The sequence below is a fragment of the Staphylococcus sp. AtHG25 genome (assembly GCF_003217445.1).
Classification (GTDB): domain Bacteria; phylum Bacillota; class Bacilli; order Staphylococcales; family Staphylococcaceae; genus Staphylococcus; species Staphylococcus haemolyticus.
The window spans coordinates 1-57,671 of record NZ_QJSN01000010.1 but is presented as its reverse complement, the minus strand read 5'-3'; the positions used below and the strand labels follow the sequence as shown (position 1 = coordinate 57,671).

General features: G+C 32.0%; 54 protein-coding genes (1 of these 54 running past the window's edge). 43 read left to right on the top strand and 11 right to left on the bottom strand.

Annotation, left to right across the window (positions count from 1 at the left end; genetic code table 11):
- Positions 1 to 1,996, top strand: the 3' portion of a protein-coding gene (locus BDW31_RS08520) for a cation:proton antiporter (protein WP_053024960.1). The gene continues 47 nt to the left of window position 1, outside the view; only the last 1,996 of its 2,043 coding nucleotides appear in the window; its start codon lies beyond the left edge, outside the window; its stop codon occupies positions 1,994 to 1,996.
- A 172-nt stretch (positions 1,997 to 2,168) separates the two neighbouring features.
- A complete protein-coding gene (locus BDW31_RS08515; protein WP_110709530.1) occupies positions 2,169 to 2,816 on the top strand; it encodes a metal-dependent transcriptional regulator in 648 nt (215 codons plus the stop codon).
- A gap of 70 nt (positions 2,817 to 2,886) precedes the next feature.
- Here BDW31_RS08515 and BDW31_RS08510 read toward each other — a convergent pair whose 3' ends face one another.
- A complete protein-coding gene (locus BDW31_RS08510; RefSeq protein WP_037548268.1) occupies positions 2,887 to 3,630 on the bottom strand; it encodes a M50 family metallopeptidase in 744 nt (247 codons plus the stop codon).
- A gap of 219 nt (positions 3,631 to 3,849) precedes the next feature.
- Between BDW31_RS08510 and tarA the strand changes: the two genes are divergently transcribed.
- Positions 3,850 to 4,614, top strand: coding sequence for an N-acetylglucosaminyldiphosphoundecaprenol N-acetyl-beta-D-mannosaminyltransferase TarA (tarA, locus tag BDW31_RS08505; RefSeq protein WP_053024959.1), 765 nt, complete (start codon positions 3,850 to 3,852; stop codon positions 4,612 to 4,614).
- 96 nt (positions 4,615 to 4,710) lie between these two features.
- On the opposite strand, the gene tagH is transcribed toward tarA, so the two are convergent.
- A complete protein-coding gene (gene tagH / locus BDW31_RS08500) occupies positions 4,711 to 5,505 on the bottom strand; it encodes a teichoic acids export ABC transporter ATP-binding subunit TagH (protein WP_053024958.1) in 795 nt (264 codons plus the stop codon).
- Between the two features lie 326 nt (positions 5,506 to 5,831).
- On the opposite strand from tagH, the gene BDW31_RS08495 reads away from it, so the two are divergent.
- The 4 genes from BDW31_RS08495 to tagD all read left to right on the top strand — a co-directional run bounded on the left by BDW31_RS08495 (position 5,832) and on the right by tagD (position 9,400).
- The gene (locus tag BDW31_RS08495; protein WP_037548273.1) at positions 5,832 to 6,644 is read left to right on the top strand and encodes an ABC transporter permease; all 813 of its coding nucleotides are present in this window, start codon (positions 5,832 to 5,834) and stop codon (positions 6,642 to 6,644) included.
- Between the two features lie 109 nt (positions 6,645 to 6,753).
- Entirely contained in the window at positions 6,754 to 7,842 is a 1,089-nt protein-coding gene (tarB, locus tag BDW31_RS08490) for a teichoic acid glycerol-phosphate primase TarB (RefSeq protein ID WP_110709528.1), read from the top strand.
- Positions 7,839 to 8,903, top strand: a complete 1,065-nt coding sequence (locus tag BDW31_RS08485; protein ID WP_053024956.1) for a glycosyltransferase family 2 protein — start codon at positions 7,839 to 7,841, stop codon at positions 8,901 to 8,903. The genes tarB and BDW31_RS08485 overlap by 4 nt, the downstream gene beginning before the upstream one ends.
- Before the next feature lie 98 nt (positions 8,904 to 9,001).
- On the top strand, positions 9,002 to 9,400 hold the full coding sequence (tagD, locus tag BDW31_RS08480) for a glycerol-3-phosphate cytidylyltransferase (protein ID WP_011276515.1): 399 nt from the start codon (positions 9,002 to 9,004) through the stop codon (positions 9,398 to 9,400).
- A 254-nt stretch (positions 9,401 to 9,654) separates the two neighbouring features.
- On the opposite strand, the gene pbp4 is transcribed toward tagD, so the two are convergent.
- Entirely contained in the window at positions 9,655 to 10,947 is a 1,293-nt protein-coding gene (pbp4, locus tag BDW31_RS08475) for a penicillin-binding protein PBP4 (protein WP_053024955.1), read from the bottom strand.
- 140 nt (positions 10,948 to 11,087) lie between these two features.
- On the opposite strand from pbp4, the gene BDW31_RS08470 reads away from it, so the two are divergent.
- From BDW31_RS08470 to BDW31_RS08400, 14 genes are all read left to right on the top strand, one after another.
- The gene (locus BDW31_RS08470) at positions 11,088 to 12,815 is read left to right on the top strand and encodes an ABC transporter ATP-binding protein (RefSeq protein ID WP_110709526.1); all 1,728 of its coding nucleotides are present in this window, start codon (positions 11,088 to 11,090) and stop codon (positions 12,813 to 12,815) included.
- A gap of 169 nt (positions 12,816 to 12,984) precedes the next feature.
- Positions 12,985 to 14,484, top strand: coding sequence for a glycosyltransferase (locus BDW31_RS08465; RefSeq protein WP_110709524.1), 1,500 nt, complete (start codon positions 12,985 to 12,987; stop codon positions 14,482 to 14,484).
- A gap of 19 nt (positions 14,485 to 14,503) precedes the next feature.
- Positions 14,504 to 16,672, top strand: a complete 2,169-nt coding sequence (locus BDW31_RS08460; RefSeq protein WP_110709522.1) for a bifunctional glycosyltransferase/CDP-glycerol:glycerophosphate glycerophosphotransferase — start codon at positions 14,504 to 14,506, stop codon at positions 16,670 to 16,672.
- Between the two features lie 219 nt (positions 16,673 to 16,891).
- A complete protein-coding gene (locus tag BDW31_RS08455; protein ID WP_053024952.1) occupies positions 16,892 to 18,124 on the top strand; it encodes a NupC/NupG family nucleoside CNT transporter in 1,233 nt (410 codons plus the stop codon).
- Between the two features lie 491 nt (positions 18,125 to 18,615).
- Positions 18,616 to 19,449: a YitT family protein gene (locus BDW31_RS08450; protein WP_037548291.1), complete on the top strand. Its 834-nt coding sequence runs from the start codon at positions 18,616 to 18,618 to the stop codon at positions 19,447 to 19,449.
- Positions 19,450 to 19,656: 207 nt separating this feature from the next.
- Complete coding sequence (locus BDW31_RS08445; RefSeq protein WP_037548294.1) at positions 19,657 to 20,454, top strand: ABC transporter ATP-binding protein; 798 nt, start codon at positions 19,657 to 19,659, stop codon at positions 20,452 to 20,454.
- A gap of 34 nt (positions 20,455 to 20,488) precedes the next feature.
- Positions 20,489 to 21,493: a FecCD family ABC transporter permease gene (locus BDW31_RS08440; RefSeq protein WP_053024951.1), complete on the top strand. Its 1,005-nt coding sequence runs from the start codon at positions 20,489 to 20,491 to the stop codon at positions 21,491 to 21,493.
- On the top strand, positions 21,490 to 22,506 hold the full coding sequence (locus tag BDW31_RS08435) for a FecCD family ABC transporter permease (protein WP_085059825.1): 1,017 nt from the start codon (positions 21,490 to 21,492) through the stop codon (positions 22,504 to 22,506). Before BDW31_RS08440 ends, BDW31_RS08435 begins: the two co-directional genes overlap by 4 nt.
- 275 nt (positions 22,507 to 22,781) lie before the next feature.
- On the top strand, positions 22,782 to 23,744 hold the full coding sequence (gene dhaK / locus BDW31_RS08430; protein WP_053024950.1) for a dihydroxyacetone kinase subunit DhaK: 963 nt from the start codon (positions 22,782 to 22,784) through the stop codon (positions 23,742 to 23,744).
- 33 nt (positions 23,745 to 23,777) lie between these two features.
- Positions 23,778 to 24,359 (top strand): dihydroxyacetone kinase subunit DhaL, encoded by a 582-nt coding sequence (dhaL, locus tag BDW31_RS08425; protein WP_037548306.1) that lies wholly within the window; start codon positions 23,778 to 23,780, stop codon positions 24,357 to 24,359.
- Positions 24,356 to 24,736, top strand: a complete 381-nt coding sequence (gene dhaM, locus BDW31_RS08420) for a dihydroxyacetone kinase phosphoryl donor subunit DhaM (RefSeq protein WP_053019306.1) — start codon at positions 24,356 to 24,358, stop codon at positions 24,734 to 24,736. Before dhaL ends, dhaM begins: the two co-directional genes overlap by 4 nt.
- Positions 24,737 to 24,880: 144 nt before the next feature.
- A complete protein-coding gene (locus BDW31_RS08415) occupies positions 24,881 to 25,381 on the top strand; it encodes a hypothetical protein (protein WP_037548314.1) in 501 nt (166 codons plus the stop codon).
- Between the two features lie 652 nt (positions 25,382 to 26,033).
- Positions 26,034 to 27,101 carry a YkvI family membrane protein gene (locus tag BDW31_RS08405; RefSeq protein WP_110709521.1) on the top strand — a complete coding sequence of 356 codons (1,068 nt, stop codon included), beginning with the start codon at positions 26,034 to 26,036 and terminating at the stop codon, positions 27,099 to 27,101.
- 134 nt (positions 27,102 to 27,235) lie between these two features.
- Positions 27,236 to 28,282, top strand: a complete 1,047-nt coding sequence (locus BDW31_RS08400; RefSeq protein ID WP_053024948.1) for an alpha/beta hydrolase — start codon at positions 27,236 to 27,238, stop codon at positions 28,280 to 28,282.
- Positions 28,283 to 28,515: 233 nt separating this feature from the next.
- Here the strand turns inward: BDW31_RS08400 and BDW31_RS08395 are convergent, their stop codons facing one another.
- Positions 28,516 to 29,022: a GNAT family N-acetyltransferase gene (locus tag BDW31_RS08395; RefSeq protein WP_110709519.1), complete on the bottom strand. Its 507-nt coding sequence runs from the start codon at positions 29,020 to 29,022 to the stop codon at positions 28,516 to 28,518.
- Between the two features lie 110 nt (positions 29,023 to 29,132).
- On the opposite strand from BDW31_RS08395, the gene BDW31_RS08390 reads away from it, so the two are divergent.
- The 7 genes from BDW31_RS08390 to BDW31_RS08360 all read left to right on the top strand — a co-directional run bounded on the left by BDW31_RS08390 (position 29,133) and on the right by BDW31_RS08360 (position 36,462).
- The gene (locus tag BDW31_RS08390) at positions 29,133 to 30,056 is read left to right on the top strand and encodes an NAD(P)H-binding protein (protein WP_037548326.1); all 924 of its coding nucleotides are present in this window, start codon (positions 29,133 to 29,135) and stop codon (positions 30,054 to 30,056) included.
- Between the two features lie 14 nt (positions 30,057 to 30,070).
- Positions 30,071 to 30,745 carry a response regulator transcription factor GraR/ApsR gene (gene graR, locus BDW31_RS08385; protein WP_011276495.1) on the top strand — a complete coding sequence of 225 codons (675 nt, stop codon included), beginning with the start codon at positions 30,071 to 30,073 and terminating at the stop codon, positions 30,743 to 30,745.
- Entirely contained in the window at positions 30,738 to 31,778 is a 1,041-nt protein-coding gene (locus BDW31_RS08380; RefSeq protein WP_053024947.1) for a HAMP domain-containing histidine kinase, read from the top strand. The genes graR and BDW31_RS08380 overlap by 8 nt, the downstream gene beginning before the upstream one ends.
- Positions 31,779 to 31,909: 131 nt before the next feature.
- Entirely contained in the window at positions 31,910 to 32,671 is a 762-nt protein-coding gene (locus tag BDW31_RS08375; protein ID WP_053024946.1) for an ABC transporter ATP-binding protein, read from the top strand.
- Positions 32,661 to 34,550, top strand: a complete 1,890-nt coding sequence (locus BDW31_RS08370) for an FtsX-like permease family protein (protein WP_053024945.1) — start codon at positions 32,661 to 32,663, stop codon at positions 34,548 to 34,550. Before BDW31_RS08375 ends, BDW31_RS08370 begins: the two co-directional genes overlap by 11 nt.
- A gap of 275 nt (positions 34,551 to 34,825) precedes the next feature.
- The gene (locus tag BDW31_RS08365; protein ID WP_011276491.1) at positions 34,826 to 35,443 is read left to right on the top strand and encodes a DUF47 domain-containing protein; all 618 of its coding nucleotides are present in this window, start codon (positions 34,826 to 34,828) and stop codon (positions 35,441 to 35,443) included.
- A gap of 14 nt (positions 35,444 to 35,457) precedes the next feature.
- A complete protein-coding gene (locus BDW31_RS08360) occupies positions 35,458 to 36,462 on the top strand; it encodes an inorganic phosphate transporter (RefSeq protein ID WP_053024944.1) in 1,005 nt (334 codons plus the stop codon).
- Positions 36,463 to 36,662: 200 nt separating this feature from the next.
- Here the strand turns inward: BDW31_RS08360 and BDW31_RS08355 are convergent, their stop codons facing one another.
- Entirely contained in the window at positions 36,663 to 37,481 is an 819-nt protein-coding gene (locus tag BDW31_RS08355) for a LysM peptidoglycan-binding domain-containing protein (RefSeq protein WP_053017209.1), read from the bottom strand.
- Between the two features lie 498 nt (positions 37,482 to 37,979).
- Between BDW31_RS08355 and BDW31_RS08350 the strand changes: the two genes are divergently transcribed.
- The 5 genes from BDW31_RS08350 to BDW31_RS08330 all read left to right on the top strand — a co-directional run bounded on the left by BDW31_RS08350 (position 37,980) and on the right by BDW31_RS08330 (position 42,976).
- Positions 37,980 to 38,639, top strand: a complete 660-nt coding sequence (locus BDW31_RS08350) for a Bax inhibitor-1/YccA family protein (protein WP_037536498.1) — start codon at positions 37,980 to 37,982, stop codon at positions 38,637 to 38,639.
- Positions 38,640 to 38,959: 320 nt separating this feature from the next.
- Entirely contained in the window at positions 38,960 to 40,876 is a 1,917-nt protein-coding gene (locus BDW31_RS08345; protein ID WP_242305893.1) for a helix-turn-helix transcriptional regulator, read from the top strand.
- A 381-nt stretch (positions 40,877 to 41,257) separates the two neighbouring features.
- A complete protein-coding gene (locus BDW31_RS08340; RefSeq protein ID WP_053024943.1) occupies positions 41,258 to 41,617 on the top strand; it encodes a transcriptional regulator, SarA/Rot family in 360 nt (119 codons plus the stop codon).
- A gap of 154 nt (positions 41,618 to 41,771) precedes the next feature.
- The gene (locus tag BDW31_RS08335) at positions 41,772 to 42,488 is read left to right on the top strand and encodes a YebC/PmpR family DNA-binding transcriptional regulator (RefSeq protein ID WP_011276485.1); all 717 of its coding nucleotides are present in this window, start codon (positions 41,772 to 41,774) and stop codon (positions 42,486 to 42,488) included.
- Positions 42,488 to 42,976 carry a cupin domain-containing protein gene (locus tag BDW31_RS08330; protein WP_053024942.1) on the top strand — a complete coding sequence of 163 codons (489 nt, stop codon included), beginning with the start codon at positions 42,488 to 42,490 and terminating at the stop codon, positions 42,974 to 42,976. Before BDW31_RS08335 ends, BDW31_RS08330 begins: the two co-directional genes overlap by 1 nt.
- Positions 42,977 to 43,222: 246 nt before the next feature.
- Here BDW31_RS08330 and BDW31_RS08320 read toward each other — a convergent pair whose 3' ends face one another.
- Complete coding sequence (locus BDW31_RS08320; RefSeq protein WP_080365852.1) at positions 43,223 to 44,326, bottom strand: 5-methyltetrahydropteroyltriglutamate--homocysteine S-methyltransferase; 1,104 nt, start codon at positions 44,324 to 44,326, stop codon at positions 43,223 to 43,225.
- A gap of 221 nt (positions 44,327 to 44,547) precedes the next feature.
- Here BDW31_RS08320 and BDW31_RS08315 point away from each other — a divergent pair, with 221 nt between their 5' ends.
- The 4 genes from BDW31_RS08315 to BDW31_RS08300 all read left to right on the top strand — a co-directional run bounded on the left by BDW31_RS08315 (position 44,548) and on the right by BDW31_RS08300 (position 47,908).
- The gene (locus BDW31_RS08315) at positions 44,548 to 45,159 is read left to right on the top strand and encodes a ribonuclease FAU-1 family protein (RefSeq protein ID WP_016930913.1); all 612 of its coding nucleotides are present in this window, start codon (positions 44,548 to 44,550) and stop codon (positions 45,157 to 45,159) included.
- Between the two features lie 142 nt (positions 45,160 to 45,301).
- Positions 45,302 to 46,156 carry a LysR family transcriptional regulator gene (locus BDW31_RS08310; RefSeq protein ID WP_011276481.1) on the top strand — a complete coding sequence of 285 codons (855 nt, stop codon included), beginning with the start codon at positions 45,302 to 45,304 and terminating at the stop codon, positions 46,154 to 46,156.
- A gap of 43 nt (positions 46,157 to 46,199) precedes the next feature.
- The gene (locus BDW31_RS08305; RefSeq protein ID WP_053024940.1) at positions 46,200 to 47,420 is read left to right on the top strand and encodes an MFS transporter; all 1,221 of its coding nucleotides are present in this window, start codon (positions 46,200 to 46,202) and stop codon (positions 47,418 to 47,420) included.
- The gene (locus tag BDW31_RS08300; RefSeq protein ID WP_037548379.1) at positions 47,420 to 47,908 is read left to right on the top strand and encodes a DUF456 domain-containing protein; all 489 of its coding nucleotides are present in this window, start codon (positions 47,420 to 47,422) and stop codon (positions 47,906 to 47,908) included. Before BDW31_RS08305 ends, BDW31_RS08300 begins: the two co-directional genes overlap by 1 nt.
- 153 nt (positions 47,909 to 48,061) lie before the next feature.
- On the opposite strand, the gene BDW31_RS08295 is transcribed toward BDW31_RS08300, so the two are convergent.
- Complete coding sequence (locus BDW31_RS08295; protein ID WP_037548381.1) at positions 48,062 to 48,751, bottom strand: DUF1129 family protein; 690 nt, start codon at positions 48,749 to 48,751, stop codon at positions 48,062 to 48,064.
- A gap of 125 nt (positions 48,752 to 48,876) precedes the next feature.
- Here BDW31_RS08295 and BDW31_RS08290 point away from each other — a divergent pair, with 125 nt between their 5' ends.
- From BDW31_RS08290 to BDW31_RS08275, 4 genes are all read left to right on the top strand, one after another.
- Positions 48,877 to 49,326 (top strand): GNAT family N-acetyltransferase, encoded by a 450-nt coding sequence (locus tag BDW31_RS08290; protein ID WP_053024939.1) that lies wholly within the window; start codon positions 48,877 to 48,879, stop codon positions 49,324 to 49,326.
- 65 nt (positions 49,327 to 49,391) lie between these two features.
- Positions 49,392 to 49,880: an SA0632 family lipoprotein gene (locus tag BDW31_RS08285; RefSeq protein ID WP_037548386.1), complete on the top strand. Its 489-nt coding sequence runs from the start codon at positions 49,392 to 49,394 to the stop codon at positions 49,878 to 49,880.
- Between the two features lie 180 nt (positions 49,881 to 50,060).
- The gene (locus BDW31_RS08280) at positions 50,061 to 50,357 is read left to right on the top strand and encodes a hypothetical protein (protein ID WP_053024938.1); all 297 of its coding nucleotides are present in this window, start codon (positions 50,061 to 50,063) and stop codon (positions 50,355 to 50,357) included.
- A gap of 101 nt (positions 50,358 to 50,458) precedes the next feature.
- The gene (locus tag BDW31_RS08275; protein WP_053024937.1) at positions 50,459 to 51,004 is read left to right on the top strand and encodes a GNAT family N-acetyltransferase; all 546 of its coding nucleotides are present in this window, start codon (positions 50,459 to 50,461) and stop codon (positions 51,002 to 51,004) included.
- Between the two features lie 90 nt (positions 51,005 to 51,094).
- Here BDW31_RS08275 and BDW31_RS08270 read toward each other — a convergent pair whose 3' ends face one another.
- From BDW31_RS08270 to BDW31_RS08255, 4 genes are all read right to left on the bottom strand, one after another.
- Positions 51,095 to 51,661, bottom strand: a complete 567-nt coding sequence (locus BDW31_RS08270; RefSeq protein WP_037549149.1) for an LOG family protein — start codon at positions 51,659 to 51,661, stop codon at positions 51,095 to 51,097.
- A gap of 11 nt (positions 51,662 to 51,672) precedes the next feature.
- A complete protein-coding gene (locus BDW31_RS08265; RefSeq protein ID WP_053024936.1) occupies positions 51,673 to 52,119 on the bottom strand; it encodes a YaiI/YqxD family protein in 447 nt (148 codons plus the stop codon).
- A 6-nt stretch (positions 52,120 to 52,125) separates the two neighbouring features.
- Positions 52,126 to 52,800: a hypothetical protein gene (locus BDW31_RS08260; RefSeq protein WP_053024935.1), complete on the bottom strand. Its 675-nt coding sequence runs from the start codon at positions 52,798 to 52,800 to the stop codon at positions 52,126 to 52,128.
- 213 nt (positions 52,801 to 53,013) lie between these two features.
- The gene (locus BDW31_RS08255; protein WP_037536471.1) at positions 53,014 to 53,889 is read right to left on the bottom strand and encodes an undecaprenyl-diphosphate phosphatase; all 876 of its coding nucleotides are present in this window, start codon (positions 53,887 to 53,889) and stop codon (positions 53,014 to 53,016) included.
- Between the two features lie 304 nt (positions 53,890 to 54,193).
- Between BDW31_RS08255 and BDW31_RS08250 the strand changes: the two genes are divergently transcribed.
- The gene (locus tag BDW31_RS08250; RefSeq protein WP_053024934.1) at positions 54,194 to 55,825 is read left to right on the top strand and encodes an ABC transporter ATP-binding protein/permease; all 1,632 of its coding nucleotides are present in this window, start codon (positions 54,194 to 54,196) and stop codon (positions 55,823 to 55,825) included.
- Complete coding sequence (locus tag BDW31_RS08245; protein ID WP_053024933.1) at positions 55,822 to 57,483, top strand: amino acid ABC transporter ATP-binding/permease protein; 1,662 nt, start codon at positions 55,822 to 55,824, stop codon at positions 57,481 to 57,483. The genes BDW31_RS08250 and BDW31_RS08245 overlap by 4 nt, the downstream gene beginning before the upstream one ends.
- The last annotated feature ends 188 nt before the right edge of the window (positions 57,484 to 57,671 follow it).

Genomic DNA, 57,671 nt, shown 5'->3' with positions numbered 1-57,671 from the left:
AAGCTCCTTTGTTCATACTTTTTTACCCAAAGTGCCTCTGGCATTCATTCAAATTGCTTTAGGAATGCTCCTCTTTTTAACGCCGGTACCTGTAGAATTTAACTTCGATTCAGAACTCTTTATGGTGGCAACGATTGCACCGTTACTTTTTGTGGAAGGTGTTAACGTTTCGAGAGCTCATTTACGTCGTTATATTAAACCAGTGATATTAATGGCTTTAGGACTCGTTATTACAACTGTTATTGGTGTAGGTCTATTTATTAATTGGATTTGGCCGACACTTCCTATTGGTGCAGCTTTTGCCGTAGCCGCAATATTATGTCCAACTGATGCTGTGGCAGTGCAAGCTATTACAAAAGGTAAGGTTTTACCTAAAGGTGCTATGACTATCCTTGAAGGTGAATCATTACTTAATGATGCAGCAGGTATCATCTCATTCAAAATAGCGGTAGGTGTTTTAATTACTGGTTCATTCTCATTATTTGAAGCGGTGCAACAATTTCTAATCGCGTCAATCGGTGGTGCGATTATTGGTTTACTTATTGGTATTGCGCTTGTTAGATTCCGTTTAACACTTACAAGACGTGGCATAGAAAACATTAATATGTTTACTTTTTTACAACTATTAACGCCATTTGTTACTTATCTTGTTGCTGAAATGTTTCATGCGTCAGGTATTATTGCTGCCGTTGTAGCAGGTTTAGTACATGGTTTTGAACGTGATCGTATCGCTCAAACACGTACTCGACTTCAAATGAGTTACAATCACACTTGGAACATTTTAGGATATGCATTGAATGGTTTTGTTTTTTCAATATTAGGATTTTTAGTTCCAGAAGTAATTGGAAATATTGTAAAGACTGAACCACACAATTTATTGTTCTTAGTTGTGATAACAGCACTCGTTGCGTTAGCGGTATACTTATTTAGATTCATATGGGTGTATGTGCTCTATCCTCTATTCTATTTATCTGTCAGTCCTTTCCAAAAATTAATGAATGAAGAAGGAGAAGACAAGAAGAAAGAGAAGCCACCTAAACGAAGCATGTATGCGCTTATCATGACACTATGTGGCGTGCACGGAACTATTTCGTTAGCAATCGCATTAACATTACCATACTTTTTAGCAGATCATCATGCGTTTACATATCGTAATGATTTACTATTTATTTCATCAGGTATGGTTATTATAAGTCTTGTGATTGCACAAGTTGTATTGCCGTTTGTAACATCTAGTGCACCTGAGGCTAAGATTGGAAGTATGAATTTTAAAGAAGCTAGAATATATATTCTTGAACATGTCATAGATTACTTGAATCATCATTTATCATTTGAAACAAGTTATCGTTATGGTAATGTTATTAAAGAATATCACGATAAATTAACGTTCTTGAAATCTGTTGAAAAGGATGATGAGAACTCAAAAGAACTCGAAAGATTACAGAGTTTAGCTTTTAAGGTTGAAACGAAAACGTTAGAACGACTTGCCGATGATGGTGAAATAACTGCGAGTGTATTAGAAAACTACATGCGTTATGCAGAACGTACACAAGTGTATCGTCAAGCGTCATTGATACGTCGTATGATTGTTGGTGCGAGAGCTGTACTATTAAAACGTCGTATACGTACACGTACCAATGCGGCATCATCATTAAGTGTTACTGATAACTTAATGGAACTTTCTAAAATTAATAAGATTGTTCATTATAATGTTGTTAGTCGTCTTGTAGATGAAGCGAATGAAGATAACAAATTAGAAGTTGGTATGATTTGTGACGGTTATCTTATGAGAATAGATAACTTATCGCCATCTAATTTCTTTAATACGCGTGCCGAAGATTCAATTACGAAGATAAAATTAAATGCTTTAAGAGAACAACGCCGTGTTTTATCTAGTTTAACTGACGATGGAGAGATTACTGAAAGTACGGCATTGAAATTAAGAGAAGCGATAAACTATGATGAAATGGTTATCGTTGATAGCTTAACTGACTAACTTAATAAATATGATTGAAGATATAATAAAGTGTGGTCGGGATAATGAATTCAAATGGAATTCTATCCTAGCCTCACTTTTTTTATTAAGGTACGGTTTGTTTAAATAAGGTGAATAACATTCGTTATCAATTCATGATACAATAAAGTGAATGTATGGGTGAGGTGAAATGATGTTAACTGAAGAAAAAGAGGATTATCTAAAAGCAATATTAGCCAATGATGGGGATACATCCTTTGTCTCAAATAAAAAGTTATCTCAGTATTTAAATATAAAACCTCCTTCAGTTAGTGAAATGGTTGGACGCTTGGAAAAGGCTGGTTATGTTGAAACGAAACACTATAAAGGTGTGAAACTCTCAGATGAAGGCTTGAAACATACGTTGGATATCATTAAGCGTCACCGCCTGTTGGAGTTATTTTTAATAGAAGTTTTACAATATAATTGGGAAGAAGTCCATCAAGAAGCGGAAATCTTGGAACATCGCATTTCAGATTTATTTGTAGAACGCTTGGATAAGATACTTGATTATCCTGAAACATGTCCACACGGTGGTATTATCCCTAGAAATCAGCATTTTGAAGAGAAATTCACGGTATCTTTATTAGAATTTGAACCTGGTGATAAAGTGACGATTAAGCGAGTGCGTGATAAGACCGAACTTTTAGTATACCTTTCTAGCAAGAATATTTCAATTGGAAATGATGTTGAAATCGTAACTAAATATGAAACAAATAAAGTAATGATTGTGAAACGAAATGATATTGTAACGATACTAAGTTATGATAATGCAATGAATATTTTCGCAGAGCATGTTTAAATCAGATAATAAAATCTCCAATAAAAGGTTCAATAATACCTTTTTATTGGAGATTTTTTGAATGAATTTATTAAATTGTAAAGATAAGCATTAAGTATATCGATAATATGTTAATCGCTATCCATAATGTACTGAATAAGGAAGTTGGTATGCGTGTAAGTTCTGTCAATGTGCGTCCATCCCAACTTGGAATTGGTCGCTGAAAAGTCAGTTTGAATATCGTCCAACTTGATTGTAAAACTTCACCTAATAAGACACCTAGTATAAGGTGATAAATAAATGTGACTAGATAATAAAATAATAATTGATTATCATGTTGTACTAAGAAGTATAGAAGTGCAATAAATATAATTAGTACAATGATAGGTGATAGTTTGCGTGATGTAAGCATTAAAAAATAAATGAAAATTATGATATAAGCGCTTAAGAACAAACTAGGGTGACCATAATACGCAGCACTTAGACCAATTAAAAGCATTAATGGAGGCATAATATAGCCACCTAGAGTAGTAATGAATTGTCCAATGAGCCCCTTGGATTGGGTAATGGCATAGCCTTGTTGCATCGTTTGAAGTCGTTCCGAAGGCCGTGTGATGATGACTAAATCTTTTGCACGTCCACCACTGATTTTATTGAATAATACATGACCGAATTCATGTGTAAGTACAGGAATATAGTTTAAATAAACATCTAAATATTGATTGAATTGACGATGTCTATTTTGATGAATCATAATATAGATAATTGCTATAATACAGATTAAATATATATTTAAATTAATAGTTGTAGTAAAAAAGTTTTCTAAATAGACCATAGTTGACCTCGTCGAGTGTAAGATTATAGTATTTATTATAAAGTAAATTTGATGATTTAGCGTTTAGACTTTAGATGTATCTTTTAATGAGAGAACTTGAAAAAAGAAGATAAATCATTTGAAAATATATGTAGGCAGCTACATAGTTATTTATTATGATTCTATTTTCATATAATATATGCATATGAAAATTGTTTAGACAGTAAGGAGATTACTTAAATGCATGATCAAAAAGAGACAACAGCGACTAAAGTGGATATTTTAGGTGTTCAATTTAATAATGTAACCATGTTAGATATGATTGAACATGTCAAAACATTTTTCTCACAAGAGACTGAGGATAATTTGTTTATCGTGACAGCTAATCCAGAAATCGTTGATTATGCGTCAGAGCATAGTACTTATAAACAGTTAATTAATAGTGCGGATTTTGTTGTCCCGGATGGCACAGGTGTTATTAAAGCATCAAATCGTTTGAGAACACCGTTGAAACGACGTGTGCCGGGCATTGAATTAATGGAACATTGTTTAAAGATTGCCCATACAAATTATCAAAAAGTATATTTACTTGGTGCCAAAAATGAAGTAGTCACACTAGCACATAAAAATTTACAACACAAATACCCTCAAGCGCAATTCAATTACCATCATGGTTATATAGATTTAAATGATGAGACGGTAATCAAGCGCATAAAACGTTTTAATCCTGATTATATATTTGTAGGAATGGGTTTCCCTAAACAAGAAGAATGGATTCAAAAACATCGACACACCTTTAAAAGAGTTGTAATGATGGGTGTGGGCGGCTCATTTGAAATATATAGTGGCACAAAAAAACGCGCCCCTAAACTATTTATTAAATTAAATATCGAATGGGTATATCGTTTATTAATCGATTGGAAACGTATTGGACGTATGCGTAGCATTCCTAAGTTTATGTTTAAAGTTTTTAAAGTACAACTAAAAATGAAAAAGCAAAAATAAGTAGCTAATCTGATACTAATTATTTTAAATATAAAGAAGGCGGATTCAAGTCGAGAGGACTGAATCCGCCTTTAAAATTTTTTATTTTAATTATCGCTATTTAACAATAAAGCGTTTTTCATCTAAATCTTTGCGAAATGCTTTTTGATCAGCTTTTGATTTTTTCTTAAAGTCCTTTAAGAATTGCTCGTATTTAGGAAGAACCTCTTCTAAATCTCCGTATTCTTTGAGCTTTCCGCCTTCAATCCAGGCAATTTTAGTACAAAATTCACGGACTTGGCGAATATTATGACTTACGAAGAAAATCGTTTTATTCGCTTCTTTGAACTCATAAATTTTGTCTAAGCATTTTTGAGTGAAAGTTTGGTCACCAACAGATAATGCTTCGTCAATGACTAAGATATCAGGATTAATTGTAACATTAATCGAGAATCCTAATTTAGCACGCATACCACTTGAATAATTTTTAACAGGTTGATGGATAAATTCGCCGAGTTCACTAAATTCTATAACTTGAGGCATAAGTTGCTTGATTTCTTTTCTTTTGAATCCCATGCATAACATTTTAAATTCGATATTTTCTACACCAGTTAAACGACCATTCAGACCTGCATTGATTGCGATGACGCTGACTTCACCATTACGTTCAATATTTCCAGAAGTTGGGGAAATAGAACCACCAATCATATTACTTAATGTAGATTTACCTGAGCCGTTAATGCCGACTAAACCTATAACATCACCTTCGTGAGCTGTTATAGAGACATCATCTAAAGCGAAAAATGTATTGTTTTTATTTTTAGGGATTAAGGCATCTTTAATGCGTTCTTTATTATTACGATAAATGCGATATTCTTTTGTCACATTCTTTATATTTACAGATACGCTCATGATATTTCCTTCCTTATAAATACTTATATAGATTATAATACATCATACAATAGTTGTTAAATTTATTAACCTAGTGTAAAGTGTATAAGAGATTTTGAATAACTTTTTGTAAACAATAGGTAGGTTTTACTTTTTTTGGAAAATTAAGTCCATAGTTATGGTTCTTATTTTCTAGTAATCTTCTCTACAATATAAAATAATACTATATGTACGTAATAATTATATTAAACTTTTGAGAAAATGTTATATATAATATAGTTATCCTAATTTTAAATAAAAAATGTAAATATATTGTGGATATTTAATTGAAAGCGTGGTTAATTTCAATGTCGGCAGTAGGATCTGTTTTTAAAGAACATATCAAGAATTTTTACTTAGTGCAAAGACTTGCACAATTTCAAATTAAAATAACGAATACGAATAACTATCTTGGTGTAGCATGGGAATTACTGAATCCAGCATTACAAATCATGGTTTACTGGTTTGTATTTGGTATGGGGATTAGAAGTAACCAACCTATTCATGGGATACCTTTTATTTATTGGCTACTTGTAGGGATTAGTATGTGGTTCTTCGTAAACCAAGGTATTCTTGAAGGTACTAAATCAGTATCTATGAAGTTTAATCAAGTGGCAAAGATGAATTTCCCACTTTCTATCATACCAACTTACACTGTAACCAGTCGTTTTTATGGTCATATAGGTTTATTGTTAATTATTATAGGAATTTGTATCGTTAATGGTATTTTCCCTTCTATTCATATTGTACAATTATTAATTTATGTACCAATGACATTTTTCTTTACAGCATCTGTTGCATTATTTACGTCGACACTCGGCATTATTGTACGGGATACACAAATGATCATGCAGGCTTTGCTAAGAATTTTATTCTATATGTCTCCAATTTTATGGGTACCTAAAGATTCAGGTATTGGTGGAACAATTGGTGAAATTATTAAATTTAATCCAGTTTATTTCTTGGCTGAATCATATCGTGCAGCGATTTTATTCCACGAATGGTACTTTATAGAACATTGGAAATTATTAATTTATAACGTGATAGTTATTTTAATTTTCTTTGTTCTAGGTTCAATTTTACATCGAAGATATCGTGATCATTTCGCAGATTTCTTATAATTTAAAGTCCTTGATAAATGTTGATGCGTTTATCAAGGACTTTGTGTATACAGCATAATGACAATTTTTGATTTGTAATTTTTATAATGAAAATATGAGGGGTAAATGTATGCGACTAATTATTAAAAAAGTATATATGTTGATGATTACATTATTGAATTTTATTTACAAAAGTAGACAAGTTGATAAAAAGCAAATTACGGTACTCATGACATTTCCTGAAGATGTCATGCCGATTATTAACGAATTAGACAATAAAGGTTACAAAATAACTGTAATTGCAAAATTTGAAGAACAATATGGGCTGAAACATCTTAACAACATTACTTTCATACCAGCAGGAAACAAATATATCGTCAAACATATAAAAGCATTAAGTAGTTCGAAAGTCATTTTAATCGATACGTATTATTTAATGCTAGGTGGTTATACTAAGAAGAAGACACAAACGATTATTCAAACGTGGCATGCATCTGGCGCACTGAAAAATTTTGGGCTGACTGATCATCAAGTTGATTTGACTAATGTAACCATGGTTAGACAATATCAACGCGTGTATCAAGCGACTGATTATTATCTTATTGGTGGTAAAGAGATGGGAACATGTTTTAAAGAGTCATTTGAAGCTACTGAAGAACAATTATTGCCACTCGGTTTACCACGTCTATCAAAATATTTAAAATTCAATCTTAAGGCCGAGCAAGAACGTTTGAAAAAGCATTATAATATTCATAAAAAATTGGTGGTCTATGTTCCTACTTATCGTGAAGGTTCTGAAAACAATAGACAAATAGATGTTGCTCGCTTTGAAGAAGCGCTACCCGAGTACACATTGATTAATCAATTACATCCATCTATTTCAAAAAGTCAATCTATAGCCACAACACAAGAATTGATGATTATGGCGGATGTGATTATTAGTGATTATAGTTCATTACCTATTGAGGCGAGTTTATTAGACAAACCAACATTATTTTATGTGTACGACGAGCATAAATATGATAAAATTCGTGGCTTAAACCAATTTTATAAAGCAATTCCACAACAATATAAAGTAACAACAGAAGAAGAATTAATTTTAAAAATTAGAAATGATATTGCCTTGTTCAAACCTTTATTTAAAAATTGGCATAAGTATAATTGTGAAGATAGTGTTCGACGCGTTACAGAATTTATTGAAAAGATGGTGAAAAGATGAAAATAGCTATCATAATACCTGTATATAATGCAGAAAAGACAATACGTAGAGCAATCAAATCTATCGATACAACACATGAGACTGAAATCATTTGTGTGAATGATGGTTCTACAGACCATTCGAGACATGAGCTCACTCAATTACAAAAAGAAGTTAAAAATATTATGATTTACAATCAAGATAATCAAGGTGCAGCTGCAAGTAGAAATTTTGGATTAGCTGCAATGTCTGATGATGTTGAAGCATTTATGTTTTTAGATGCAGATGATCAATTTTTACCGGGAAGACTAGATAAGATGATAGATTACTATGAACGTAATCAAGAGGTTGATATCGTCATTGGTCAAATTGGTAGAGGTGTCCAAGGAGATTGGAAAATTGTACCGACACATGAGGAAATGAATCGTGAATCACTAGTATCTTTAGCTCAAGCGCCTGAAATTTTGCAATCTATTGGTCCTGGTGGAAAATTATTTAATTCTAAATTTAGTGTATTACGTTTTGATGAAGACGTTGTATTTTGTGAAGAGCATACCTTTGTCACACGAGCTTATTTAACAGCGCGCGATATCCAATTACTACCACTCATTATATATGGCTATAATGAGCAAGAAGGCTCAATCACAGATAAACGAGCTGATACATTTATATCTTATATTGAAGATGCTCGACGAGTACGTCAGCGCGTCATGGAGATGCTACTTTTAACAAATGAGAAAGCATACTATAGTTATCGAATGGATGATTTAATTGTTAGTTATCTTATCCAAGCTTACTTATTAAAATACAGTAAAGTTACACCTGAATTTATTGATAAGGTCACGCATTACATTAAAGATATGCAACATACGAACTACTCTGGCGATGCGTTGTTTAGAATCATTCAAGCAGTTGAGCAAGGTGCAACAAATTGGACACGTGACACTTACGAGAAGTGGCGTCAAACGCTTATCGATGTTGGTATTGGAAGACCAGTATATTTTCGTTTTCAAGCACAAGTTATCCCTAAAAAATTTGCCTTTAGCAGTAAACAGTTAGTTAAGCGTACTTTAAAAAGATAGTGTAGTATAACTTATAAAATTAATGGTATGTAAATTTTATTTATGCTAAATTAAGATTATGAAAAAATGTTAAAAATTATGTTAAGGAGATAGCGTTTATGAGAAGAGTTATTACTTATGGTACTTATGACTTATTACACTATGGTCATATTGAATTACTAAGAAGAGCGCGTGAAATGGGCGATTATTTAATAGTTGCTTTATCTTCAGATGAATTCAATCAAATTAAGAATAAAAAGTCATATTATGATTATGAACAACGTAAAATGATGTTAGAATCAATTCGTTATGTTGATTTAGTTATTCCTGAGAATGATTGGGGTCAAAAAGAAATTGACGTGGATCGCTTTGAAGTAGATGTCTTTGTAATGGGACATGACTGGGAAGGTGAATTCGACTTCTTAAAAGATAAATGTGAAGTCGTATACTTAAAACGTACTGAAGGTATTTCAACAACTAAGATTAAACAAGAATTATATGGCAAAGACGCTAAATAATTAAAAATATAAGGTCTTAATCCTATTAAAAGAGCCAGCAAATGAACTTTTTGAATTCATTTGCTGGCTTCTTTGTTTAACTTAAGTTACTTCACGTTCCTGAGGTGACGTCTCTATAGCAGTTCTTTAAAGTAATTCTTAATTGTTTTACATTTTAGAATTTCTTACCTAAATGATATAGCACTTAGGTTTTTTATATTAATAATGAAAGTAAAAGATATTGTTACTATATAGTCAAAGAGTTATCAATCACTTTATTTACGTTTAAATAATAAATGAATAATTGAACGTACAATAAGTATAAATGCAATTGCTAATAATGCTAATGCGACAAAAGTAACCACTGGATGCTCTTTCCACGTCGTTTGAGCAATGGTATTTGCTTTGTGCAATAGAGGTTTCGTTACTTCAACTTTTGGAGGTCTATCATCTTTTGTAAGAAATTGACGATTGTAGTCAAGATGAATTGAACCATCTTTAACGATAAATTTATAATCTTTTTTATTCATACCTTCAGGTACTACATCATATAAGTTGTCTTTGACATAGTATTTTTTGCCATTGATTTTATGTGTACCTTTTGAAAGTACCTTTTTATAACTGTATTGATCGAAAGAACTGTTCATCATGGCATTTCCCATCATATTACGTTGCTTTTCTCCACCTAAATTCACGTAATCTCCTGCTCCCATAATAACTTGGTTAATGCGGAAGTTGTTACGTTTAGTTGTAATCGTGTGATTATAATCTGCAACATCACTTGAGCCAGTCTTAAAACCATCTGTACCCGGCAAACTCATTTTGGCTCCTTCTAATGAATGATTGAATGTATAATATGTGACACCGTGTTGTGTAGGAGCAAGTTGTTTAGTGAAATGTAATATCTTAGGAGTCTCTTTGATGATATGCTGATCTAAAATTGCAAAATCTTTCGCAGTGGAAGTAGTATTGTCTTGGTTTTTATATTTTGATGGCGCAAATTCTTTTAATTGCTTGTTTTCAGCACCTGTTGGGTTTACGAAATGTGTGTTTGACATGTCTAATGCTTTAGCTTTCTTATTCATTAAATCAGTAAAATCATTCACATTTCCCGAAACCTCATCAGCTAAAATTAAAGCTGCAGCGTTACTTGAGTTAGAAACTGTAATTTGGAGTAGCTCGCTAATTGTATATGTTTCACCAGCATATAATTTCGTATTACTTAATTCTGGTAAAGTTGACATGCGATAATGTTTGTCCGTAATATGTACTTTGTCATTTAAAGAAAGCTCACCTTTATTCACGGCTTCAAGTGTAAGATACATTGTCATTAGCTTCGTCATTGAAGCGGGGTACCATTTTTGGTTAGATTGATAGTCGTACAAAATTTGCCCGGTTTGACTTACATTTATGCTACCTTCAGGTTGATAGGCATCTGTTACATTCGGGTAACCATATTGTCTAGCAATTTCAGTAGGTGTTGGTTCATATTCGGAAGCGTAGGAGTTAGGTGCTATAATAACAATGGTTAAAAGTAGAGCAAAGGTAATTATTAAGTTTCGTTTCATTCTTATCTTTCCTTTTTCAAAATTTCAACTAAAATATTTTATCATATAAATTTGTTTATATGAATTTATTTGTTAAAGCTTTATACTTGGAAAATAAGATAATTAAATTTTTAAAATGAATATAAAAAGAGGGCTAATTTATGAAAGGACGAAATCCGTTATTTTTCTTATTTAAACGATTGTCGTGGCCATATGGACTGATTATTGCGGCAATCATTATTTCTTCGCTAGGGAGTATTAGTGGTCTATTAATTCCTCTATTTACCGGACGATTAGTTGATAAATTCTCAACAAGTAGTATCAACTGGAATATCGTTCTTTTATTTGCAGGAATATTTATAGCTAATGCACTACTAAGTGGTATTGGTATTTATCTACTAAGTAAAATTGGTGAAAAAATGATTTACGATATTCGATCAATACTTTGGGAACATATCATTAAATTAAAAATGCCTTTTTTTGATAAGAATGAAAGTGGGCAGTTAATGAGTCGTTTGACAGACGATACTAAGGTTATAAATGAATTTATTTCACAGAAATTGCCACAATTACTTCCCGCAGTAATTACACTCATTGGATCCATAGTTATGTTGTTTATTATGGACTGGCAAATGACATTATTAACATTTATTGCAATTCCGATATTTATGGCAATAATGATTCCATTAGGTCGCAAAATGCAAAAGATATCAATGAACACACAAACTGAAATTGCTAACTTTAGTGGTTTGCTAGGTCGTGTGTTAACTGAGATGCGTTTAGTAAAAGTATCGAATACAGAAAGGCAAGAACTAAACAACGCGCACAGTAATTTACGTGAGATTTATAATTTAGGTTTGCGACAAGCAAAAATTACAGCTGTCATTCAACCTATTTCAAGTGTGATTATGTTATTAATGATCACAGTTATATTAGGATTCGGTGCGATAAGGATAGCTACAGGTGCGATAACAGCTGGTGCGTTAATTGCGATGATTTTTTATGTGATGCAGTTATCTATGCCATTAATGAATCTTTCAACCTTAGTTACAGATTATAAAAAAGCAGTTGGTGCAAGTAGTAGAATCTTTGAAATCATGCAAGAACCTATTGAACCAATGGAAGATTTACAACCTATAGAAGATATCTCAATTAACGATGGTGAATTGTCATTTGAAAATGTTGATTTTAAATATGATATTAAAACGATTCTTAGTAACGTATCTTTCCGTATACCTCAAGGAGAGGTGAGCGCATTTGTTGGTCCGTCGGGTTCAGGAAAAAGTACAATTTTCAATTTGATTGAACGTATGTATGACATTGAATCTGGAGATATTAAATATGGAACGCAAAGTATTTATGATGTTCCAATTACAAATTGGCGAAACAAGATTGGTTATGTAATGCAATCGAATTCTATGATGAGTGGTACGATACGTGACAATATTTTATATGGTATAAACCGTGAAGTGTCGGATGAAGAATTGATTAAGTATGCTAAGTTAGCGAATTGTCACGACTTTATTATGCAGTTTGATGATGGCTATGACACGTTAGTAGGTGAACGTGGTCTGAAGTTATCTGGTGGTCAAAGACAACGTATCGATATTGCACGCAGTTTTGTGAAAAATCCTGATATTTTATTATTAGATGAAGCTACCGCAAATTTAGATAGTGAGAGCGAACAAAAAATCCAAGAGGCATTAGAAATTCTTATGGAAGGAAGAACCACTATTGTTATTGCACATCGTCTCTCAACTATAAAAAAAGCAGGCAAAATCATATTCCTAGATCAAGGTAAGATAACAGGTGAAGGTACACATGCTGAATTAATGAGAAATCACGAAAAATACCATCAGTTTGTTACTACTCAAAATTTAACCGAGTAATGAATATTAGGTAGTTGGGACTTATGTTAGCTCCAACTACTTTTTTAATAAGAAAAAATGAAGGATATGTTTTGTCTTATGTAGTTAACTGTGAAATAATCATCAATAATTAAATGACGTATGTGAGTATACAGTCTCACACTTTAAAACTTAAGATTGGAGCATAATTATGTTATATACAATAACTTCCACCTTACCTCCTACACATGGTGGAAGAACAAAATCTTTGTTACATAGAGTAAAGTTTTTAGAAACTCAATTGGGAGAAAATTCTACAATTCTAACGACGAACTATAACGCTAATTATAAAAATGTATATCGAATTTTTAGGAATAAAGAATTAATAACTGAGAATACAAAATTAGACAACATATACGATTGGCTTGCGAATTATAATTTATTAGAGGAACCAGTTGAACCCAGATTATTTAGAAAGTTACCAATTCAAACTAAAGTTAAAATACGTGGGTTAGAGGCCATTCAAGAAGGCGATAACGTAAAATACTATAAAGATAATGTTTATGTGTTATTTCGCAAATATTATGCGAATAGACAGATTATGAAGTTTGAAGATACAATCACTCCTAATTCACAAAAGGTATCTAAACGTAAGGCATTCACGCTAAATGGCAGATTACATAAAATTGATTACTTTGATGATGTAAGGGCAATCAAAACAATGGAAGAATATTATGATAAAAAGGGTAACGTTTATTTAAAGAAACATTTTACGAACGATGAAAAGAACAAATTGATTGATATTCAACATCTATCAATGCACGGTGAGACGCGCACCTTTAATAATGAAAAAGCGTTATTTACTTATTATTATAACCATGTTTTACCTAATGGAAGTGTTGTATTTAATGATGCACGCTTACTCGACAGACCATTGATTGATTGTGAAAATAACATTAAGCGCATATTAATGTTTCATAGCAATCATTTACAAGGTAATAAAGTTCGTCATTCATATAAATTAGCACTAGATAAACAAGAAATAATCGATAAATATATAGTTTTAACAGAATATCAAAAACATGATATTCAATCACAGTTTGGCATAGATGATAATAAAATAGATGTCATACCTCATTTTGTCAGCATAGCGCAATCAAATAGTCGAGATGATGTAGAAGATCAATTTTGCTTTATTGGTAGATTGGCTCAAGAAAAACAAATTGATCATATTATCAAAGCGTTTGATATTTATTTGAAAAAAGGTTATTCATCTACGTTGCTTGTATATGGAAAAGATAAAGAGGGTAATTTAAACAAATTGAAGCAATTGGTTAAAACACTTCAACTAGAAGATAAAGTAATATTCAAAGGACACACTAATCATCCTAAAGAAGTCTTTTCAAAAGTGATAGCTTCACTATTGACAAGTCGGTATGAAGGCTTTGGGTTATCGATTATGGAAAGTATAAACAGCGGTTGCCCTGTTATCTCATATAACGTACGTTATGGACCGAGTGAGTTAATTACTAATCATGAAAATGGTATACTTGTGAAAAAAGATGACATCGAAGGGTTTGCGGATGCAATGGAAATGGCTAGAAATATTCATTTCAAAGATGTAAAATTAAGTGAAAAATTTAGTGTAGAACAAGCATCAAATAATTATCAATCACTCATCGATGACGTAACACATGCGGAGAATAAATAGAAAATTGGAGAGAAATATATTGAATAAATTATCGATTATTATTACGTATTTTAATAATGAAGATTATATTAGTGAGTGTATTCACAGTTTAAAAAGCCAGAGAAATCAAGATTTTGACATTATTGTTGTCGATGATGGTTCAACTGATCGCTCAACAGAAATCTTACAAGAAGTATTAAAATCATATGATAAAGACGTTCACTTCATTCAATTGCAAGAGAATACTGGACATGCACATGCACGAAATGTAGCTTTGGAACAAGCGCATGGTCAATACGTACTATTCCTAGATGCCGATGATCAATTGGCCTCATATGCTGTTGATTACTATCTTCAACATGTGAATGGTTTAGATACACTGATTGCACCAATTCATAAATTTAGAAGTCAACGACCACAGTATGTAGATAAAGATAAAGTACGTTTGCAATATGCTTCTCATCAAAAAAGGCCAAATGCAATTTTGAGAAAAGAATCAGCATGTAATATTTTATTTAAAAATGCCATTATTAAAGCGCATCAGATTCAATTTAATGAATCATTAGATATTTATGCAGATACGTCATTTGTGCTTGAGTACTTAAAATATGCGGAGCGTTTTGTTAGAATTACCAACTTCCCATTCTATTATCGTGGTGAGGTATACGATCCATTTTATGGTAATACATTAAGTAATCAAGATTTTACAAATAGATTTGAAGATCATGTTAATAGTTTCTTTGATGCTATGCAAAGAACGAATGATAAGCGAATTAAAAATTTCCTCATTCAACGAATGAAAAATGAAATTAAAAGTGGATTTGATCCTGCACTTAGAGATATAAAATCTCGATATGTGTCACTTGAAGATGCGCTTATTAAAATTGTTAAAGCTTTAAAATGGAACATCCTAAAAGATGGGAAAGTATTATACAATTTAGAAATATTATTCTTATCAATGGATGATGTTGAAAATGCCAAATATGTTAATGACTTACGAAATAAAACACGTTTAGTTAAAAATATTGTGTTAAATAGCAAGATGAAAGAACGCTCAAAATATCAACTGAGTGATAATGAAGACTTAGTTGACCCGAATACAATTGTATTTGAAGCGTTTGGTGGTAAAAATTATAGCGATAGTCCTAAATATATTTATGAATACATGCAAAAACATTATCCTCATTTAAATTATATTTGGGTCTTTTCAAAACCAGAAAATAACAATATTCCAGGTAATGCTACTAAAGTGAAAAAAGGATCTCAAGCTTATTATGATGCCTATGCTAAAGCGAAATATTGGGTTACAAACGCTAGATCACCTTTATATTTAAATAAAAAAGAGAATCAAATGTATATCCAAACTTGGCACGGAACACCATTAAAACGTTTAGCTAATGATATGAAAGTGGTTAGAATGCCTGGCACGACAACTGCAAACTATAAGAAGAACTTCTATGCTGAAGCATCACGTTGGGATCGTTTAGTATCACCAAATAGATATTCTTCTGATATTTTTAAATCAGCATTTTGGATGGATGAAGACCGTATTTGGGAGATTGGTTATCCGAGAAATGATGTATTAGTTAACCGTCAAAATGACACTGAATATATTGAACAAATTAAGCGTGATTTGAATTTACCTGCAGATAAGAAAGTTATCATGTATGCTCCAACTTGGAGAGACGATGAGTTTGTGAAAAAGGGACAATACTTATTTGATTTTAAAATTAATTTAGCTAATCTTCAAAAAGAAATAGGAGATGAGTATGTCATCTTATTAAGAATGCATTATCTAATTGCGAATGCCTTAGATTTACATGGATATGATGACTTTGCGATTGATGTATCAAATTATAATGACATTTCGGAATTATACTTAATTTCTGATGCATTAGTTACTGATTATTCTTCTGTTATGTTTGACTTTGGTATCTTGAAGCGTCCACAATTTTTCTTTGCATACGATATAGAAAAATATGATAAAGGACTTCGTGGTTTCTACATGGATTACATGAACGACCTACCAGGTGAAATTATTACAGACGAGTTTAAATTAGCTGAAGAGTTAAAACAAATTGATCAACATAAAGTGAAATATCAAGATAAGATAGAATCATTTTATAATGATTTTTGTTCTATAGAAAATGGAAAAGCATCTCAATATATTGGTGATTATATTTATAAAGATATTGAGAAAAAATCATAATTAAATTGAAAGTAGAAAGCACTAGAGCAGTAAATTTAACTCTAGTGCTTTCTATTGTACTATTTAAAAAATCTTTATTTTCTCGAACATTACCTCATGGTATAATTAAAAATATATTATTAACAGAACTTTTGGGGTTAATTAGTGAATAAAGTACGGTTCTGTTGTATAGACATGCTATGATATTAATGGCAAAAAAATTAATCAGGTAGGTGCCTTATGTTTTTATTGGTTAACATCATTGGGTTACTTGCATTTTTGGGAATTGCAGTTATATTTTCAAGAGATCGCAAAAACATCCAATGGAAATCTATTTTAATTCTTGTAGTATTAAACTTGTTTTTAGCATGGTTCTTCGTCTATTTCCAAATCGGGAGAACGATTGTAGAAGGATTAGCTTCAGCAATTGCATGGGTAATTCAATCAGCGCATACTGGAACTGGCTTTGCATTCAGCAGTTTCACTAGCGGTAAACAGATGGATATGGCGATTAGCGCACTCTTCCCAATTCTGCTTGTAGTACCATTATTTGACATATTAATGTATTTCAATATTTTACCTAAAATTATAGGTGGTATTGGTTGGGTGCTAGCGAAAATTACGCGTCAGCCTAAATTTGAATCATTCTTTGGCATCGAAATGATGTTCTTAGGTAATACTGAAGCTTTAGCTGTATCAAACGAACAATTGAAACGTATGAATGAAATGCGTGTATTAACAGTGGCTATGATGTCAATGAGTTCAATCTCTGGAGCTATTGTTGGTGCATACGTTCAAATGATACCGGGTGATCTCGTATTAACAGCGATACCGCTAAATATTATTAATGCGATAATTGTATCTTCAATTTTGAATCCGGTAAGTGTTGAAGAACAGGAAGACATCATTTATAGCATCAAAAATAATGAAACGGTAGAACGTCAACCTTTCTTCTCATTTTTAGGTGATTCTGTACTTAATGCAGGTAAATTAGTATTAATCATCATTGCATTTGTAATTAGTTTTGTTGCTTTAGCAGACTTAATTGATCGCTTTATAAACTTAATTACAGGTCTAGTCGGTGGATGGATAGGCGTAAAAGGAAGTTTCGGTTTAAATCAAATTTTAGGTTTATTTATGTATCCATTTGCACTTTTACTTGGTTTGCCATGGGGAGAAGCATGGATTGTTGCTCAACAAATGGCTAAGAAGATTGTTACTAATGAATTTGTAGTTATGGGTGAAATTAGTAAAGTCGTTGATTCATATAGCCCTCACAGAAGAGCTGTTATTTCAACATTCTTAGTTTCATTTGCTAACTTCTCTACAATCGGAATGATTGTCGGAACATTAAAAGGGATTGTCGATCAAAAAACATCAGATTTTGTATCTAAATACGTACCAATGATGTTATTAGCAGGTATATTAGTATCATTACTTACTGCAGCGTTTGTCGGATTATTCGCTTGGTAAGAAGATACATAGCATGTTTGACAATTTAAAAGGATCGTGGAACATCATTCAATTTGAATTTCGTTCCACGATTTTTTTGAATTATTTCAGTAGATTTTAGTTAACATGATAAAAACCAAGTATGTAGGGTGAGGAGACACTCTATATACTTGGTTTTTATGGGAAATGAATATTAATGTACTTGTAACGGTAAGGACTAGGTACTGTCACAGTACTTCGAGCAAAATTTGTTTTGTTACTATAAACAACACAAAGGAGATAACTTCTCTTATCAAGAAGTTATACACATTATAGCAAATGTAATTGACAAAGTAAACAAAAAATTCAGAAAATTTATATTTGTTTTTAAATTAGTTCACTTAAACATGATGAAATAGAAATATACTTTGAAAATAATCTAGATATAGACTATTTCTAAAATGCATATTGTAGCTTCACTAGTGATTGTGATAACCTTTTTAATGATATTACATTAAAAGGGGTTGGTGTATGTGAATAAAAATATTAAAGATTTACTTTTAGTTATACTAGGCTCTTTCATATTTTCAGCTGGAGTTAATGCATTCGTTATCTCAGGTAATTTAGGAGAAGGTGGCGTAACAGGTATAGCCATTGTATTATATTATGCGTTTCACATTTCTCCAGCCATCACGAACTTTGTAGCAAATGCACTACTGATCATTGTAGGGTATAAATTTTTAAGTAAAAAAAGTATGTTATTAACTATTGTGGCAACTGTACTTATCTCAGTGTTTTTAAGTTTAACTGAGTCTTGGCACGTCGAAACTGGAAATATCATTATTAACGCTATATTTGGTGGCTCTTGTGTTGGGTTGGGCATTGGTATTATTGTTTTAGCTGGTGGTACAACTGCAGGGACAACGATACTAGCACAAATTGCTAATAAATATTTAGATGTAAGTACTGCATATGCGTTATTGTTTTTTGATTTGATTGTAGTACTCATATCATTAACTGTATTACCATTGCAGATGGCCTTAGTAACAGTTATATCATTATATATAGGTACCAAAGTTATGGAATATGTTATAGAAGGTTTAAATACTAAAAAAGCAATGACAATTATTTCAAGTAAGCCTGACCAAGTAGCGAAAGCGATAGATGAACAAGTTGGACGAGGTCTCACAATATTAGATGGTCGAGGCTATTATAGTCGTGAAGAAAAAGACGTATTATATGTTGTCGTTGCAAAAACACAAGTGTCTCGAGCTAAGAAAATTATACGAAAGATTGATAATCAAGCTTTTTTAGTTGTGCATGATGTGAGAGATGTATATGGTAATGGCTTTTTAGCAGATGAATAATGAGAATGAGTAAGGTTAGGTGTTTCAATATATTGGTGAAGGTGATATGACGACATCAATTAATGAAATACCTAACCTTTGTTTTGTCGATTACAAATAGTCAGTTATTTACAAAGATGTTATAATACCTCTATTGACTATGATAATTATTATCAATTGGAAAACTCAATCGTACATAAAGTTATTTATTATGAAAGTAGGGAAAGCATGAATCGTTTAAAAGCGGAACAAGTAGAAATTGGATATGGGGATCATACGATTATTAACAATTTAGATGTAGAAATACCAGATGGCAAGGTTACGTCTATCATTGGGCCTAATGGTTGTGGGAAATCTACATTATTAAAAGCATTGTCACGCTTATTAACAATCAAAAATGGCGAAATTCAATTAGATGGTGAAAATATTCATACGCAATCAACTAAAGAAATTGCTAAAAAAATTGCTATATTACCACAAACACCAGAAGTAGCAGATGGTCTTACAGTTGGAGAATTAGTATCTTATGGTCGTTTTCCACATCAAAAAGGGTTCGGCCGTCTATCTGCTGAAGATAAAAAAGAGATTGATTGGGCTTTAAATGTTACTGGCACATCTGAATTTAGACATCGTTCTATTAATGATTTAAGTGGTGGTCAGCGTCAACGAGTTTGGATTGCGATGGCATTGGCTCAAAAAACAGACATTATTTTCCTAGATGAACCCACAACATATTTAGATATCTCACATCAATTAGAAATTTTAGAATTAGTTCAACAATTAAATAAAGAACAAGGTTGTACCATCATAATGGTCTTACACGACATTAACCAGGCTATTCGTTTTTCTGATCATCTTATCGCTATGAAGAAAGGTGAAATCATTGCTTGTGGCGCTACTGAAGACGTGTTGACTAAAGATATTCTAGAAAAAGTGTTTAATATTGATGTCGTACTTAGTACGGACCCTCGTACAGGTAAACCATTGTTAGTGACATATGACTTATTCGAACGTAATTATTCATAATATATAGATAAACTAAGAAAAGGGAATTTTTATCATGATGGAGAAAGATAAAAAAGTAAACATAGGTTTTATTGGCTATATTATTTTAGTCTTTGTGTTGTTAATAGGCGCATTGCTTGTATCTATCTTGATAGGTGAAGCGAAAATTAGTTTTTCAACTATTATGGATGCTATTTTTCATTATAATCCTAAAAATCAACAACATAATATTATTAGTGAGATACGTATACCGCGTGATTTAGGTGCGGTATTAGTTGGAATGGCATTATCAGTTGCTGGTGCTGTTATTCAAGGCGTAACTAAAAACGGACTTGCAGATCCAAGTTTAATAGGTTTAAACTCTGGGGCTTCATTTGCATTGGCGTTAACATTTGCTTTTTATCCCGCAGCACCATTCTTAATGCTCATGTGTGCAGGGTTTTTAGGTGCGATGTTGGGTGGCTTTATTGTCTTAACAATAGGTCGATCTAGACGTGATGGCTTCAATCCTATGAGAATCATTTTAGCAGGTGCTGCTGTAAGTGCACTTTTAACGGCTTTGAGTCAAGGTATTGCTTTAACATTTAAGCTGAATCAAACACTTACTTTCTGGACTGCTGGTGGTGTTTCAGGTACGACTTGGAAACAACTTATGTGGAGCGGACCTGTTATTATCATTGCTATTGTTATCATCATAACAATGAGTAAACAATTAACGATTTTAAATTTAGGAGAGACACTTGCTAAAGGCTTGGGACAAAATATCACGTTGATTCGTGGAGTAAGTTTGTTCTTAACAATGATATTAGCGGGGGTAGCCGTTTCAATGGTAGGACAAATTGCCTTTGTTGGCTTGATGGTGCCTCACATTGTCAGATTCTTAGTAGGCACAGACTACGCAAAGGTATTACCATTAACAGCTTTAACAGGCGGTTTACTTATGATTTTAGCTGATACTGTTGCACGAATGTTAGGTGAAGCGCCAGTGGGAGCGATTATTTCATTTATCGGTGTGCCTTACTTCTTATACTTAGTTAAAAGAGGGGGGCGCACAATATGATTCATCCTAAATTAAGACGAAAACAAATTGTTACTTTAGTAATTTTTTCAATATTATTATTAGTCGCATGTACATGGAGTGTGTCTTCAGGAGAATATAAAATTCCGGTTGATCATTTTTTAAAGACGCTCATAGGTCAAGGTGAATATTATGATCAATTAATCTTAATGGAATTTCGTTTTCCACGAATGTTAATTACTATTTTAGCAGGTGCTGCGTTAAGTTTAAGTGGTGCTATTATTCAAAGTGTCACTAAGAATCCAATTGCAGAGCCAGGTATTTTAGGTATTAATGCTGGCGGTGGTTTCGCCATAGCGCTATTTATTTCAATAGGACATATTAACCCTGATAATTTTGTGTATGTGTTACCAGTGATTAGTGTCATTGGTGGTGTAGCTACTGCAATTGTTATCTTTTTATTTAGTGTGAACAAGAGAGATGGCATTACACCTTCAAGTATGGTGCTAATTGGTGTAGGTATGCAGACAGCCTTATATGGTGGTTCTATTACGCTTATGTCTAAATTTAATGAAGATCAGTCAGAATTTATTGCTACTTGGTTTGCTGGTAATATCTGGGGGGATGACTTTACATTTGTAATTGCAATTATTCCATGGCTTATCATTATTATTCCATTTCTTTTATATAAATCTAATGTATTGAACTTAATTAATACACATGAGCATATTGCAAAAGGACTTGGTGTTAAGATTGAACGTGAACGTGTAGTTTTATTCTTTATTGCTGTTGTTTTATCATCAATTGCCGTGGCTGTTGCAGGTGCTATTGCATTTATTGGTTTAATGGGGCCACACATTGCAAAATCAATTATTGGACCGCGTCATCAACTATTTTTACCAATTTCAATTATTGTAGGTGCCTTCTTACTTGTTTTATCAGATACCATTGGTAAGGTTATTCTTGAACCGACAGGGGTACCTGCTGGTATTGTAGTTGCTATTATAGGCGCACCTTACTTCATTTATTTAATGTATAAATCTCAAAGTATTTAAAAATTGGTGCATTGAATAGTGATGCTGAAGGATAAAATATATGTAAGACATCGTTTCTAATTAGTTAAATATTAAACTTTTTACGATTGTAGTAATCTTCGTGGGAGTGGACAGACCCTATTAATGAATTTTACGCTGAAATTCTCTGTGTTTGGATAAGGACAAATTCTGTTCCATTTCCACTTTTTTATTAAAGTCGATTTATATGTAAATGATAGCGCATACATTATGCTTGATTTATAATTAAATTGATAGGCCAAAGGAGGAGGTTACATATGAAAAAGCTAATAAAACAAAAAGAAAACTTTTTAAAAGATATGCTAGACGGTTTAAAAATAGCAAATAATGATATCGAAATCATTGCAGAAACTGTTGTCGTGCGACGTAAAAAGAAATCTAAAGGCGTAGCGATTGTTTCAGGTGGCGGTAGTGGACATGAACCGGCTCATGCAGGTTATGTTGCGCAAGGGATGCTTGATGCGGCGGTTTGCGGAGAAGTATTTACTTCACCAACACCTGATAAAGTGTTAGAAGCAATTAAGGCTGTCGATACTGGTGATGGTGTTTTATTAATTGTTAAAAATTATGCTGGCGATGTAATGAACTTTGAAATGGCGCAAGAAATGGCAGAAATGGAAGATATTCAAGTAGAGATGGTTGTCGTTAAAGATGACATATCAGTGTCTGAAGAAACGCAAAGACGTGGTGTTGCAGGCACAGTATGCGTTCATAAATATGTAGGCTATTTAGCTGAACAAGGTTTAGCTCTACAGGATATTAAAGAAAAAGCGGAAACAATAGCTTCACAAATTAAAAGTATTGGTATGGCACTGACACCACCAATGGTTCCGACAACAGGCCAATATGGATTTGATATTAATGATGAGGATATAGAAATTGGGATAGGTATTCATGGGGAAAAAGGAATTGAACGAATACACTATGAAGAAATCGATAGTATCATTGAACGGTTATTAAGTCGATTACTTAAAGAAAATCAAGAGCAATCATTAATCGTTATAGTTAATGGAATGGGTGGTACACCACTATCAGAGTTAAATATTGTGACTAAATATTGTTCACTTTATTTAGAAAAGCAAAATAGAGATGTAGCGCAATGGTTTGTTGGTGACTATATGACTTCATTAGATATGCAAGGTTTTTCAATCACACTACTTCCTAATAATGAAGAACTACTCAAAGCTTTACAAGCACCTACTACGTCTCGCTACTTTTAAAAAGAAAACCACATTCAACTGAGGTGATTAAAAATGGATGTTAAAGATATGAAACAACGATTATTAAATTTAGAGGCAGTGTTTTCAGAGAAAGAAACATTATTAACGGATTTAGATAGAGCAATTGGTGATGGCGATCATGGTGTCAATATGTTGCGTGGATTTAAAAGTTTGAAAGACAAGATAGATGATAGTAGTATGTCATCGCTATTTAAATCTACCGGTATGGCATTAATGTCAAATATTGGTGGTGCATCTGGTCCATTATATGGATTTAGCTTTGTTAAGATGGCTAATGTTGTTAATGATGAAATGGATAAAGAAAATTTAAAAGCTGTTGTTACTGAATTTGCTAATGCGATTGCCCAGAGAGGTAAAGTACAACGAGATGAGAAGACTATGTTTGATGTTGTAGATCGAGCGCGTGAAGCTTTAGAAAATGATGAAACAATCACATTAGAGATATTACAACAATTTGCTACTGATACGAAAGAGATAGAAGCTACAAAAGGACGTGCAGCATACTTTAAAAAGGATTCAATAGGTTATATCGACCCTGGTGCTCAAAGTATGGTTTACGTATTAAGTGCACTGATTGGAGATGAGATTGAATGACAACAATTATAATTATCAGCCATAGTGAAGACATTGCGAATGGTACTAAAGCATTGCTTAATCAGATGGCGCAAGATGTTAACGTCATAGCTCACGGCGGTGTCGATGGAGGCATAGGTACATCATTTGATGATATTCAAAATATTATCAATAACTTAGATGATGACGCATTGTGCTTTTATGATCTAGGTTCTTCTGAAATGAATTTAGATTTAGCAATTGAGATGTATGAAGGACCACATCATGTTAAGAAGATAGATGCACCAATAGTAGAAGGTAGTTTTACTGCCGCAGTGAAACTCTCAGTTGGCGGAACAACTGATGAAGCGATACAAGAAGTCGCTCAAACTTCATTTAAAGAAAATACATTTGACTAATGTTTAAATAATCTGGGTGAATATAATAATCAAATAAATGCGCAAAATAAATTTTACAATTAAGTAATTTATAAAATGAAAGTGACAATTGATTGTGATAAAATAGATTATTATAGTAAAGCGAAAGAGTAGGTGGGCAAGGTCATGCAAAGTAGCATCAAGGAATACGTTTTAAGTGGAGAATTTGAACAAGTTAGACAACTAATGGCCAAAGCAGACTTTTTAGATTTTGAAGAAGCCTACATTTCATGTGCACATGAAAATGAAAGCATGATGTTTTATACTTGTATTTTAGATATGATTAAATTTGAAGAAACGTCTGAATTGCATGATTTAGCATTTCTATTACTTGTCTATCCCCTAAGTGAGATAGAAGGGGCATTGGATTCTGCTTATTACCATGCACAAGCGTCCATTCAGTTGACGAATGGTAAAGAAATTAAGAGTCTATTACAAATGTTATTATTACATGCCATTCCAGAACCTGTTATTACTGATACTGAAGCTTTCAAAGTTGCTAAACAAATTTTGAAATTAGATCCAAGTAATCATGTTGCAAGAAATGCACTTAAAGAAACAGCTAAACGTATGGATAATGTTGTTGTTGATATTAATGAATTACAACAATATGGAAATTCTAATTAATCAGCATGTAAATGATTGCATCATTGAGCAAATAATTACTTTCTAGATTTTATATATGGTAGTGGGTCAGAAATAGTATTTTTCAAAATTTATTTCGTTGTATCCCTAGCTTGCTTAGCCTGTAGAATTTCTTTAGGAAATTCTCTTTGCTGGGGCCCCGCCTACCAAGCAAGGATGACTAGGTTTGAGAAAACTTGATTCAAGGTCAATTTCAAATCAGTCAGCTATTGCCAAATTGGTAAAATAGGCTGAGACATTTAATTTTGTCTCAGCCTTTTTAATTCAAGTCATTTTTAAATTTAATTATTTATTAAAAAAACTAATGACTAGTGCGATAATAGCCAATATTAAACTTGCAGTTACTCCTAAACTTATTTTTTACCTCCTCTATAATGATCGCTATTATCTGTTTGAAGATGTAGATATGATGTTCCTCATTAATCTAAAATTAAATATGATTTACTAGTTACTTATTTATGAAAAATAAGATAATTATAATAATTTTTAAAGAATTTTAAATCCTTAACAAGTGTATATAGCATAGTGTTTATAGCCGATAAACGCCGGTTCGTAACCTTTATGCACTGTTGCATATTATTTGAAGTGCGTTATAATGCACAATGTGTCAAATTTAAGGAGGTTATATTTTCGCATGGGATTAAATAAAGAAGCTGTAAAAATTGGTTTCGCCTATGTCGGCATTGTAGTAGGTGCCGGATTCTCAACTGGACAAGAAGTTATGCAATTCTTTACACCATATGGTTTATGGTCTTATATTGGTGTACTTATTTCAGGTTTGATTCTTGGTTTTATAGGTAGACAAGTTGCTAAAATAGGTACAGCATTTGAAGCTACGAATCATGAGTCAACATTAAAATATTTATTCGGAGAAAAGTTTAGTAAAATCTTCGATTATATATTAGTATTCTTCTTATTTGGTATAGCAGTCACTATGATTGCAGGGTCTGGTGCAACATTCCAAGAGAGTTTTGGCATACCTACGTGGTTAGGTGCCTTAATTATGACTATTGTCATTTATTTAACATTATTATTAGACTTTAACAAAATCGTGAGCGCACTTGGTTTCGTCACACCATTCTTAATAATTATGGTAATACTTATTGCCGTTTACTACTTATTTGCAGGTAGCGTTCCATTAAATGAAGTTAACAGTACTGTTGATAAAGCAAGTGTATTTTGGGGTATAGTTAGAGGATTAATGTATGGTGGTCTAGCTTTTGCAGTGGGCTTTAGTACAGTTGTTGCAATTGGAGGCGACGCTTCTAAACGTAAAGTTTCAGGTGGAGGTGCAATGTTTGGCGGTGTGGTTTACACTATCTTACTTGCTCTAATTAACTTTGCACTACAATCTGAATATCCTAAAATCAAAGATGTTGAAATTCCAACATTAACATTAGCTAATGCTATTCATCCATGGATTGGTCTTGTTCTAACTGTCATCATGTTAGCAGTTATGTACAATACAATCTTAGGACTATGCTATTCATTCGCAGCACGTTTTACAGAACCATATAGTAAAAAGTATCACATCTTTATCATTATTATGATGATTGCTGCATTTATTTTAAGCTTTGTAGGTTTCGCAGACTTAATTAACTTCTTATATAACATTATGGGTGTTGTTGGTCTGTTTATCGTAGTTGCAGTATTAATTAAATACTATGTACGTAAGAGTGATAATAAAGATCATATAGCATAGATTTAAAATAGCAATACTTTACAATTGAAAGTGAATGTTTTAATCTTAAAAGCAATTCGTATGATTATACGGGTTGCTTTTTCTATTAAATGAATAAGCAAACTTTCTATAATCAATTGAAAGGAACGTAGGGAATGAATACTCAGAAAAAATGGACGATCATCACAGGTGTCATTATATTGATTGTGAGTGTTGTAGTTGCTTGGGGACTATACCACCATCAACAAGAGAGTGAGAAGAAAAAACAACAACGTGAAAAAGTTCAAATTAATAATCCTAACGTCAAATTATTTCAAAATATTACCTATAATAATCATCTTCCTGAAAGCCAACTTGATATTATGATGCCTGACGATGTAGATAAGGATACTAAATTGCCGGTTATCTTCTGGATGCATGGGGGTGGGTATGTTGCAGGTGATAAACAATATAAAAATCCATTGCTATCGCAAATTGTGGAACAAGGCTATGTAGTAGTCAATGTTAACTATGCTTTAGCACCTAATTATAAATATCCTACGCCACTCATTCAATTTGATGATGCAATTCAATTTATTAAGCATAATAAAGACCGCTTTCCAATTGATTTAGATCAAGTTGTTATAGGCGGTGACTCTGCCGGTGCACAACTTACAAGTCAATATGTTGCTATGCAAACAAATAGTTCACTACGAAGTGAAATGGGATTTGAACAGCGTTTTACACCATCACAAATAAAAGGCGCTATCTTTTTCGGTGGTTTTTATGATATGAAGACAGTTAGAGAAACGGAATTCCCAAGAATTCAAATGTTTATGCATAGTTATACTGGTGCAACAAAATGGGAATCAGAATTTAAAAATATTTCTCAAATGTCAACAATTAATCAAGTGACTAAAGATTATCCTTCAACGTATCTATCAGTAGGTGATGCTGATCCTTTCTACAGTCAAAATATTGAATTTTACCGTAAGTTGAAGGAAGAAGGCATTCCTGCTAATACATTGTTCTATAATGGTTCACATCATTTACATCATCAATATCAATTTCATTTAGAGAAGCCAGAATCTAAAGAGAATATGAAACGTGTACTCGCATTCTTAAGCAGAAATACTTCATCATCTGGTGTAGAACAAAATCAGCAATCTCCATTTGATGGTTCTACGAGTTCGGATAAAAGTTTCTCATTATCACCTTACTAACCACGATGAAGTGATAAAATTATCAAACTATTAGTGACAACACTATAGCTAAGAATAAAAGGCTTATTTCCTAAATGTTAAATCATTAAGGAAGTAAGCCTTTTTAATTTCTATTAATTTATGATAGTGCTATTTAATTACTATAGGTATATTGTTATTTAATCTAACATTTTAGTAATGTTGTTTAATATTATTGAGACTAGAGTATAATATAATGATAGTAAATTTAAATACTAAATAAGCAGTTTGGCCATGACATATTTATTGAAGTATTGACCATTAATGTATAGCTTATCCTTTAATTCGCCCTCAATATTAAATCCAGCAGCTTTAAAGAGTTCAACTGCGCGCGCGTTTTCAGGGACAACGGAAGCTTCAATACGTCTAATATCATGGTTGATTGACCAAGCTTCAGTCGCATTTACTAAGGCCATACCTATGCCATGTTTCTGATATAGTTGTCTAACACCAATTGTGATAACTGCTTCGTGACGTTTGCGCTCAAAATCTTCAGTTGTAATGAATGCGTAACCAACCAGTTGATCATCTTGCTCTGCAACATAAACAGTATTTCTTGGAGAAGTGATAATGCGTTCTAAATGATCACTAACACTTGAGATGCTGGGCGTATATTCACCCGGGTTATATAATGTATATTCAGATTCATCATAAATTTTACTTAATAATTTAATAAAGTCTTCAACGTCTTTTATACTAATTTCACGAATAATATGAGCCATAAGGCGTCCTCCCAAATTAATAAACTATTGTGTCTTACATGGTATTATAGCAATAAATCTTAGATATACATAAAATAAAAAACTTTTAGACTAAAGGGGTAATCTTAAATATGAAACCGAATGTACTATTAGCAGGTGGTAGTGGTTATATTGGTAAGTATATAAGTAGTGTTATTGAAAAAGATGCAAACATATATGCCTTATCAAAGTATCCAAATACTAAAAAAGAAGATAATGATCGAATTATTTGGTTGAAAAGAGATATTTATAATTATACTCATGTTGTAAAAGCTATGGAAGGTATGGATATTGCTGTTTTTTATTTAGATCCTAATAAGAATTCAGCAAAATTAACGCAAGCAACGGCACGAGATTTAAATTTGATCGCCGCAGATAACTTTGCCAGAGCAGCAGCTCAACAAGGTGTGTCTAAAATAGTATATATAAGTGGTAGTCGATTTGATAGTGAGACAGTACAAAGGCTAGAGAATTACGGTGTTCCTGTGGAAAAGACCAACACACAAATTAAACGACCGCATATAAATGCTGAATTACAGATGTCTAAATATGATGATATAAGAACAGCGATGCGAATGATATTACCTAGGAAATGGACATTATCCTATTTAGTAGACTACTTTATGAAATGGCTTAATGATACACGTGGTACATTCATGCACACATATAAAGATAATGATAGATACATTGTTTATGCACGAAAAAAGTCTAAACCATTATTAATTATGGAAAAAGTTGAAAACGACTCGGGACTTATAACATTACACTTGATTTCAGGTTCAATGATAAAATCTAATCAAAAGAAACAAGGTAAATTAGAATTTAGGCAAATTAAAGGGACAAGATTGGTCATTGTTCATTTATATGATTATATTCCGAAATTACTATGGCCAATTTACTACTTCGTTCAAGCACCATTACAAGGTTTGATTATGCGAGGATTTGAAATTGATTGCCGAATTAAACATTTTAACGGACGGGTTCAATCAGGGGAAAAAATGAAATATACAAAATAATAGGTGATAAAGTGATGCAAGTATTATTAGTAGAAGATGATCAAACACTCTTCCAAGAATTGAAAAAAGAATTAGAACATTGGGATTTCTTTGTGACAGGTATAGATGATTTTAGTGCAGTAATGGATATTTATGAAGAAACAAATCCTGAGATTGTTATTATGGATGTTCAATTACCTAAATACGATGGGTTTTATTGGTGCAGAAAGATTAGACAAGTATCTAATGTCCCCATCTTATTCTTATCATCACGTGATAATCCGATGGACCAAGTCATGAGCATGGAATTGGGAGCCGATGATTATATGCAAAAACCATTCCATACAAACGTCTTAATAGCTAAATTGCAAGCCATTTATCGACGTGTTTATGAATTTGGAGCAGAAGAAAAGAGAACATTGAATTGGCAAGATGCACTTGTGGATTTATCAAAAGATAGTATTCAAAAAGGTGATTCAGTTATCTATTTATCGAAGACTGAAATGATTATTTTAGAAATGTTAATTCAAAAGCAAAATCAAATTGTTACTAGAGATACCTTAATTACTGCGCTATGGGATGATGAAGCGTTTGTAAGTGATAATACGTTAACTGTTAACGTTAACCGTTTGCGTAAAAAATTATCTGATATCGGTATGGATACACAGATCGAAACTAAAGTAGGTAAAGGTTACATGGCACATGAGTAACTTGAAGTGGTTTTGGTTATTCCTCAAAACGCGAAGTAACTGGATTTTTTGGATTGTGTTTCTACATCTGATTTTATTAGGTATGGCTTACATTGATTATGATATTTCCATCGAGAGTATAGGATTTATAGTAACTTTAAATCTCGGTCTTACAGCGATGTTTTTAATTTTTACTTTTTTAAAAGAAGTAAAGCTATATCAACATTTATATAATAATAAAGAAATTGAAGAAATTAAGCATAAAGATTTAGCGGAAGATCCGTTTCAAAAGGAAGTTGTTAATTATCTTTATCGCAAATTAACGAGTCAAAAGGAACGTGTTGTTGAACAACAATTACACATACAATCGACAGAACAATCTCTAACAGAATTTGTTCATGATATTAAAACACCTGTGACAGCGATGAAGTTGTTAATCGATCAAGAAGAAGAGGGGACACGTAAAAAGTCATTATTGTATGAATGGGCACGTATTAATGAGTTGTTAGATAAGCAACTTTATTTAACGCGTTTAGAGTCTAAAAATAGAGACATGTATTTTGAAGAGACATCACTGAAGCGTCTTGTGATTGATGAGATCCAATTAACACGTCATATTAGCCAAGCCAAAGGTATAGGCTATGATTTGGATTTAGAAACAAACTTAGATGTTTACACGGATGTGAAGTGGTGTCGCATGATGATTCGCCAAATTTTATCTAACTCATTAAAATATTCTCAAGGACAAGATATTATTATTCGTTCTTATACAAATGATGGTCATGTCGCATTAGAAATTAAAGATTTTGGTAGAGGTATCAGTCACAAGGATTTACCACGTATATTTGAGCGTGGTTTCACTTCGACTGCGAATCGTAATGAGACAACTTCTTCAGGAATAGGGCTATATCTGGTTAACAGTGTAAAGGATCAATTAGGTATTAATGTTCAAGTAGAATCTACAGTAGGACAGGGGACTACTTTTGTATTAACTTTTCCAAAACAGAATGAATTGATGGCCCGTATGACCCAAGTGACAACAATGTTACCTTAAAACTTAGATTTGTTACTCCATCTTCATTTCATCAAAAGCGATAACTTTTATAATTAAACTGATTAAAGTAGTGAGATGTTTCTAAAGTAAACGCACATGCAGATAAAATGAATGGCGAGGTGAATAAAACCGTGGCAATATTACAGGCAAAGCAAATTGCCAAAACTTATGGAAATAAACAAACTGAACAAGAAGTTTTAAAAGATATAGATCTGTCAATTGAAGCGGGAGAGTTTGTAGCTATCATGGGGCCATCGGGATCAGGCAAGACAACGTTATTAAACGTGTTAAGTTCAATTGACTATTTAACACATGGTTCTATTATTTTAGATGGTCAACAATTAGAGAAATTATCTAATAAAGCGTTGTCTGAAATTAGAAAAAAAGATATTGGTTTTATTTTTCAAGAATATAATTTATTACATACGTTAACAGTTAAAGAAAACATCATGTTACCTTTATCAGTTCAAAAGTTAGATAAAAAAGAAATGAATGAACGCTATCAACGTATTACACAGGCTTTAAATATTTTTGAAATTAGTGATAAATATCCATCAGACATTTCTGGTGGACAGCGACAAAGAACATCCGCAGCACGTGCATTTATTACGTATCCTAAGATTATTTTCGCGGATGAGCCAACAGGGGCTCTTGATTCTAAAAATACTCGCGATTTATTACAACGTTTTCAAAAAATTAATGAACTTTATAACGCAACGATAGTAATGGTAACGCATGATCCTTTGGCAGCAAGCTTCTCAGAGCGTGTGATTATGTTAAAAGACGGGCAGATATTTACTGAAATTTATCAAGGTGAAGATGATAAAAATGTCTTTCACAAGGAGATCTTACGTGCGCAAAGTATATTAGGTGGCATGATGTATGAGTTTTAGTCAAATTATATGGAAGAACTTTCAACAGAATATAATTCATTACGCGATTTATATCTTTTCACTTGTATTAAGTATCGTGTTGTTTTTTAGTTTTATAACAATTAAGTATGTGCATCACTTAAATGTGCATCAATCGTTGTCAATGATACAACAAGGAACACAAGTGGGAAGTTATTTTTTATTTATCATTATTGTTGTATTTATTATGTATACGAATATGTTGTTTATTAAACGACGTAGCTATGAATTCGGATTATTGCAAACGATTGGTTTAGGTAAAAAGAGTATTATTTATATGCTAATGTTTGAACAATTATTTATTTTTATTATAACCGCGATATTAGGTATGATTATCGGTATTTTAGGATCAAAAATACTATTAATGATTGTTTTAAAATTATTAGGTATACATACTTCTGTATCAATCATTTTTAGTTTTCAAGCGATTGCGCAAACTTTATTTATACTTGTCACTGCTTATATACTTATCATTATTCAAGCGTCTATTTATTTAAGTAAATCTTCAATTAAAAGTTTAATTGCCTCTCAAGACAGTAAAGAAGATAGTCACATCACACTTACATTAGGAGAAGTTATATTAGGTGTTTTAGGTATTGTATTGATATTAACAGGTTATTATTTATCGTCACGTTTTGTCGAGATTGTAGATGATGTGATACTATCGTTTGTTATTCTAATTCTTACTGTTTTAGGAACTTACTTTTTCTTTCGAAGTACGATTTCTCTCATTTTAAAGACGATTAGATACCTTAAAGGTGGTAATGTTTCTGTAAATGATGTTATTTTTACATCATCACTCATGTTTCGAATTAGAAAAAATGCATTTTCATTAACTGTAATGGCAATCATTTCAGCAATAACTGTATCTGTATTGTGTTTCGCTGCGATTAGTAGGGGCTCTTTGACAAATGAAGTTCTATTAGAATCTCCTCATGAAGTTACACTGAAAGAAGAAAAATTAGCTAATGAATTAGGTTTTGAATTAAATCGGCATCATATTCCTTACCATTACGACTTTAAACAAGTTGTTTATTCTCAACTATACAAAGATCATTTATTTGATAAAAATCAGGTGCAACCATACGCAATTATTGTAACGAGTGAAAAATATTTCCCTAATGTTTCTATAGAGAAGGGTGAGGCTAATTTAATTATGCCTGAAGGGTTAATTCATGATTTATCGAATCATACACCCCATGGTACGGCTTCTATAGGAACTAAAAAGCATCATGCAAATATTAAATTGAATAAAGTGATGGATAAAATTTATTTTAAACAGAGTATTGACTTAGGAGGTCCTACTTTAGTTTTAAATGATACAGATTATAACTATTTGAAAGCACATGCGAAAAATAAATATATCGTTTCACAATATGGTTTTGATTTAAAACATAACAGAGATATACCAAAACTTGAGAGTATAACAAAGGGTCTTGATGGTAATGTTGAAACGCGTAGTGAAGTGGTGAGCGAAGTATCAAGTTTGACTGGAATATTGTTATTTGTAACATCATTTTTAGGAATTGCATTTTTAATCGCTACAGGGTGTATTATTTACATTAAACAAATTGATGAAACAGAAGATGAGTTAGAAAGTTATTCTGTATTACGTAAATTAGGTTTTATTCAAAAAGACATGGCAAAAGGGTTAAAACTCAAAGTGGCATTTAATTTTGGTATACCACTGATTATTGCCTTATTACATTCTTACTTTGCAGCAGTGGTCTTTATGAAGGTTATAGGCTTTGATAATAAAGTTCCTATTTTCGTTGTAATGGGTATTTATACAATCATTTATAGTATTTTTGCAGTTATCGCCTATAATCACTCTAAAAGAACGATTAATCACTCAATTTAAGTCAATATTTATCTAATATTTCGTATTTGTAAAGAATTTGTAAATGTAATTGTGGTTATGTAAATTTTGTGATATTTTCAAATAGGGATAAATTCAGTAATGGAGTATTACGTGAATAACAGTAAAACATTATATTTACATAAAATTTACAAATAGTCAGAAAATAGACTCTTTGAATGTTCTTATTGTAAATGTATTCTTTATCTAAAGTTGTCTTACAATAATAAAAATTTACAAATGTGATTGGAAACGATCGCTATAATGGAGGCTTTATAATGTTTACTAAGAAAAAGGATAAGTTCATGGTTCAATTAGAGGAAATGGTATTTAATTTGGACCGTGCTGCAGTTGAATTCGGGAAAATGGATTTCAATACGCACCTAGATTTAAAAGCTTATTCTGACAATATCAAGACATATGAGTCACATGGTGACGAATTAATGCATCAAGTTATTACGGATTTAAATCAAACATTTATTACGCCAATTGAACGTGAAGACATTCTATCTTTATGTAATGCAATTGATGACGTTCTTGACGCAATGGAAGAAACTTCAGCAATGTTTGAAATGTATTCAATTGAATATACAGATGAATACATGGCAGAATTCGTAGAAAATATCCAAAAAGCAGTAGCGGAAATGAAATTAGCTGTTGGTTTATTAGTTGAGAAGAAATTATCTCACATGCGCATTCATTCTATTAATATTAAAGAATTTGAAACAAATTGTGATGGCATTTTACGTCAATCTATTAAACACATTTTCAACAGTGAAACAGATCCAATCACACTAATTAAAATAAAAGATATTTATGAAAGCATGGAAGAAATAGCAGATAAATGTCAAGTTGTAGCAAATAATTTCGAAACGATTATTATGAAAAATAGCTAAGGGAGTTTTAATTTATGGAATATGTATTAATTATCACTATAGCTATCGTTATATTTTCTTTAATCTTTGACTTTATCAATGGATTCCATGATACAGCCAACGCGATTGCTACAGCAGTATCGACACGTGCATTGACCCCTAGAACTGCAATATTTTTAGCGGCAATTATGAACTTTATCGGTGCTTTAACATTTACTGGTGTTGCCGGTACAATCACAAAAGATATTGTTGATCCATTTAAATTACATAATGGGTTAGTAGTTGTATTAGCCGCTATTTTAGCAGCAATCATTTGGAATTTATTAACATGGTTTTATGGTATTCCAAGTTCATCATCTCACGCATTAATAGGTTCAATCGCTGGTGCAGCGATTGCAGCACAAGGATTTGGTGTACTTCACTATCAAGGTTTTACTAAGATTATTATTGTTTTAATCATTTCACCAATTATTGCATTTTGTGTCGGATTCATTATGTACACGATTGTTAAAATTGTCTTTAAAAATGCTAACCTTACTCGAGCGAATCGTAATTTCCGATTCTTCCAAGTATTTACAGCAGCATTGCAATCGTTCTCACATGGTACGAACGATGCACAAAAATCAATGGGTATCATTACATTAGCTTTAATCGTTGCTAATATTCAAGATCCAACAAACGTTGAGCCGGCATTATGGGTAAAAGTTGCCTGTGCAACTGCAATGGGTCTAGGTACTGCAATTGGTGGATGGAAAATTATTAAAACAGTAGGCGGAAACATTATGAAAATTCGCCCAGCAAATGGGGCTGCTGCTGACTTATCATCAGCATTAACAATATTTGTAGCTTCATCATTACACTTCCCATTATCTACTACACACGTTGTATCATCATCAATTCTTGGTGTAGGTGCTTCTAACAGAGCTAAAGGTGTTAAATGGAACACTGCACAACGTATGATAATTACATGGGTTATTACATTACCAATCTCTGCGATTTTAGCAGCATTGATATTCTGGGTTATGAACATTTTCTTATAATATATTAAAGAAGGGCTAGCGATACATTGTCGCTAGCCCTTCTTTGTTAGATATGAAGTAAGACATAATAGAATTTAAATCATCTTTTGAATTCAAGTTGAAACAGTGGGATGATTTATTAAATTGCATTATTTTAGTGCCAAAAAAAGAGCAATCCAATTAAACTTAATTAGCTGCTCTTATACTCTATATTTAATTTCTTAGTGAATGAAGTTGTAGCTTGAAACTACAGATGCAGGAATTGTTCTAGTATTAGTGTTATATGGTCCGTTAGCATAATTCATTTCTGAAATTAAGATACTACCATCAGCATTAACACGTTCAACATAAGCTACGTGTCCATAGTAGCCAGTAGTTGTTTGCATGATTGAACCTACAGTTGCGTTATGATCTACTGTATAACCATCTGCTGCTGCATTACCTGCCCAATATTTTGCATCTGACCAATAAGTACTAATTGGTTTACCAGCTTGAGCACGTCGGTCGAATACGTACCATGTACATTGACCAGCAGTATATAGGTTTTGGTGACTAAATGTTGGACTAGAATAACCGCCACTTCCACCTACATTATTGTTTGTACTAGGATTTGTTTTACTAGGTGTTGTAGTTGAACCATTAGGTATTTTTAATTTTTGATTTGGTGTAATTAAGTAACCTGATAAATTATTGGCTTTCATTAATGCATTGACAGTTACACCATTTTTACTAGCAATTGCATATAAAGAATCGCCAGCTTTTACAGTATATGTTGATGAAGAAGTTGTTGCATTTGAACTGGCATTGTTAGAGTTATTACTGTTGCCCCCAATAGTAATAACTTGACCAGGGAAAATCATATTGTTTGAAAGATTGTTGCTCTTCTTAATACTATCTACAGATGTATTATATTTACTAGCGATGCTCCAAAGCGACTCGCCGGATTTTACAGTATGTTGAGTTGATGCTTCAGCATTGTGATTAGATAGTACTGCAACTGCTCCGGTTGCGACAGAAGCTGCGACTGCTAACTTTTTCAACTAAATGTCCTCCTTGAGAAAATTGATTTTATTTATAATTAATAAATTCCTAAACTATTAATTTATCTTATATATTCATTTACATATATCACGTATTCATACTATCAAAAAAAAGACACAATTTGGGCATTGTTATTATCTTGTAATATTGTTAATATTTGTCTCTTATTATGTAAAAGCGTCTAATCTGTTGATATGATAGCGTTCATTAAATATTTGACTGCACATTCTAGTAAAAAAATTAAGTGATTTGTAATATTTCTATTAGAAATAAAGATGAGTTGAGTGGAAAATTTAAGCTCCAAATGGATTAACAATAGGTTTTAAGGTTGTGTTAAATTTAATTGTAGTTCATATTTTGAGGTCTAGTATTAATAACTAATGTAAATGTAATTGTAGAAAACATATCATTCGTTAATGGTTTATTTTTTGAAAAGTAGTTAGAATGCGATACAATCATGTTGAAAAAGTGATATCTGAAAAGGAGAGATTCATTGTATGTCTCAGTCGTATAACAACACACATCACATGAAGACAAAACATCGAGATAAAGATAGGACGCGTGATTATGCCAAGGTATGGCTATTTTTTATGTATTATTGGATTATATTTGGAATTGGATGTTACTTCGGACAATACTTACCTATGGAATGGAGACGTCCTTTATCTATAGCATTATTAGTACTTATTTTGGCAACATTATTTATTCAACGTGCGCGTAAGTATGGTTTGGTTATTTCGCATATTTATGCCATTATTGTAGGTCTTTTATCATACGCTACTTTTACAACTTATATGCAAAATTTAGGACCAGAGGTCTTCTATAAAAATGTCTTATTAGCAATTGGCGCATTTATAGTTTTCGGTATTTTAGGTTTTTTCATTATTAATGATGCTTCTAGTATTGGTAAATATTTATTTGTAACATTAATTGCATTAATTATTGCCGGATTGATTGGAATGTTCATTCATAATCCTATATATCACACTGCCATTACGGTTGTAGGTTTAATACTTTTTCTATTATATACATTGTATGATTTCAATCGTATGAAGCGAGGGAATTTTTCACCACGTGAAATGGGTTTTAATCTATTTATTAATTTGTTGAATATTATAAAAGATGTATTAAGACTTGCAAATCGCTTTAAAAATTAAATAAGAAAGAACATAATGAGAACCTATACATTTGAGATGTCTACGTGTTGCATTCAATGATTTTATTTTGTTTAGTAATTGTATGATTGATCGTATTACTATATACATGATTGAATTTGAAGCAATAACGGGACATTTTTTAACAAATTCATAACTTAAGTTAATAATAACAAGAAATTAATTTATAAAAAATTGTATTTTTGATTTGTTTATCATGTTGTGGTAAATTTACATTTAATCACTATGATAGTGCTAAGAAACAAAAAGGAAATTAGTACAACATTTAGAAAGACTATCATGAATTAGAAAGAGGTTAATCAATGTCTAATACCAATATTCATATATTGACTAAGAATGAATACAAAATGACACGTTGCCAAGACGGTATTATTCTGTTGTTTCCGATAGAAGGTCAACTTAAACTTCAGCACTTTACTAAAACCGTTAACGTCGAAAATGACATTTACGTTATTAATAATACAGATATTTTTTCAATTCTAAAAAATAAAAAAACCATCATGCTTTATATCGCTAGTGATTGGTTTAGAGATCGCCATTTTGATTTCTTCAATTATAAATACTCAACTAATCTAGTTAAGTCCATTAACTCCATTAAACGCGCATTATTGCAACTTGTCCTAAACCATTTAAACGCAGACTCAGTTTCTGAAGATACTACATATATTACATCTGTTGTTGATATTATAGGGAAAGAAGGCGCCATTGAGAAATCAATCGCAAATCATCAATATAACTTCTCTTTTTACGGTGAATTAAGCGAAATATTAGAATATATTAATCAAAATATTACTAAGAAATTAACGCTAACGGGTATAGCATCAAAGTTATTTACTTCTAAATCTAATCTTTCGGCACAGTTTAATCAATTGCTAAATATGGGTTTCAAGACATATGTAGATACTTTAAAAATTGCAAATTCATTTGAATGGCTATTATCAACGGAATACACGATAAGTTTAATAAGTGAAAAAGTAGGATTTAGCAATGCTTCAAGTTATTCTAAAACGTTTAAAAATTATGTTGGCATGACTCCCAACGAGTACCGATACTGTGATAGATATGAAAAATTTATTGATATGGATTATGAAAATATAATCGAAGGAAATATTGACTACATTAATCAATTAATCAAGATTAAACAACAATATTATAACCAACACGATGAACATATAATCTACGCAGATTCAACAATTGGTTCTACTGTGAATCCGTATTATTTAGTGATTCAAATTAATACTATAGAAGAAATAAGATTATTATTTTTTCAAGATTTTGCACGACCTTTGTATTACGAACACTCAACATTGAAGTTTTATCTAAATGTAGATATGCGTGATATTAAAAATCAAATGACAAAGTATGAGAGACAACGATTGTTTGAATACATCATTATTAATGAATTAAATGTAGTATTTAGACTGGAAGATTTAACGTTAACGGATTTTTTAGAGTCTAATTTTGAGGATGTAGCAAACTACTTCAGAGAACATCAACTTCCTACGAGTGGTAATCATAAATTAGGTCTTGTTTTTGATTTAGATGAAGTAAATTTGAAATCCATTTATCGAATTATTTTAAAAATACAGCATAAAACGCAACAATTTTCATTTGGGTTAGAAATAAGTAAGCTATTAAACGACCCTGTATTGTTTAAAACATTAGAATCACAAATCAAACGCATTAATTTTGAATTTTTATATATTGATAATGCACAACTAAAAATGCCTTACTTAATTGAACAGAATGAACATTTACTGGTGAAAAATATATTACAATACCAAAATATTAGACAAATATTAAAGCAATTTGATCTAGAAGATCAGAAAATAATATTTTTAAATTTTGAAAACCACAAATTTTTAAATAGTAAATATAATGATTTGAATAATAGTGCACCTTTATTAATTGAGACATTTGTGAGAACAGCGTCATATTTTAACGGAATTGGCTTTAACTTCAAGCATAGTGGTAATCTGTTTAATGCACTTCACATATTCGATGAAAACGGGTTTAAGTCGATATTAGGAACGATTTTAGAGCAACTCATTGAAATTAGTATGAAACCCAAATTATTTAATGAAAATTACATCTTAATTGACGATGAAGACCAATATACTGTTTTAATTTACGATTGGCGTGTTTTAGAAAGTGAATCATTGCAAGTCAATTATGATCAGACATATATATATTTATTGATTTTACAGATGATGTATTAAAAGATACCTATTTAGTTCAAATTCAACTCGTCGATGACTATAACGGTAATATTAATCATCTTATTTCTCAGCGTATTAGAAAAAAACATAAATGGTCAAAACGATTTTTAAGAAAACTAGATTATTTAATCCATCCAACATTTCAAATGATAGAACATAACTTTAATAATGCACCTCTTCAAATTAAACTTAATTACAATGCGTTGTACATCGTTAAAATTTTAAAAAAATAAAATCTATTCAATTGTGTTTTGCGCAACTATATTTAACTTTGTTAGTAAATTCGACAAAAATTTCTAAACAAAGTTATAAGACATACCTAAAAATATAAAGGATAATAGTAATTATGTTGTCTGCTTATATTTGGAGGTGCAAAAATCATTGAATAATGACAAATTAAATAAATTACTAGAATTCTATAAACAATATAAAGCATTGTCAGAGTACATAGATAAACAATATAAGTTGATATTAAATGATTTGGCTTTGCTCAAACTTGCTTATGAACATATTGCTAAAGATCAAATGTTAATGCAAAAATTTCTAAAAATAGCAATTAGTGAGTTAGAGTTAAGTAGAACTAAATTATTAGTCTCAATTCGACGACTTATAGAAAAAGAAAGACTAAGTAAGGTTCGATCAACTGAAGATGAGAGAAAAATTTTTATCTATATGGATGAGAAGAATGTTAAAAAATTCGATGCTTTATTCAATGATGTTGAAGAATTCTTAGATATTTAATTTAATATGTTGAACGAGAATACTGACAAAGACATTCTGTCAGTATTTTTTTATGCTTATTTTTACTTCGTACAATGCGTTTATTTCCTTTTTAGACAATGCTTTATTAATGCTATATAATAAGGATTATTGAGTATGAAAGTGAGATGACATTATGGGACGTAAATGGAATAATATTAAAGAGAAAAAGGCCCAAAAAGATAAAAATACAAGTAGAATATATGCGAAATTTGGTAAAGAAATATATGTAGCAGCCAAATCTGGTGAACCAGATCCTGAATCTAACCAAGCATTAAGATTAGTACTTGAAAGAGCGAAGACGTATTCAGTACCTAATCATATTATTGATAGAGCAATTGACAAAGCTAAAGGTGCTGGTGATGAAAATTATGACCACCTACGTTACGAAGGCTTTGGACCAAGTGGTTCAATGCTTATCGTAGATGCATTAACTAATAATGTAAACCGTACGGCTTCAGATGTGAGAGCTGCTTTCGGTAAAAATGGCGGAAATATGGGTGTATCAGGTTCTGTAGCTTACATGTTTGATCACACGGCTACTTTCGGAATTGAAGGTAAATCAGCTGATGACATTTTAGAGGCATTAATGGAACAAGATGTTGATGTTAGAGATGTAATTGAAGATGGAGATCTTACAATCGTTTATGCTGAACCAGACCAATTTGCTCATGTACAAGATGCATTACGTCAAACAGGTGTAGAAGAATTTAAAGTGGCTGAGTTTGAAATGTTACCTCAAACTGATATTGAATTATCAGAGGATGACCAAGCAACATTTGAGAAATTAATTGATGCACTCGAAGACCTTGAAGATGTTCAAAATGTTTTCCATAATGTGGATTTAAAATAATGAAGAAAAATGCAGATTATTGGATTAAACAACTTGATCTAACACCTCATCCAGAAGGTGGCTACTATAAAGAAACAATTCGAGAAACAATAAATGAGACACAACGTGCACCATTCAGTAGTATATACTTCTTGTTAAATACTGGTGATATTTCTCATTTTCATCGTATCGATGCGGATGAAGTATGGTATTATCATGCAGGTGAATCTTTGACCATTCATATGATTACACCTCAGGGGAACTATCAATCAGTACAATTAGGTGCTTCAATTGAAAATGGCGATGTATTGCAGTATTTAGTGCCTAAAGGTACTATTTTTGCATCGAGTTTAACAGACAGAGAAGGCTATAGTTTGGTTGGATGTATGTGCCAACCAGCATTTGATTTTAATCATTTTGAATTATTCACACAAGATGAGTTGTACAGTATGTATCCTCAACACGAGGCAATTATTAAACGTTATGCCTTATTAAACAGAGACCAATAGACTTAAGGGAGTGGGACAGAAATAATATTTTCCAAAATTTATTTCGTTGTAACCCCAGCTTGCTTGGCCTGTAGAATTTCTTTAAAAAATTCTCTTTGTTGAGGCCTCGCCCACCAGGCAAGGTTGATTAGAATTAAAAAAAGCTTGTTAAAAGCGCATTTTTAAATCGGTCAACTTCTGCCAATATATATTTATAGCCTGAGTCATTGAATTATGCTCAGGCTCTTTTTAGAATTCAATAAGGTGCTAATTAGCGCTTCCTAATAACTCATTAGATAGCTCTACAACATATTTTAATTTAGTCCATTGTTCTTCTTCTGTGAGCTGATTACCTTCTTCAGTTGAAGCGAATCCACATTGAGGGCTCAAACATATTTGATCTAGAGAGATGTATTGTTGTGCCTCTTTAATACGTTGTTTAATTAATTCTTTATCTTCAAGTTCGGGTGCCTTAGAAGTAATTAAACCTAGTACGGCATAAGCATCCTTATCAAAATAGCGTAAAGGCTCAAAGTCGCCAGAACGCTCATCATCATATTCTAAGAAAAATCCATGCAGGTGCTCTTTAAATAAATACGGAGCAATCGCTTCGTAACCACCTGAAATTGCCCATGTTGATTGATAGTTACCACGACAAATGTGTGTAGTTAAAATTAAATCCTTTGGAAGACCTTCGACAGCATCATTTACTACCTTATATGCTAATTCACGAGCTTGAACTTTTTCTTCATCTGTACGTTGACGTCCTCGAACTTTATGTGTACCGTCAGTCAGACTAGCCCAATATACATCGTCTATTTGTATGTATCTTGCACCTAAATCATAAAAATGTTGCAATGATTGGCGATAAGCTTCAGAAATATCATGAGCAAAGTCTTCAATATTTGGATAAATATCTTCATTCAATATGTTAGGGTGGAATAATTGGTTTGGACTCGGAATTGATACTTTTGCGGTAGCGCGTCCATTAACTCTGTCATATAAGAACTTGAAATGGTCAAAATGGGGGTGATTAGGATTATATCTAACTTTATCAACTACTCTTACATTATGGGCACGCGTTTCTAGCCCTTCAAATTCTAGCCCGTGATCAGGAGTGTAACCTTCGACACCATCTAGATTTTCTAAGAAATCAAAGTGCCACCAACTTCTTCGAAATTCACCATCAGTAATACTATGTAAACCTATTTCTAATTGCTTCTCTATAATACGGTCGATTTCCTCATCTTCTATTTGTTTTAGCTCTGCACCACTGATTTCATTTTGATTATATTTAGCGCGAGCGTCCTTTAATCTTTGAGGTCGTAACAAACTTCCAACATGGTCTGCTTTAAAAGGTCTGTAAGTCAATAGCAGTTCCTCCTTCATCAATTTATTTAGAATTTTCAGATAATATAAACATAAACTAACAAATACGAGTATTTTTGTCAATTTTCCCTAAAAATTAATTAGTTGTAGTAAAATAAAATTGAAAATTTTTATATGTTTATGTGCGTAATTCAATTAAAAACGACCAAAGATGACATCAATTAGTTAGTTTAATATAATAATGACAAGGAGTTGGTGGCTTTATGAAAATTAAATATATAGATAAACGTCACTGGCGTCGCCTATTAGAACGTGATTACATAGAAGTTAAGGTAAATAATAATAGATTTAAGGGTATTATTGGCTTGGTCACGATGAAGAAGGTTCGTGAACCTTTAGAGGTGACGGTAGTAGGCCAGAATATAATTGTTGCTGATGACAATTATCAATGGTTGCAGATTTTGCCGGAAAAGAAACGATATAGTATTACTGCAATGTTTGATGATAAAGGAAATCCATTGGAGTATTACTTCGATATCAATATTAAGAATATTACTCAAAAGGGCAATGCTAGAACACTCGATTTATTCTTGGATGTGCTTGTGTTACCATCAACTGGAGAATATGAGCTCGTTGATGAAAATGATTTGAAATTAGCATTAAAAAATGAACAAATCACTAAAAAACAATATCATGAAGCTTATATGATTGCGCATCAATTGATGATTGAAATCAATGAAAATTTTGATGATGTTAATAATCGAATTATGTATTGCTATAACAAGATGGTTGGTAAGTTGAAAAAGCCAAATTATAATAAGACGTATAAAAAACATATTCAACATCATAAGCCACATGTAAATAAAGGGAAATAATGGAACTCTAATCCTTTAATATTAGGAGCGAAGCGGAACGATAAGTAAATGTGAAGCATTGTTTATATAGTTTTCGTTTCGGTCTTAAACTTTTTTGTTGCTCATAGCCATGTTCATGAATAAACATTAGTAGGGGGAAGGTATGAAAATAGAAGACTATCGATTATTAATTACATTAGATGAAACTAAGACGTTACGTAAAGCAGCAGAAATATTATATATTTCTCAACCAGCTGTAACACAACGACTTAAAGCAATAGAGCATTCATTTGGTGTAGACATATTTATCCGTACAAAGAAACAATTAATCACTACCACTGAGGGTGCTATGATTATTGAGCACGCTCGTGACATGTTAAAACGAGAGCGTGTATTTTTTGATAAAATGCAAGCACATATTGGAGAAGTGAATGGTACCATTTCAATCGGTTGCTCATCATTGATTGGTCAAACGTTATTACCAGAAGTATTAAGTTTATATAATTCACAATTTCCAAATGTTGAGATACAAGTTCAAGTAGGTTCTACAGAACAAATTAAAGCAAATCATAGAGACTATCATGTGATGATAACTCGAGGAAATAAAGTAATGAACTTGACTAATACACACCTCTTTGACGATGATCATTATTTTATCTACCCAAAAGAAAGAAAGAGCGAGGTTTCTAAATTACCTTTCATAGAGTTTCAAGCTGATCCTATCTATATTAATCAAATTAAAGAATGGTATAATGAGAATCTTGGACAAGACTATCACGCAACGATAACAGTGGATCAAGTTGCTACATGCAAAGAAATGTTAGTAAGTGGTGTAGGGGTTACGATTCTTCCGGAAATCATGATGAAAAATATAGATAAAAATATGTTTGAATTTGAAAAGGTAAACATCGACAATCAACCACTTATTCGCTCAACATTTATGAGTTATGACAGTAGCATGTTACAACTCCCTCAAGTTGAGTCATTTGTTACTTTGATGCTTAACTTTATTCGCTAATCATTAGGATAACGTGTAATTAAAAAAGAATAGAGGTAGAAAAATGTTTGCAGCATTGTTGAATATAAAAAACTACAAATTATTCGTTGTGAATATGATGCTATTAGGTATGGGGATTGCCATCACAGTACCTTACTTCGTCTTATTCGCGACTAAAGAGCTAGGGATGACAACTAACCAATTCGGTATTCTACTTGCCCTAGCAGCAGTGAGTCAATTTACAGTCAATTCTATTGTCGCTCGCTTTTCAGATACGCATAGCATTAATAGGAAAGTACTCATCATTAGTGCACTAATGATGGGGGCTATTAGTTTCTCGATTTATTTTTATATTCATAATATTTGGTTGTTTATTATTGTATACGCTATTTTTCAAGGGTTATTCGCTCCAGCAATGCCACAATTATATGCATCTGCACGTGAATCCATTAACGTTTCATCTTCAAGAAATAATGCTAAATTTGCCAACACTGTTTTACGCTCTATGTTTTCTTTTGGTTTCTTATTTGGTCCGTTAATCGGAGCGTATTTAATTCAATTTATGGGATATGCTGGACTTTTTGGTGGCACTGTCTTTATTTTATTATTCACACTTGTTTTACAAATCTTCTTCTATAAAGATTTAAATTTATCAGCAAAAGAGCAAGTTGGTGGTACAGCCAATATTGAGAAGACTGCGCCTAATATGCTTAAAGATAAAACACTATTTATTCCATTTATAGCATTTATTTTATTACATATAGGTCAATGGATGTACACAATGAATATGCCGCTATTTGTCACAGATTATCTTAAGGAGCAAGAGGGATATGTAGGAACGCTAGCAAGTTTATGTGCCGGCTTAGAAGTTCCCTTTATGGTTATATTAGGTATGTTATCTGCTAAGTTAGCTACTCGAACGTTGTTAATCATAGGTGCAGTTAGTGGTGGTGCCTTCTATTTTAGTATTGGTGTTTTTGAAAATATCTATGCTATGATGATCGGACAAATCTTCTTAGCACTATTTTTAGCTATCTTACTCGGATTAGGTATTAGCTATTTCCAAGATATTTTACCTGATTTCCCAGGTTATGCTTCAACATTATTTGCGAATGCAATGGTGATTGGACAGTTGTTAGGAAATTTATTAGGTGGTGCAATGAGCCATTGGGTTGGATTGGAGAATGTTTTCTTTGTTTCAGCAACATCTATTTTCATAGGAATGATATTGATATTCTTTACGAAAGATCAAAAATATACGGAAGCGGATGTGAAAGTTAAGTAATGGAAGTTGTTTTATGGATATTAATACTATTATCATTTGTTTTAGCATTTGTAGGTTTAATTAAGCCTATTATTCCATCTGTACTTGTGCTATGGGTAGGATTCTTAATTTATCAATTTGGATTCTCTCAAGATGGGTTATCATGGATATTTTATGTAGCTATGATTTTGTTCACTGTATTTATTTTAGTATCTGACTTTTTAATGAATAAATACTTTGTAAATCGCTTTGGCGGTTCTAAATTGGGTGAATATGCTGCGTTAATAGGTGTGATTGCTGGGTGCTTCGTCCTTCCACCATTCGGTATTATCATCGTACCTTTTATAGCAGTGCTCATTGTAGAATTAGTGCAAGATTTTGATTTTGGAAAAGCACTTAAAGCAAGCATTGGATCTGTAGTAGCATTTTTAGCGAGTTCGGTTGCACAAGCGTTAATTATGTTCATTATGGTCATTTGGTTCTTTATAGATGTGTTTTTAGTAGGATAATTAAAAAAAGGTTAAGTCATTCATATCAAAGTGGCTTTGAGTTTTCAATTCGTCTTTTGAGAACATCATTGCGCACGTACGATACAGATGCTTAACCTTTTTTATTTTTTGTAAAATGCTACTTTACAAGTCTTAGTTCATCGTGACAACGTATTATAAGATAGTATTTGAATCTTTGTTAACAAAATGATGTTGTATATAAAAAGCAATCGGCGTAATGATGGCTGAAATTATAATAAATGACCAATTACTAATAAGAATGTAAGGACCAAAAGCTAAAAATGATTGCGGAATAAAAAAGACATAAAATAGAGCGACTAACAGTAAAGCGATAATAGTGTAATTAAATAACCACACCCAATGTGAATTATTGAAACTTTGAAGTTGAACCGTCTTAAATATGACTAATATAAACATAAAAATAATAAATAAACCTGCTATGACACTAATCGGAAATGTATACAAGTAAACTTTATTATTATCTCCACCAATAAAAAAGCCAATAAAGCCTTTAAAGAAACAAAAAATACCAATTAAAAAAATAAAATTCCTGAAAATATACTTAAATATATTTTGAAACGTTTCATTAGGCAATGATTTAATTTCTTTTTTAGCATGTGCTTTTGGATTATGTTCGAAAAACTCTAATGCTAACGTACCTTCATTCTCAGCTTCTAATAATCTTTTTAATATACGACTTAGCATTACCTCACTGTCATGCGGATTGACGCGTAAATCAGCGCGGATGTATGTCATATAATTTTCAAAGATTTCTCTATCTGTATTATTTAGGCGCAATGATTTTACATTATTTTCACGTGCTAATTTCGCAGTGGATTTCATTGACTAAGCTCCTTAACGTCTAAACTTATTTTATTTTTAATAATAATAGATTATTATATGTTAAATATGGATAATCATACCATAGATAAATATAGAATATAATGTATAACATAAAGGAAGTCATTATGCGAAAACTAACTGTTAAAGATATAGAATGGATTGAATCCATCGCAAAGATACAAGAATATTATATTGAAAAGCGAGAAATACATTACAATGCGACACATCTATCAATTGGATTACGTCAAGATATGATTATTCAACGATTAAAGCACAGTAATGATATAATTTTAATTGAACTGAGCGAAGACACACGGCGCTTAATTTCGTTTATTTGGGGTCATTTTGAGGCTGTTCAAGAAAAAGTAATCACTGAGATGATATACACTGACCCTCATTTTCGAGGACTGGGTCATGCTAAGCGTCTAAAGATTGCTTTAGAAAATTGGGCGATTGCAATGGGTGCTAAATCAATTGAAGGTATGGTTGATACTACAAATGATGCAATGATTGAGCTCAATAAAGCGAATGATTATGCGATAAGTCATGTAAAAATGCGTAAAGACCTAAGGTAAACAAATGAATAGGTTCTTAATTCATGTTAAAATAATATTACTCATTCGTAATAAAGGAGATAAGTATGAAAAAATGGTTGATACTTCTACTTTCTGCGACACTTATGTTGTCTGCTTGCGGTAAAAGTGATGAAAGAGCATCATTAGAGAAAGATGTTAAAGAACTTCAAAAAGAAAATGATGATTTGAAAAATCAAAAGAAAGACTTAGAAAAGCAAAAAGAGAAACTTAACGACCAACGTGAAAAGCTTCAAAAAGAAGTGGATGATTCAGTTGCGACAGAATCAGCTAAAGATGATTCGGAAAGTGATGAAAGTGATAGTAGTGACTCAAATCAATCATCAGATAGCGATACATACAAACAGTCTAAGAGCCAAAGTACCACTGAAAATAGCACTTCAAGTAACGAAACGAATACTTCTAAGGCAAATGGTGGTAGTGATTCACAGCAATCTAACCAATCTAATAATACTCAAGAGGGTCAATCAAATAGCGGTGAAAATGCTACAAGTGGACAAAGTAGCTCAGACGATACATCATCAAGTAGCCGTTAATAAAATTACTTAAATAATGAAGGCAATTTAGCCGGCCTCATACGTCAAGTTTGACATGTACGGATATAGGGTAAACTAAATCTAAATCATTTACAATTCACAATTTAATCATTGTATAAATTAAGCTTAACTACATAATAAAACGTTTAATCATAAACTATAATATTGGAGAGATGACACATGCATGAACAAGATTTTCACATTTTAGAAGGTCGCGAAATCACATTACCTGAATTAGGACGTGAAATTGAAAATATTACTGGACGTACAATTGTTGATTCTACTGGTGAAATCAAACGTGTGGTTGCACACTTACCAAACTTTGAATCTGATACCGACACATTTGTAGCTACATTTAAACTTAACCATCGTAATGACTTTGTAGATGCAACTTTTGTTGCATCTAAAGATCAACGTGATCGTTTAAAAGAGATTCCAGTACACATTGAACTCGTTAGTTATATATCTAGAGGTTAATTAGTTACTCAATCAAATTTAAAGACGGATAAAGTGTGCTATGGTCTATATCCATATCGCACTTTTTTACTCATGTATTTCTTTAAAATGGGGTGTTGAAAATGGCTACATATATAGAAACAGAAAGACTTAAATTACGAGACTGGAAGCAAGAAGATTTATTGCCATTTCAAAAGATGAATGCTAATCCTCAAGTGCGACGCTATTTTCCAAGTTTATTAAGTTATCGACGTTCTGAATTAGATATGAAAAAAATGGATGACATTATTAAAGAAAACGATATAGGCTTATTTGCAGTTGAACTTAAAGAGACTGGCGAATGGCTTGGTTTTATTGGGGTTAATTATATACCTCAAGATAGCCAATACCCATTTGAGGAATTACCACTGTATGAAATTGGATGGCGTCTTATTCCAGAAGTATGGGGTAACGGACTTGCCACTGAAGGTGCAACAGCTGTATTAGCATTTGCCAAAGAAAAGGGGATTGAAGCTATTTATAGCTTTACTGCAGAAAATAATTTGCCTTCTAGAAAAGTAATGGAAAAAATTGGCATGACATTATATGACCATTTTGAATTACCAGAGTTAAGCAAATATCATATGTTAAAAAGACAAGTACGTTATTATAAACAATTATCAATATAAGATTAAAAGCGACATGAGATTGGATAGTTATATTATGTGATAAATAATCACTTTTATAAATATAATAGTCCAAAACATGTCGCTTTATAATTAATCGTATGTACGTATACCTAAGGGTTTAAAATTAAGTAACCCATTAATTAAATCTTCTTTAGAATTATATAAAGGTGCTAATTGTTTATATTTTTCATCAATAAATCCTTCTTCAATCATACTATTTATAAGTTGTTGAAGTGGATTGAAGAATCCATTTAAATTATAAACGGCAATTGGTTTTTCATGAATGCCAATTTGCGCCCAACTATAAGTCTCGAAAAATTCCTCAAGAGATCCAGCGCCACCAGGGGCCATTACAAAAGCATCTGCAAGTTCCGCCATTTTTTGTTTGCGTTCATGCATTGAATCTACAAGAATAAGTTCGCTCACTTTTTGACTAGTGATTTCTTTTTCATCTAACATCTTAGGCATTACACCAATAGCATGTCCACCGTGATCTAATACACCATCTTGAATTGCACCCATAATACCTACAGAACCTGCACCAAAAACTAATTCATAACCTTGCTCAGCCATATATTTACCAAGTTCGTATGCTTCTTTAACATAAATGGGGTCTTTACCTTTACTAGCACCGCAATATACTGCAATTCGCTTCATTATTCTTCCTCCTATAGTTGTTTGATAACTGATTTAAATGCACGCTCAAATTTTTTTTTATCTTCTTTTGAAAAAGGGGGAGGCCCTTTATGACGACCGCCTTGCTTTCTTATCTGTGCATTATTATAACGTTGTTGTAATAACATATCTATGTTACTTGAACGATACAAATGCCCTTTATGGTGCATTACAATCTTAACTTTAGATAGTAATAAACTGGCAAGTCCATAATCTTGAGTTATTACAATGTCTTCTAGTGTAGCTAGCTTTACAATTTTATAGTCAACAGCATCAAGTCCATCATCAACATAAATTGTTTCAACGTGATTCGGGAGCACTTTATTTGAGTAATGGCTAAAGCTGCGTAAAATGGTAACAAAAATGCCTGTCCCAATAGTTAATTCAATTACTGAATCAACTACTGGACAAGCATCTCCATCAATGATTACACGTGTCATAAAGCGTTACGCCTTATTGTTATCTTCATTTTTATTTTGTGTAACAATACTTTCAGCCTCATGATCTTTGAACTTTTTCATTTCTTTGATGCGTGCTTTTTCTTCTTGCTTTTGTAATTTCTCTTCTTCTTTATGACGTTTATCAATATTTTTTTGGAGCTTTTTATCTAGCTTATTAACGTCTTTTTTATTATCTTTCTCAAGTTTTTCGCCTTTTTTCTCTGTCTCATCATCAAGTTTACCAGGAGTTAAACCAACTTTTTCTTGATATTTTTGAGTTTTTTTCATGTCTTTAATGCGTTGTTTTTCGTTCTTTTCACGCTCTTTTTCTTCTTCTTTATGACGTTGTTCGATATTTTTTTGAAGTTTTTTATTCATTTTGTCAGCTTCTTTATAGTTTTTCTTAGCTAACTTTTCGCCTTTTTTCTGAATGTATTCAGGGTCATTTTCTTTTGCAATTTTCTTTAATTCACGTTTGTTGTCGAATTCTTGTTTTTTATCTCCTAAATACTCTTTTGCACCTGTTGCTTTATTCGCAATCGCTTGTCCTGCATTTGACGTTGCATGAGTTGCTTTTTGTATCTCAGGATGAGATTTAATACGCTTACGTTCTACTACTAGTGGCACAATAATGATTGGTAAAACATTAATCGCCGTTTTAATGATTTTCTTTTTGTCCATACTCGTTGCCTCCATTAGATTTACTATTTATCTTCATTACCCTATGATACATCATACTAAACGAAGGAACTAGCTAGAACCCTTATATTAACTTGAGTAAAACTAGGTAGGTTAAGAGAGTGTCTTAGTCAGCTAATTGACTAAAAAAATCGCCAAAGATTAAATCTTTGACGATGTTATGTGACGTAAAGACATTATTAGATTGATTTATAATTAACCTGAAATGCCTTGACCAATTCCAAAGCCGAAGTAAAGAATGGCTATAATAATTACCAATACGATACGATAAATTGCAAATGGTACTAACTTAACTTTATTAATTAAGTGTAAGAATGTTTTGATTGCAATCAAGCCAACAATAAAGGCAGCCAAGAATCCAATTAAATAAAATGGAATATGTGCAAGTTCAATATATTGATAGTTTTTAACTAATGATAGTGCACTTGCAGCTAGCATAATAGGTACAGCCATAATGAAGGTAAAGTCAGAAGCAGACTTATGATCTAACTTCATCAAGACACCTGTTGAAATCGTAGAGCCAGATCTACTGAAACCAGGCCACATTGCTACCGCTTGAGAGATACCAATTACGAATGCTTGAACATAATTGATTTGGTCAACTGACTTAGGATTTTGAACTTTTTTACTATATTTGTCTGCAATAATCATATAAATTGCACCTAAGAATAAACCAATCATTACAGTAGGAACACTAAATAAATGTGCTTCAATAAAATCGTCGAATAACACACCTAATATACCAGCTGGAATCATACCAACTAATACGTGTAGTAAATTTAATCGACGTGGTTTAGAACGAAATTCTTCATTTATTGAAGTGTTTCTATACTTGCCAATATGTAACATTTCGAAATAACGCTCACGGAATACCCATGCCGCAGCAAAAACAGAACCTAATTGAATTACGACTTTAAATGTAAAAGCTGAATGAGGACCTAGAAATTCAGTCGATTTTAACCACATATCATCCACTAGAATCATATGACCTGTAGATGAAACTGGAGCAAATTCAGTTAAACCTTCGACAATACCTAAGATAAGGCCCTTGATAAACTCGATAATAATCATAAGTAACCTCTTTCTTTTATTAAAAATTTAAAATATTGTTGTCTTTAAATATATTGTTGTCAAAATTCACTTTTCTATAATATCATAACGCATCAAATCAACGCTAATAATAATGAGATAACTAATAATTGATTTTATATACAATATATCGCAGTACCTTTATTAATTTACTGATATAACGTAACTTACCGCAACGGACTTAAGGATGAGATGTTATGTTCATTATATTGTCACTGTTTTTTAAAAGATATTAAATGATAAACATTTGAGAACCTTTTATAATAATAAATTAGGTGAAGATAAAGTGAAAAAACTAATGAATTTAGTCTTTAATTATAAAGTATTTCCATTATTTATGGGAATTGTGAGTATGTTCTTAGCAATAACAGTAGTGGTTCAGAATATATGTATTGCGAGTTTTTTAAATCGAGTGCTTTACAATCATTTGAGTTCTGTAAATTCATTATTGATTATCATCTTAATCGTTTTAATTCTTAGAGCAACATTGAATATGATTAACTTAAGATTAGGTGATATGTTAGCTGGCAAAGTTAAACATCAATTGCGTCGAGAAGTTGTTTTGAAAGAATCAACTATTGCTACAGGAACGCAAATTAATATTTTAACAGAGACAATAGACGGACTATCCCCGTTTTTTAAAAATTATTTGCCACAGGTCTTTAAATCTATGATGATCCCTTTAATGATTATCATAGCAATGTGTTTTATTCATTTAAATACTGCATTAATAATGATAGTTACAGCACCGTTTATTCCACTTTTTTATATCATTTTTGGACTTAAAACACGTGATGAATCAAAAGATCAAATGACGTATTTAAATCAGTTTAGCCAACGTTTTCTTAATGTGTCTAAGGGACTGATTACACTTAAACTTTTTAGACAGACAGCCCACACGAAAAAACAAGTATACGAAGATAGTACACAATTTCGAGATTTAACGATGCGCATATTAAAGAGTGCATTTTTATCAAGTTTGATGCTCGAATTCATAAGTATGCTTGGTATTGGATTGGTTGCATTAGAAGCAGCATTAAGTCTTGTTGTTTTTCATAATATTGATTTTAAAACAGCAGCTATTGCAATTATATTAGCTCCTGAATTTTATAATGCTATAAAAGATTTAGGACAAGCTTTCCACACAGGTAAGCAAAGTGAGGGTGCTAGTGATGTAGTTTTTGAATTTTTAGATTCTGAAAACACACCGCTTACTAATCGAGAAATAGTAAAAGAGCAACAAGAATCACTTATTAAGATGCGCAACGTCAATTATCAGTATCCTAATAGTCCTTCTTATGCCATTCGTGATATATCGCTCAAGATATATAAGGGTGAAAATGTAGCTATTGTAGGACCAAGTGGTGCAGGTAAAACGACTTTAGCCAAATTACTTACTCAAATAGTACGTCCGACGAGTGGGCATGTGTCCTTTAACAAATGTGTTAATCAAATTGGAATGCTCAGTCAAAATCCTTATATTTTTTCAGCATCAATTAAAGATAACATAGCAATGTTTAAAAAAGTTGATGACGACCAAATTCTTCATGTGTTAGAGATGGTTGGTCTAAAAGAAAAGGTTATGTCTCTAAAAAATGGTATTCATAGCAGAATAGGTGAAGGTGGAGAAATGCTATCAGGCGGACAAATGCGTCGTATTGAGTTATCAAGGGTATTATTGATGAATCCTGATATTGTTGCTTTTGATGAACCTACGACTGGCCTGGATATAGAGACTGAAACTGTTATTCAACAAGTTATCTCACAACATTTTGAAGGGGTAACGATGATTATGATTGCCCATCGCGATTCAACGCTTCGTCAAGCAACGCGACGATTATTTATAAAAGATGGTTACTTAGTTGAAAATGATCAAACGATTTCTGTAAGACTTGAAAAGGGTGGTGACTTAGTGTGAAACCACAAATTCGATTTCGACCTGACAAAGATTTAATATTAGCAAAATTGACGGGTGTTATTGGGAGTGTCGTTGCATTAGCAATGTTCTTCTTAAGTGGGTACATGGTAACTCAAAGTGCTTTAGGCGCACCTTTATATGCATTAATGGTGTTAGTTGTATCAGTTAAGTTGTTCGGTTTTATACGTGCGATTGCAAGATATGGGGAGCGTTTACTATCACATAAAACGACATTTACAATGTTACGAGATGTTCGGGTTCAATTTTTAGAAACATTAATCCCTAGAGTACCTAATTTATATCGCCAATATTCATCTGCTGATTTATTGACTAAAATGATAAGCAAAGTCGAAGCTTTACAAAACATCTATTTAAGAGTCTATTATCCACCGGTTGTCATTGGTTTCACAGCAATTATTGCAGCAGTAACATTGGTATATTTTAGTGTTATGCATGCTATAGTTATCATTATAAGTATGTTGTGTTCACTTTGGCTTGTACCGTGGTTGAGTGCTAAACGTGCAGGTAAATTGAAGCAACAAGTTGCACAACAGCAACAAACTACGATTACCCAATTTTATGATTATAAAGATGGCTATGCTGAGTTAAATCGTTTTAACAATGCAGAAGCCTATCGTGAAGATTTAATGAACGCATTAGAATCGTATGACAAAATGCAATCGAAAGAAACGAGATTTTTAACTTTATATGATTATATGCTAAATATAATCGCAATGATCGCTATATTTGCTACCTTAGCATTGGGATTTATTCAAGTTAAAGAAGGACAATTAAATGTTGTGTATTTAACGAGTATTGTTTTGATGATGTTAACTCTATTCGAACAAACAGTGCCTATGAGTAACTTTGCATATTACAAAGCAGATACAGATGAAACGTTAAATAGTTTAAATGATGTTCTATCATATCCAGTAGATCAATCTAAGCAATCATTGGTAACAAAACAGAGTAACGTCTACAATATTAGGAATGTATCGTTTAGTTATGAACATCAAGAATTACCAACGTTATCCAATATTAATTTAACTCTTGGGAAAGGGGAGAAAGTAGCGATTGTTGGACCATCTGGTTCAGGTAAAAGTACATTATTACAAATTATGAGTGGTTTGTACGATATCGATGAAGGACAAGTTTCTCTTGATGGTCAGAACATATCACAACTAGATGAAGACATTCGCTTTGAAAAGCTTAATGTTCTTTTACAATCACAACAATTATTTGATGGTACATTACGTTACAATATGTTCTCTAGTAAAAGTGATGATGTCATTCAACGTGTCTTAACGAGCCTCAATTTAGGCTATCTAGATCTAGAAAAAACAATCACTTTAGATGGAAACACATTATCAGGTGGTGAGATGCAACGTATTGCACTAGGGCGACTTTTTCTAAAAGGTTCCCCAATATGGTTATTAGATGAACCAACGACTGCATTAGATGAGGATAATACTAAACAAGTGATGCAATTGATTGATGAACAAGTTGAAACATTGGTTATTGCAACGCATGATTTAAAATTACTGCCATATTTCGACAAGATAGTTGTTCTTATTGATGGACAGATTAAAGAACAAGGGAGTTATGATGAACTAAGTCATGGCAACCATTATTTAAGTCGTTTATTAAAAATGAATTAGACAATGTTTAAATATACGCATACCTTGTCTTAAAACGAAAAACCTGAGGTATCTGTTATAGATAACTCAGGCTTTTCGTTATTGATAAATATAGGCTCTATAATAAATTGGACTGATGACTAAAAATCATCAGTCCAATTTTTATGTTTGAATACAAAAATGGCACAATTACCTCTATAATTATTAGC

What these genes read in the sequence shown, in the direction of transcription:
- BDW31_RS08300 (WP_037548379.1), top strand. Translation starts at nt 47,420, where the DNA reads ATGGAAGTTGTTTTATGGATATTAATACTATTATCATTTGTTTTAGCA.
- BDW31_RS08330 (WP_053024942.1), top strand. Translation starts at nt 42,488, where the DNA reads ATGAAGAAAAATGCAGATTATTGGATTAAACAACTTGATCTAACACCT.
- tarA (WP_053024959.1), top strand. Translation starts at nt 3,850, where the DNA reads ATGCATGATCAAAAAGAGACAACAGCGACTAAAGTGGATATTTTAGGT.
- dhaK (WP_053024950.1), top strand. Translation starts at nt 22,782, where the DNA reads ATGAAAAAGCTAATAAAACAAAAAGAAAACTTTTTAAAAGATATGCTA.
- tarB (WP_110709528.1), top strand. Translation starts at nt 6,754, where the DNA reads ATGCGACTAATTATTAAAAAAGTATATATGTTGATGATTACATTATTG.
- BDW31_RS08335 (WP_011276485.1), top strand. Translation starts at nt 41,772, where the DNA reads ATGGGACGTAAATGGAATAATATTAAAGAGAAAAAGGCCCAAAAAGAT.
- BDW31_RS08495 (WP_037548273.1), top strand. Translation starts at nt 5,832, where the DNA reads ATGTCGGCAGTAGGATCTGTTTTTAAAGAACATATCAAGAATTTTTAC.
- BDW31_RS08265 (WP_053024936.1), bottom strand. Translation starts at nt 52,119, where the DNA reads ATGACACGTGTAATCATTGATGGAGATGCTTGTCCAGTAGTTGATTCA.
- BDW31_RS08455 (WP_053024952.1), top strand. Translation starts at nt 16,892, where the DNA reads ATGTTTTTATTGGTTAACATCATTGGGTTACTTGCATTTTTGGGAATT.
- tagH (WP_053024958.1), bottom strand. Translation starts at nt 5,505, where the DNA reads ATGAGCGTATCTGTAAATATAAAGAATGTGACAAAAGAATATCGCATT.
- BDW31_RS08345 (WP_242305893.1), top strand. Translation starts at nt 38,960, where the DNA reads ATGTCTAATACCAATATTCATATATTGACTAAGAATGAATACAAAATG.
- BDW31_RS08280 (WP_053024938.1), top strand. Translation starts at nt 50,061, where the DNA reads ATGCATGAACAAGATTTTCACATTTTAGAAGGTCGCGAAATCACATTA.
- BDW31_RS08470 (WP_110709526.1), top strand. Translation starts at nt 11,088, where the DNA reads ATGAAAGGACGAAATCCGTTATTTTTCTTATTTAAACGATTGTCGTGG.
- graR (WP_011276495.1), top strand. Translation starts at nt 30,071, where the DNA reads ATGCAAGTATTATTAGTAGAAGATGATCAAACACTCTTCCAAGAATTG.
- BDW31_RS08380 (WP_053024947.1), top strand. Translation starts at nt 30,738, where the DNA reads ATGAGTAACTTGAAGTGGTTTTGGTTATTCCTCAAAACGCGAAGTAAC.
- BDW31_RS08400 (WP_053024948.1), top strand. Translation starts at nt 27,236, where the DNA reads ATGAATACTCAGAAAAAATGGACGATCATCACAGGTGTCATTATATTG.
- BDW31_RS08510 (WP_037548268.1), bottom strand. Translation starts at nt 3,630, where the DNA reads ATGGTCTATTTAGAAAACTTTTTTACTACAACTATTAATTTAAATATA.
- BDW31_RS08435 (WP_085059825.1), top strand. Translation starts at nt 21,490, where the DNA reads ATGATTCATCCTAAATTAAGACGAAAACAAATTGTTACTTTAGTAATT.
- BDW31_RS08315 (WP_016930913.1), top strand. Translation starts at nt 44,548, where the DNA reads ATGAAAATTAAATATATAGATAAACGTCACTGGCGTCGCCTATTAGAA.
- BDW31_RS08270 (WP_037549149.1), bottom strand. Translation starts at nt 51,661, where the DNA reads ATGAAGCGAATTGCAGTATATTGCGGTGCTAGTAAAGGTAAAGACCCC.
- BDW31_RS08285 (WP_037548386.1), top strand. Translation starts at nt 49,392, where the DNA reads ATGAAAAAATGGTTGATACTTCTACTTTCTGCGACACTTATGTTGTCT.
- dhaM (WP_053019306.1), top strand. Translation starts at nt 24,356, where the DNA reads ATGACAACAATTATAATTATCAGCCATAGTGAAGACATTGCGAATGGT.
- BDW31_RS08290 (WP_053024939.1), top strand. Translation starts at nt 48,877, where the DNA reads ATGCGAAAACTAACTGTTAAAGATATAGAATGGATTGAATCCATCGCA.
- BDW31_RS08360 (WP_053024944.1), top strand. Translation starts at nt 35,458, where the DNA reads ATGGAATATGTATTAATTATCACTATAGCTATCGTTATATTTTCTTTA.
- BDW31_RS08295 (WP_037548381.1), bottom strand. Translation starts at nt 48,751, where the DNA reads ATGAAATCCACTGCGAAATTAGCACGTGAAAATAATGTAAAATCATTG.
- BDW31_RS08465 (WP_110709524.1), top strand. Translation starts at nt 12,985, where the DNA reads ATGTTATATACAATAACTTCCACCTTACCTCCTACACATGGTGGAAGA.
- tagD (WP_011276515.1), top strand. Translation starts at nt 9,002, where the DNA reads ATGAGAAGAGTTATTACTTATGGTACTTATGACTTATTACACTATGGT.
- BDW31_RS08440 (WP_053024951.1), top strand. Translation starts at nt 20,489, where the DNA reads ATGATGGAGAAAGATAAAAAAGTAAACATAGGTTTTATTGGCTATATT.
- BDW31_RS08310 (WP_011276481.1), top strand. Translation starts at nt 45,302, where the DNA reads ATGAAAATAGAAGACTATCGATTATTAATTACATTAGATGAAACTAAG.
- BDW31_RS08390 (WP_037548326.1), top strand. Translation starts at nt 29,133, where the DNA reads ATGAAACCGAATGTACTATTAGCAGGTGGTAGTGGTTATATTGGTAAG.
- BDW31_RS08515 (WP_110709530.1), top strand. Translation starts at nt 2,169, where the DNA reads ATGTTAACTGAAGAAAAAGAGGATTATCTAAAAGCAATATTAGCCAAT.
- BDW31_RS08395 (WP_110709519.1), bottom strand. Translation starts at nt 29,022, where the DNA reads ATGGCTCATATTATTCGTGAAATTAGTATAAAAGACGTTGAAGACTTT.
- BDW31_RS08485 (WP_053024956.1), top strand. Translation starts at nt 7,839, where the DNA reads ATGAAAATAGCTATCATAATACCTGTATATAATGCAGAAAAGACAATA.
- BDW31_RS08275 (WP_053024937.1), top strand. Translation starts at nt 50,459, where the DNA reads ATGGCTACATATATAGAAACAGAAAGACTTAAATTACGAGACTGGAAG.
- BDW31_RS08305 (WP_053024940.1), top strand. Translation starts at nt 46,200, where the DNA reads ATGTTTGCAGCATTGTTGAATATAAAAAACTACAAATTATTCGTTGTG.
- BDW31_RS08370 (WP_053024945.1), top strand. Translation starts at nt 32,661, where the DNA reads ATGAGTTTTAGTCAAATTATATGGAAGAACTTTCAACAGAATATAATT.
- BDW31_RS08405 (WP_110709521.1), top strand. Translation starts at nt 26,034, where the DNA reads ATGGGATTAAATAAAGAAGCTGTAAAAATTGGTTTCGCCTATGTCGGC.
- BDW31_RS08365 (WP_011276491.1), top strand. Translation starts at nt 34,826, where the DNA reads ATGTTTACTAAGAAAAAGGATAAGTTCATGGTTCAATTAGAGGAAATG.
- BDW31_RS08445 (WP_037548294.1), top strand. Translation starts at nt 19,657, where the DNA reads ATGAATCGTTTAAAAGCGGAACAAGTAGAAATTGGATATGGGGATCAT.
- BDW31_RS08415 (WP_037548314.1), top strand. Translation starts at nt 24,881, where the DNA reads ATGCAAAGTAGCATCAAGGAATACGTTTTAAGTGGAGAATTTGAACAA.
- BDW31_RS08260 (WP_053024935.1), bottom strand. Translation starts at nt 52,800, where the DNA reads ATGGACAAAAAGAAAATCATTAAAACGGCGATTAATGTTTTACCAATC.
- dhaL (WP_037548306.1), top strand. Translation starts at nt 23,778, where the DNA reads ATGGATGTTAAAGATATGAAACAACGATTATTAAATTTAGAGGCAGTG.
- BDW31_RS08255 (WP_037536471.1), bottom strand. Translation starts at nt 53,889, where the DNA reads ATGATTATTATCGAGTTTATCAAGGGCCTTATCTTAGGTATTGTCGAA.
- pbp4 (WP_053024955.1), bottom strand. Translation starts at nt 10,947, where the DNA reads ATGAAACGAAACTTAATAATTACCTTTGCTCTACTTTTAACCATTGTT.
- BDW31_RS08350 (WP_037536498.1), top strand. Translation starts at nt 37,980, where the DNA reads ATGTCTCAGTCGTATAACAACACACATCACATGAAGACAAAACATCGA.